The 57,671-nt window shown below is 52.5% G+C and carries 53 protein-coding genes, 1 tRNA gene and 1 other RNA gene (1 of these 55 cut by a window edge); 44 read left to right on the plus strand and 11 right to left on the minus strand.

Annotation, left to right across the window (positions count from 1 at the left end):
* Nucleotides 1-146: 146 nt before the first annotated feature.
* The 6 genes from uvrB (at nucleotide 147) to whiA (ending at nucleotide 8,614) form a co-directional block, all read left to right on the plus strand.
* Complete coding sequence (gene uvrB / locus LKE23_RS09740; RefSeq protein ID WP_291977154.1) at nucleotides 147-2,189, plus strand: excinuclease ABC subunit UvrB; 2,043 nt, start codon at nucleotides 147-149, stop codon at nucleotides 2,187-2,189.
* Between the two features lie 11 nt (nucleotides 2,190-2,200).
* Nucleotides 2,201-5,083: an excinuclease ABC subunit UvrA gene (uvrA, locus tag LKE23_RS09745; protein WP_291977155.1), complete on the plus strand. Its 2,883-nt coding sequence runs from the start codon at nucleotides 2,201-2,203 to the stop codon at nucleotides 5,081-5,083.
* A gap of 135 nt (nucleotides 5,084-5,218) precedes the next feature.
* Nucleotides 5,219-5,728 (plus strand): DUF523 domain-containing protein, encoded by a 510-nt coding sequence (locus LKE23_RS09750; protein WP_291977156.1) that lies wholly within the window; start codon nucleotides 5,219-5,221, stop codon nucleotides 5,726-5,728.
* 64 nt (nucleotides 5,729-5,792) lie between these two features.
* Nucleotides 5,793-6,662, plus strand: a complete 870-nt coding sequence (gene rapZ, locus LKE23_RS09755; protein ID WP_291977158.1) for an RNase adapter RapZ — start codon at nucleotides 5,793-5,795, stop codon at nucleotides 6,660-6,662.
* Between the two features lie 15 nt (nucleotides 6,663-6,677).
* The gene (locus LKE23_RS09760) at nucleotides 6,678-7,664 is read left to right on the plus strand and encodes a gluconeogenesis factor YvcK family protein (protein ID WP_291977159.1); all 987 of its coding nucleotides are present in this window, start codon (nucleotides 6,678-6,680) and stop codon (nucleotides 7,662-7,664) included.
* Between the two features lie 11 nt (nucleotides 7,665-7,675).
* Nucleotides 7,676-8,614 carry a DNA-binding protein WhiA gene (whiA, locus tag LKE23_RS09765; protein WP_291977162.1) on the plus strand — a complete coding sequence of 313 codons (939 nt, stop codon included), beginning with the start codon at nucleotides 7,676-7,678 and terminating at the stop codon, nucleotides 8,612-8,614.
* Nucleotides 8,615-8,710: 96 nt separating this feature from the next.
* On the opposite strand, the gene clpP is transcribed toward whiA, so the two are convergent.
* The gene (clpP, locus tag LKE23_RS09770) at nucleotides 8,711-9,304 is read right to left on the minus strand and encodes an ATP-dependent Clp endopeptidase proteolytic subunit ClpP (RefSeq protein ID WP_267201285.1); all 594 of its coding nucleotides are present in this window, start codon (nucleotides 9,302-9,304) and stop codon (nucleotides 8,711-8,713) included.
* A gap of 666 nt (nucleotides 9,305-9,970) precedes the next feature.
* Here clpP and LKE23_RS09775 point away from each other — a divergent pair.
* Both LKE23_RS09775 and LKE23_RS09780 read left to right on the plus strand, forming a co-directional pair.
* On the plus strand, nucleotides 9,971-10,102 hold the full coding sequence (locus LKE23_RS09775) for a hypothetical protein (RefSeq protein ID WP_263851300.1): 132 nt from the start codon (nucleotides 9,971-9,973) through the stop codon (nucleotides 10,100-10,102).
* Nucleotides 10,103-10,166: 64 nt separating this feature from the next.
* Nucleotides 10,167-10,712, plus strand: a complete 546-nt coding sequence (locus LKE23_RS09780; protein WP_291977165.1) for a hypothetical protein — start codon at nucleotides 10,167-10,169, stop codon at nucleotides 10,710-10,712.
* A gap of 54 nt (nucleotides 10,713-10,766) precedes the next feature.
* Here the strand turns inward: LKE23_RS09780 and LKE23_RS09785 are convergent, their stop codons facing one another.
* From LKE23_RS09785 to LKE23_RS09795, 3 genes are all read right to left on the minus strand, one after another.
* Nucleotides 10,767-11,531 (minus strand): glucose 1-dehydrogenase, encoded by a 765-nt coding sequence (locus tag LKE23_RS09785; protein ID WP_291977166.1) that lies wholly within the window; start codon nucleotides 11,529-11,531, stop codon nucleotides 10,767-10,769.
* An 86-nt stretch (nucleotides 11,532-11,617) separates the two neighbouring features.
* Nucleotides 11,618-12,184 (minus strand): TetR/AcrR family transcriptional regulator, encoded by a 567-nt coding sequence (locus LKE23_RS09790; protein ID WP_291978336.1) that lies wholly within the window; start codon nucleotides 12,182-12,184, stop codon nucleotides 11,618-11,620.
* Between the two features lie 76 nt (nucleotides 12,185-12,260).
* A tRNA-Arg gene (locus LKE23_RS09795) sits at nucleotides 12,261-12,332 on the minus strand.
* Between the two features lie 313 nt (nucleotides 12,333-12,645).
* Between LKE23_RS09795 and gap the strand changes: the two genes are divergently transcribed.
* The 11 genes from gap (at nucleotide 12,646) to smpB (ending at nucleotide 26,323) form a co-directional block, all read left to right on the plus strand.
* A complete protein-coding gene (gene gap / locus LKE23_RS09800) occupies nucleotides 12,646-13,659 on the plus strand; it encodes a type I glyceraldehyde-3-phosphate dehydrogenase (RefSeq protein ID WP_291977168.1) in 1,014 nt (337 codons plus the stop codon).
* 89 nt (nucleotides 13,660-13,748) lie between these two features.
* Nucleotides 13,749-14,960 (plus strand): phosphoglycerate kinase, encoded by a 1,212-nt coding sequence (locus LKE23_RS09805; protein WP_267201290.1) that lies wholly within the window; start codon nucleotides 13,749-13,751, stop codon nucleotides 14,958-14,960.
* A 69-nt stretch (nucleotides 14,961-15,029) separates the two neighbouring features.
* Complete coding sequence (gene tpiA / locus LKE23_RS09810) at nucleotides 15,030-15,782, plus strand: triose-phosphate isomerase (protein WP_291977169.1); 753 nt, start codon at nucleotides 15,030-15,032, stop codon at nucleotides 15,780-15,782.
* An 89-nt stretch (nucleotides 15,783-15,871) separates the two neighbouring features.
* Entirely contained in the window at nucleotides 15,872-17,194 is a 1,323-nt protein-coding gene (gene eno, locus LKE23_RS09815) for a phosphopyruvate hydratase (RefSeq protein WP_291977170.1), read from the plus strand.
* A 154-nt stretch (nucleotides 17,195-17,348) separates the two neighbouring features.
* Entirely contained in the window at nucleotides 17,349-19,076 is a 1,728-nt protein-coding gene (ptsP, locus tag LKE23_RS09820) for a phosphoenolpyruvate--protein phosphotransferase (RefSeq protein WP_291977171.1), read from the plus strand.
* A 256-nt stretch (nucleotides 19,077-19,332) separates the two neighbouring features.
* On the plus strand, nucleotides 19,333-20,718 hold the full coding sequence (locus LKE23_RS09825) for an amino acid permease (RefSeq protein ID WP_291977172.1): 1,386 nt from the start codon (nucleotides 19,333-19,335) through the stop codon (nucleotides 20,716-20,718).
* Between the two features lie 89 nt (nucleotides 20,719-20,807).
* The gene (locus tag LKE23_RS09830; RefSeq protein WP_291977173.1) at nucleotides 20,808-22,340 is read left to right on the plus strand and encodes a ClC family H(+)/Cl(-) exchange transporter; all 1,533 of its coding nucleotides are present in this window, start codon (nucleotides 20,808-20,810) and stop codon (nucleotides 22,338-22,340) included.
* A gap of 65 nt (nucleotides 22,341-22,405) precedes the next feature.
* Nucleotides 22,406-22,645, plus strand: a complete 240-nt coding sequence (gene secG / locus LKE23_RS09835) for a preprotein translocase subunit SecG (protein ID WP_057806936.1) — start codon at nucleotides 22,406-22,408, stop codon at nucleotides 22,643-22,645.
* 63 nt (nucleotides 22,646-22,708) lie between these two features.
* Entirely contained in the window at nucleotides 22,709-23,476 is a 768-nt protein-coding gene (locus LKE23_RS09840) for an alpha/beta hydrolase (RefSeq protein WP_291977175.1), read from the plus strand.
* The gene (gene rnr, locus LKE23_RS09845; protein WP_291977176.1) at nucleotides 23,466-25,832 is read left to right on the plus strand and encodes a ribonuclease R; all 2,367 of its coding nucleotides are present in this window, start codon (nucleotides 23,466-23,468) and stop codon (nucleotides 25,830-25,832) included. Before LKE23_RS09840 ends, rnr begins: the two co-directional genes overlap by 11 nt.
* A gap of 17 nt (nucleotides 25,833-25,849) precedes the next feature.
* Entirely contained in the window at nucleotides 25,850-26,323 is a 474-nt protein-coding gene (smpB, locus tag LKE23_RS09850) for an SsrA-binding protein SmpB (protein ID WP_267201298.1), read from the plus strand.
* Between the two features lie 53 nt (nucleotides 26,324-26,376).
* On the opposite strand, the gene LKE23_RS09855 is transcribed toward smpB, so the two are convergent.
* Nucleotides 26,377-26,946 carry an LURP-one-related/scramblase family protein gene (locus LKE23_RS09855; RefSeq protein WP_291977177.1) on the minus strand — a complete coding sequence of 190 codons (570 nt, stop codon included), beginning with the start codon at nucleotides 26,944-26,946 and terminating at the stop codon, nucleotides 26,377-26,379.
* A gap of 135 nt (nucleotides 26,947-27,081) precedes the next feature.
* Here LKE23_RS09855 and LKE23_RS09860 point away from each other — a divergent pair, with 135 nt between their 5' ends.
* From LKE23_RS09860 to LKE23_RS09880, 5 genes are all read left to right on the plus strand, one after another.
* Complete coding sequence (locus tag LKE23_RS09860) at nucleotides 27,082-27,786, plus strand: uracil-DNA glycosylase (RefSeq protein WP_291977178.1); 705 nt, start codon at nucleotides 27,082-27,084, stop codon at nucleotides 27,784-27,786.
* Nucleotides 27,787-27,826: 40 nt separating this feature from the next.
* On the plus strand, nucleotides 27,827-28,801 hold the full coding sequence (gene pta / locus LKE23_RS09865) for a phosphate acetyltransferase (protein ID WP_291977179.1): 975 nt from the start codon (nucleotides 27,827-27,829) through the stop codon (nucleotides 28,799-28,801).
* Nucleotides 28,802-28,872: 71 nt separating this feature from the next.
* Nucleotides 28,873-29,310 carry a hypothetical protein gene (locus LKE23_RS09870; RefSeq protein WP_291977180.1) on the plus strand — a complete coding sequence of 146 codons (438 nt, stop codon included), beginning with the start codon at nucleotides 28,873-28,875 and terminating at the stop codon, nucleotides 29,308-29,310.
* Nucleotides 29,311-29,380: 70 nt separating this feature from the next.
* The gene (gene tsaE, locus LKE23_RS09875; protein ID WP_291977181.1) at nucleotides 29,381-29,839 is read left to right on the plus strand and encodes a tRNA (adenosine(37)-N6)-threonylcarbamoyltransferase complex ATPase subunit type 1 TsaE; all 459 of its coding nucleotides are present in this window, start codon (nucleotides 29,381-29,383) and stop codon (nucleotides 29,837-29,839) included.
* Nucleotides 29,839-30,330: a GNAT family N-acetyltransferase gene (locus tag LKE23_RS09880; protein ID WP_291977182.1), complete on the plus strand. Its 492-nt coding sequence runs from the start codon at nucleotides 29,839-29,841 to the stop codon at nucleotides 30,328-30,330. Before tsaE ends, LKE23_RS09880 begins: the two co-directional genes overlap by 1 nt.
* 44 nt (nucleotides 30,331-30,374) lie before the next feature.
* On the opposite strand, the gene LKE23_RS09885 is transcribed toward LKE23_RS09880, so the two are convergent.
* Nucleotides 30,375-30,911 (minus strand): 3'-5' exonuclease, encoded by a 537-nt coding sequence (locus LKE23_RS09885; protein ID WP_291977183.1) that lies wholly within the window; start codon nucleotides 30,909-30,911, stop codon nucleotides 30,375-30,377.
* A 134-nt stretch (nucleotides 30,912-31,045) separates the two neighbouring features.
* On the opposite strand from LKE23_RS09885, the gene murB reads away from it, so the two are divergent.
* Together murB and rbsK are read left to right on the plus strand one after the other, a co-directional pair.
* Entirely contained in the window at nucleotides 31,046-31,939 is an 894-nt protein-coding gene (gene murB / locus LKE23_RS09890) for a UDP-N-acetylmuramate dehydrogenase (protein ID WP_291977184.1), read from the plus strand.
* Between the two features lie 159 nt (nucleotides 31,940-32,098).
* Nucleotides 32,099-33,025 (plus strand): ribokinase, encoded by a 927-nt coding sequence (gene rbsK / locus LKE23_RS09895; protein WP_291977185.1) that lies wholly within the window; start codon nucleotides 32,099-32,101, stop codon nucleotides 33,023-33,025.
* Between the two features lie 49 nt (nucleotides 33,026-33,074).
* Here the strand turns inward: rbsK and LKE23_RS09900 are convergent, their stop codons facing one another.
* Complete coding sequence (locus LKE23_RS09900; RefSeq protein ID WP_366512164.1) at nucleotides 33,075-33,728, minus strand: DUF1361 domain-containing protein; 654 nt, start codon at nucleotides 33,726-33,728, stop codon at nucleotides 33,075-33,077.
* A 128-nt stretch (nucleotides 33,729-33,856) separates the two neighbouring features.
* On the opposite strand from LKE23_RS09900, the gene cdaA reads away from it, so the two are divergent.
* The 11 genes from cdaA (at nucleotide 33,857) to LKE23_RS09955 (ending at nucleotide 45,245) form a co-directional block, all read left to right on the plus strand.
* Nucleotides 33,857-34,705 carry a diadenylate cyclase CdaA gene (gene cdaA / locus LKE23_RS09905; RefSeq protein WP_291977187.1) on the plus strand — a complete coding sequence of 283 codons (849 nt, stop codon included), beginning with the start codon at nucleotides 33,857-33,859 and terminating at the stop codon, nucleotides 34,703-34,705.
* Nucleotides 34,692-35,570 (plus strand): CdaR family protein, encoded by an 879-nt coding sequence (locus LKE23_RS09910; protein WP_291977188.1) that lies wholly within the window; start codon nucleotides 34,692-34,694, stop codon nucleotides 35,568-35,570. The genes cdaA and LKE23_RS09910 overlap by 14 nt, the downstream gene beginning before the upstream one ends.
* 17 nt (nucleotides 35,571-35,587) lie before the next feature.
* Nucleotides 35,588-36,943, plus strand: coding sequence for a phosphoglucosamine mutase (gene glmM / locus LKE23_RS09915; protein ID WP_291977189.1), 1,356 nt, complete (start codon nucleotides 35,588-35,590; stop codon nucleotides 36,941-36,943).
* 195 nt (nucleotides 36,944-37,138) lie between these two features.
* A complete protein-coding gene (gene glmS, locus LKE23_RS09920) occupies nucleotides 37,139-38,959 on the plus strand; it encodes a glutamine--fructose-6-phosphate transaminase (isomerizing) (RefSeq protein WP_291977190.1) in 1,821 nt (606 codons plus the stop codon).
* A gap of 257 nt (nucleotides 38,960-39,216) precedes the next feature.
* Nucleotides 39,217-39,528 (plus strand): hypothetical protein, encoded by a 312-nt coding sequence (locus LKE23_RS09925; RefSeq protein WP_291977191.1) that lies wholly within the window; start codon nucleotides 39,217-39,219, stop codon nucleotides 39,526-39,528.
* A 79-nt stretch (nucleotides 39,529-39,607) separates the two neighbouring features.
* Nucleotides 39,608-41,431 (plus strand): acyltransferase family protein, encoded by a 1,824-nt coding sequence (locus LKE23_RS09930; RefSeq protein ID WP_291978337.1) that lies wholly within the window; start codon nucleotides 39,608-39,610, stop codon nucleotides 41,429-41,431.
* Between the two features lies 1 nt (nucleotide 41,432).
* Nucleotides 41,433-41,909, plus strand: a complete 477-nt coding sequence (locus LKE23_RS09935; protein WP_291977192.1) for a MarR family winged helix-turn-helix transcriptional regulator — start codon at nucleotides 41,433-41,435, stop codon at nucleotides 41,907-41,909.
* On the plus strand, nucleotides 41,902-42,711 hold the full coding sequence (locus tag LKE23_RS09940) for a Cof-type HAD-IIB family hydrolase (RefSeq protein WP_291977194.1): 810 nt from the start codon (nucleotides 41,902-41,904) through the stop codon (nucleotides 42,709-42,711). The genes LKE23_RS09935 and LKE23_RS09940 overlap by 8 nt, the downstream gene beginning before the upstream one ends.
* 193 nt (nucleotides 42,712-42,904) lie before the next feature.
* Nucleotides 42,905-43,471, plus strand: coding sequence for a LysM peptidoglycan-binding domain-containing protein (locus LKE23_RS09945; protein WP_291977195.1), 567 nt, complete (start codon nucleotides 42,905-42,907; stop codon nucleotides 43,469-43,471).
* A gap of 90 nt (nucleotides 43,472-43,561) precedes the next feature.
* Nucleotides 43,562-43,935: a transfer-messenger RNA gene (gene ssrA, locus LKE23_RS09950) on the plus strand.
* Nucleotides 43,936-44,114: 179 nt separating this feature from the next.
* A complete protein-coding gene (locus LKE23_RS09955) occupies nucleotides 44,115-45,245 on the plus strand; it encodes an IS30 family transposase (protein WP_291976173.1) in 1,131 nt (376 codons plus the stop codon).
* A gap of 97 nt (nucleotides 45,246-45,342) precedes the next feature.
* On the opposite strand, the gene LKE23_RS09960 is transcribed toward LKE23_RS09955, so the two are convergent.
* Both LKE23_RS09960 and LKE23_RS09965 read right to left on the minus strand, forming a co-directional pair.
* Nucleotides 45,343-45,525: a hypothetical protein gene (locus LKE23_RS09960; protein ID WP_291977197.1), complete on the minus strand. Its 183-nt coding sequence runs from the start codon at nucleotides 45,523-45,525 to the stop codon at nucleotides 45,343-45,345.
* A gap of 632 nt (nucleotides 45,526-46,157) precedes the next feature.
* Nucleotides 46,158-47,201: a zinc-dependent alcohol dehydrogenase family protein gene (locus LKE23_RS09965; protein ID WP_291977198.1), complete on the minus strand. Its 1,044-nt coding sequence runs from the start codon at nucleotides 47,199-47,201 to the stop codon at nucleotides 46,158-46,160.
* Nucleotides 47,202-47,410: 209 nt separating this feature from the next.
* On the opposite strand from LKE23_RS09965, the gene LKE23_RS09970 reads away from it, so the two are divergent.
* From LKE23_RS09970 to LKE23_RS09985, 4 genes are all read left to right on the plus strand, one after another.
* The gene (locus LKE23_RS09970; RefSeq protein ID WP_291977199.1) at nucleotides 47,411-48,124 is read left to right on the plus strand and encodes a response regulator transcription factor; all 714 of its coding nucleotides are present in this window, start codon (nucleotides 47,411-47,413) and stop codon (nucleotides 48,122-48,124) included.
* A gap of 10 nt (nucleotides 48,125-48,134) precedes the next feature.
* The gene (locus LKE23_RS09975) at nucleotides 48,135-49,622 is read left to right on the plus strand and encodes a sensor histidine kinase (RefSeq protein WP_291977200.1); all 1,488 of its coding nucleotides are present in this window, start codon (nucleotides 48,135-48,137) and stop codon (nucleotides 49,620-49,622) included.
* A 136-nt stretch (nucleotides 49,623-49,758) separates the two neighbouring features.
* On the plus strand, nucleotides 49,759-50,619 hold the full coding sequence (locus LKE23_RS09980; protein ID WP_291977201.1) for a GRP family sugar transporter: 861 nt from the start codon (nucleotides 49,759-49,761) through the stop codon (nucleotides 50,617-50,619).
* A gap of 106 nt (nucleotides 50,620-50,725) precedes the next feature.
* Nucleotides 50,726-51,436, plus strand: coding sequence for a zinc ribbon domain-containing protein (locus LKE23_RS09985; RefSeq protein WP_291977202.1), 711 nt, complete (start codon nucleotides 50,726-50,728; stop codon nucleotides 51,434-51,436).
* Nucleotides 51,437-51,485: 49 nt separating this feature from the next.
* Here LKE23_RS09985 and LKE23_RS09990 read toward each other — a convergent pair whose 3' ends face one another.
* On the minus strand, nucleotides 51,486-52,841 hold the full coding sequence (locus LKE23_RS09990; RefSeq protein WP_291977203.1) for a GHKL domain-containing protein: 1,356 nt from the start codon (nucleotides 52,839-52,841) through the stop codon (nucleotides 51,486-51,488).
* Nucleotides 52,842-53,143: 302 nt separating this feature from the next.
* On the opposite strand from LKE23_RS09990, the gene LKE23_RS09995 reads away from it, so the two are divergent.
* Entirely contained in the window at nucleotides 53,144-54,349 is a 1,206-nt protein-coding gene (locus tag LKE23_RS09995) for an IS110 family transposase (protein WP_291977204.1), read from the plus strand.
* 190 nt (nucleotides 54,350-54,539) lie between these two features.
* On the opposite strand, the gene LKE23_RS10000 is transcribed toward LKE23_RS09995, so the two are convergent.
* Nucleotides 54,540-55,280: a LytR/AlgR family response regulator transcription factor gene (locus LKE23_RS10000; protein WP_291977205.1), complete on the minus strand. Its 741-nt coding sequence runs from the start codon at nucleotides 55,278-55,280 to the stop codon at nucleotides 54,540-54,542.
* A 313-nt stretch (nucleotides 55,281-55,593) separates the two neighbouring features.
* Between LKE23_RS10000 and LKE23_RS10005 the strand changes: the two genes are divergently transcribed.
* Both LKE23_RS10005 and LKE23_RS10010 read left to right on the plus strand, forming a co-directional pair.
* Nucleotides 55,594-56,799, plus strand: coding sequence for a hypothetical protein (locus LKE23_RS10005; RefSeq protein ID WP_291977206.1), 1,206 nt, complete (start codon nucleotides 55,594-55,596; stop codon nucleotides 56,797-56,799).
* 175 nt (nucleotides 56,800-56,974) lie between these two features.
* Nucleotides 56,975-57,671, plus strand: the 5' portion of a protein-coding gene (locus LKE23_RS10010; protein ID WP_291977207.1) for a hypothetical protein. The gene runs 521 nt beyond the window's last position; 697 of the gene's 1,218 nt are visible here — the first part of the coding sequence; it begins with the start codon at nucleotides 56,975-56,977; its stop codon lies beyond the right edge, outside the window.

Genomic DNA, 57,671 nt, shown 5'->3' on the forward strand with positions numbered 1-57,671 from the left:
CAGCGCGGTAGCTGGCTGGATCCTGAACGTTGATAAATCAACGCCCAGGACGCTTAGCCAGCCTCGCGGGGGTGGGAAGACGAACTCGCAAGCGAGTTCTGTCCCACCGCCTTGCTTGTATACGGAAAAATAAGGGGGATTTGTCATTGATTTATCGACAACCTGATCGAAAATTTGACCTTGTTTCTGACTATCAGCCGACCGGTGATCAGCCGGAAGCCATCGCCCAGCTCACCAAGGGAATCCAGGATGGCGAGAAGGCCCAGATCCTGTTGGGGGCAACCGGGACCGGGAAGACCTTCACGATTTCCAACGTGATCGCCAACGTCAACAAGCCGACGCTGATCCTCTCCCATAACAAGACCCTGGCCGGCCAGCTCTACGGCGAAATGAAGAAGTTCTTCCCGAACAACGCGGTCGAATATTTCGTTTCCTATTATGACTATTACCAGCCGGAAGCCTACGTGCCGTCTAGCGATACCTACATTGAAAAGGACGCTTCAATCAACGACGAGATCGATAAGCTGCGGAACGCCGCCACCACGGCATTGCTGGAACGCAACGACGTGATCGTGGTCGCCTCGGTTTCCAGCATCTTCGGCCTGGGGAATCCGAACGAATACCAGAACAGCGTGATTTCCCTCCATGTCGGCCAACAGATCGAGCGCGACTACCTTCTGCGCCAGCTGGTGACGATCCAGTATGACCGCAACGACATTGACTTCCAGCGGGGCCGCTTCCGGGTTCACGGCGACGTGGTCGAGATTTTCCCGGCTTCACACGGTGAGACGGCGCTGCGGATTGAATTCTTCGGTGACGAGATCGACCGGATCCGGGAGGTCGACGCGTTGACGGGGGAGGTCAAGGGCGACCGCCAGGAGGTTTCGATCTTCCCGGCAACTCACTTTATGACCAACGAGGACATCATGGACCTGGCCCTGCCGGAAATTGAGGCCGACATGAAAAAGCAGGTCAAGAAGTTCACTGACGAGGGCAAGCTGCTGGAGGCGGAACGAATTCAGCAGCGGACGACCTTTGACATCGAGATGATGCGCGAGGTCGGCTACGTCAACGGGATTGAAAACTATTCTCGCTACATGGATCGGCGCAAACCGGGGGAGCCGCCGTACACCCTGCTGGACTTCTTCCCAAAGGACTTCCTGCTGGTGGTCGACGAGTCCCACCAGACAATGCCTCAGGTACGGGGGATGTACAACGGTGACCGCGCCCGCAAGCAGATGCTGATCGACTACGGTTTCCGGCTGCCGAGCGCCCTCGACAACCGGCCGCTGAAGCTCAAGGAGTTTGAACAGCACGTCAACCAGGTCGTTTACATGTCCGCCACGCCGGGCCCGTACGAAATGGAACAGACCGATCACGTCGTCCAACAGATCATTCGGCCAACCGGCCTGCTTGACCCGACAATTGAGGTGCGGCCGGTAATGGGCCAGATCGATGACCTGGTCGGTGAGATTAACAAGCGGATCGAGCGTCACGAGCGGGTCTTCGTGACGACACTGACCAAGAAGATGTCCGAGGACCTGACCGACTATCTGAAGGACCTCGGGCTGAAGGTGAAGTACCTCCACTCCGACATCAAGACCCTGGAGCGGACCCAGATCATCCGGGACCTGCGCTTAGGCAAGTTCGACGTCCTGGTCGGGATCAACCTCCTGCGGGAGGGTCTGGACGTGCCAGAGGTCTCCCTGGTGGCCATTCTCGATGCCGACAAGGAAGGCTTCCTGCGTAACGAGCGCTCGCTGATCCAGACGATTGGTCGGGCCGCCCGGAACGAACACGGGGCAGTCATCATGTACGCCGACACGGTCACGGAATCGATGCAAAAGGCGATCGACGAGACCAAGCGGCGGCGGGCCATCCAGATGAAGTACAACCAGGATCACGGGATTACCCCGAAGACGATCATCAAGCCGATCCAGGAGGCGATCACGGCCACTACCAAGACGGAGGATACTGGCGAACAAGAGGACGCAAGCGAGTTTACGACCAAGGACTTCGCCAAGCTGTCGAAGAGTGCTCAACAGAACATGATCGACGAGCTGACCGAGCAGATGCAGGCGGCGGCCAAGCGGCTTGATTTCGAACAGGCGGCCACGCTACGTGATACTGTCATGGAGCTCAAGGCCCAGATGAGCGGCAAAAAGACGAAAAAAGTTGGCAATAAATAGAGGGGGATAGCATGGCAAACGATAAAATTGTGATTCACGGAGCTCGCGCCCATAACCTAAAGAACATCGACGTGACGATTCCGAAGAACAAGCTGGTGGTGATCACCGGGCTTTCGGGTTCGGGAAAGAGCTCCCTGGCCTTTGACACCCTCTATGCCGAGGGGCAACGGCGGTACGTGGAGAGCCTCTCCGCCTATGCCCGTCAGTTCCTGGGCCAGATGGACAAGCCCGACGTCGATTCGATCGACGGCCTCTCCCCGGCGATTTCGATCGACCAGAAGACGACCTCACATAACCCGCGGTCGACGGTCGGCACGGTCACCGAGATCAACGACTTTCTGCGGCTGCTCTGGGCGCGGGCGGGGACGCCAATTTGTCCCAACGACCACATCCCGATCACCAGCCAGTCCCCGGACCAGATGGTGGACCGAATCCTAAAACTGCCGGAACGGACGCGGCTCCAAGTGCTATCACCGATCGTCCGCGACAAGAAGGGGACCCAGAAGAAGGTCTTCGACAAGGTCAAGCGGGAGGGCTTCGTCCGGGTTCAGGTCGACGGTGAGACCTATGACCTGGATGAGGTTCCGGAGCTGGACAAGAACAAGAAGCACACCGTCAACGTCGTCATCGACCGGATCATCGTCAAGGATGGCATCCGCTCCCGGTTGTTTGAATCCTTCGAGGCAGCGCTGCGTTTGAGCGACGGGTACGCCATTGCCGACGTGATTGGCGGCGAGTCAATTCCGTTCTCCGAGAAGTACGCCTGTCCGATCTGTGGCTTTACGGTCGGCGAACTCGAGCCGCGGCTCTTCTCCTTCAACGCCCCGATTGGTGCCTGCCCGGCCTGCGAGGGCCTCGGCTCCAAGCTCGAGGTCGACGTTGATCTGGTGGTTCCGGACCGGACGAAGACCCTGCGTGAGGGAGCCATGGCACCGTGGAACCCAATTTCCTCCCAGTACTACCCGGAGCTGTTGGAACAGTTCTGCCAGTCGGTAGGAATCGACATGGACACGCCGTTCAACAAGCTGCCGAAGAAGCAGCAACAGCAGGTCCTCTACGGCAACGGCGACACGACCTTCCACTTCCACTACGAGAACGACTTCGGTGGCGTCCGGGACGTCGACGTACCCTTTGAGGGGGTCGTCAACAACATCAGTCGGCGCTATCGGGAGACCAATTCGGACTTCACCCGCGAGCAGATGCGCAAGTACATGACCGAGCTGCCCTGCCCAGTCTGCCACGGTTACCGGCTCAACCAGCGGGCCCTGGCGGTCAAGATTGACGGCGAAAACATCGGCGAAGTCTCTGAGCTGCCGATCAGTAAGGCAATTGAATTCTTCAAGAACGTCAAATTGTCGGAGCAAAACGAGCAGATTGCCCGGCCAATCCTTAAGGAAATCCTCGACCGGCTGACCTTCATGCAAAACGTCGGGGTCGACTACCTGACGCTCAGCCGGTCGGCCCGGACTCTGTCTGGTGGGGAGGCCCAGCGGATTCGCCTGGCCACCCAGATCGGTTCGAACCTGTCCGGGGTCATGTACGTCCTGGATGAACCGTCGATCGGGCTGCACCAGCGGGACAACGATCGCCTGATTTCCTCACTGAAGGCGATGCGCGACCTTGGCAACACCCTGATCGTCGTCGAGCACGACGAGGACACGATGCGGGCGGCCGACTACATCATCGACATCGGCCCGGGCGCCGGTGAGAACGGTGGTAAGGTGATGGCGGCCGGGACGCCAAAGCAGATCATGCGCTCTCGGAAGTCGCTGACCGGGCAGTACCTTTCCGGCAAGAAGATGATCGAGGTGCCGACTGAGCGGCGGGCCGGCAACGGCAAGCACATCATCCTGAAGGGGGCGGCGGCCAACAATCTCAAGGACATTGACGTCGACTTCCCACTCGGTAAGTTCATCTGCGTCACCGGGGTTTCCGGCTCCGGCAAGTCGACCCTGGTCAACATGATTCTCAAGCGGGTCCTGGCACAGAAGCTGAACAACAACTCCGCCAAGCCAGGCAAGTACCGGTCGATCTCGGGCGTGAAGAACATCGAAAAGGTGATCAACATCGACCAGTCACCGATCGGCCGGACGCCGCGGAGCAACCCGGCCACCTACACCGGGGTCTTCGATGACATCCGGGAGCTCTTCGCCCAGACGAATCAGGCCAAGATGCGCGGCTACACCAAGGGACGGTTTAGTTTCAACGTCAAGGGCGGTCGCTGCGAGGCCTGTCACGGGGACGGGATCATCAAGATCGAGATGAATTTCCTGCCTGACGTCTACGTGCCGTGCGAGGTTTGTCACGGCACCCGCTACAACTCCGAGACCCTAGAGGTTGAATACAAGGGCAAGAACATCGCCGACGTGCTCAACATGACGGTGTCCGAGGCCCTGAAGTTCTTCCACGCCATCCCAAAGATCCGGCGCAAGCTTCAGACGATTGAGGATGTCGGCCTTGGCTACGTTCACCTGGGCCAGCCGGCGACGACCCTGTCCGGTGGGGAGGCCCAGCGGATGAAGCTGGCGGCCGAATTACACCGGCAGTCCCACGGCAAGTCCTTCTACATTCTGGACGAACCGACGACCGGGCTGCACATGGACGACATTAAGCGCCTGCTGGCTGTTCTGCAACGCCTGGTCGACGCCGGGAACACGGTTCTAGTGATTGAGCACGAACTCGACGTGGTCAAATCAGCGGACTGGCTGATCGACCTCGGTCCCGAGGGCGGTGAAGGCGGTGGCCAGGTAGTCGCCACCGGGACGCCAGAAGAGGTTGCCCAGGTAAAGGGCAGCTACACTGGCAAGTACCTCAAGGAAATGCTGGAACGTGACGAGAAGCGAATGGCTGAGCACGCGGCTAAGAAGGCCAAGCGGTCACGCAAGAAAAAGTAGGGTAAATAAAAAGGAGATCAGTGGAATTTCTCATTGGTCTCCTTTAGTGATTTAAAGAGAATTTGCGATTAGTATTGTTATTTGACGATAATGCTTCCAAATAAAGCGTATGCTAGATAGCAAGGAAGTGATCGAATGATTTTACTGAGTGCTTGCCTCGCGGGCTTCAACGTTCGCTACGACGGTGGCAACGCCAAGAATGACCTGGCGGCGCAACTGGTGGCCCTGGGCCAGGCGGTGACGATCTGCCCCGAGGTAATGGGTGGCATGAGCACGCCCCGGGACCCGGCGGAAATTCAAGGTGGCAACGGTGAGGACGTCATTGCCGGCCGGGCCCGGGTGATTAACTGTCGCGGTGTGGACGTTACCAAACAATATCTTCAGGGCGCCCAGCTGGCCCTGTGGATTGCCCGGCGTTACCACGTTCAGGCGGCCTTTTTGAAGCAGAAAAGCCCAGCCTGCGGAACCCAGCTGATATACGATGGGAGTTTTTCCGGAAATAAGATCGCCGGGGTGGGCGTGGCAGCGGCCCTCTTGCGACAAGGCGGTATCCAGGTCTTCGGTGAAACGGAGCTCAGTCGTGAACGGGTCCGTCCCTGGGTAGATCCAACGGTTTGGCCACTGCTGGTAGAAAAGACAAAATAAAGACACACCCGGCTTGATGTGTTACAATACTTGGGTAGTCCTGATAGAGAAGAGAGGAAAATAAATGGCTGATTCTATGCAGGTAGTGATTATTACGGGGATGAGCGGGGCCGGTAAGACCGTGGCCGTTCACAGTTTTGAGGACCTTGGCTACTTCGTGATTGACAACATGCTACCAAACCTGGCGGAGAAATTCGTCGACGTAATTAAAGATTCGGGCGAGTTCGATAAGGTCGCCATGGTGATGGATCTGCGTTCGCGGGGCTTCCACGAGCAGGTCCTGCCGAGCTTAATGAAGCTGCGCCAGCGCAAAGACCTGAGCGTGCGGGTGCTGTTCTTGGACGCGGACAACGTTACCCTGATTTCTCGTTACAAAGAAACCCGGCGTTCCCACCCGTTGGCACCGCAGGGACGCCTGCTGGACGGGGTGGAACTCGAACGCAAGCTGCTGACCGAATTAAAGAGCCGGGCCGACGTGATTATTGATACCACCAAGCTGACGCCGCGCAACCTGAAACTACGGATTAACAAGCTCTTTGGCCACGGCGAGGGCAGCAACTTCTACATTGAAGTGATGTCCTTTGGCTTCAAGTATGGGTTGCCACTGGATGCCGACATCGTGATGGACGTCCGCTTCCTGCCAAACCCGTTCTACGTTCCAGAATTAAAGCACCGGACCGGCAACGATAAGCCAGTCCAGGATTACGTGATGAAGAGCCCGATTGCTCAGGACTTTTACCGGCACCTGATCGCCCTGCTCAAGAGCGCCATGCCTGGCTACATCAAGGAAGGCAAGAGCAGTCTGACCGTTGCCATCGGCTGTACCGGTGGGCAGCACCGTTCGGTTACCATTGCTAACCGACTGGCGGGCGATCTTAAGGAGGCCGGCTACCAGGTTAACCTGGTTCACCGGGACGTGGACAAGGCAAAGTAGGAAGGAAGAAGTTTAATGTTTCGAAAACCAAAGATTGTTGTGATCGGCGGTGGAACCGGCCTGCCAGTCATTTTGCGGGGCCTGCGTGACAAGGACGTCGATGTCACTGCCGTGGTCACGGTTGCTGATGACGGGGGTTCTTCAGGGATCCTGCGCAACTACATCAACGTGGTGCCACCTGGTGATATTCGAAACGGTCTGGTAGCCCTGTCAGAGCTGCCTAAGCTGGAGCTTGATGTCTTCCAGTACCGCTTTAACAGCAACGACCAATTCTTCGCGGGACACGCGATCGGCAACCTGATCATCTCGGCACTTTCGGAGATGCGGGGCGGAATCTTCACCGCCGTCCAGGAGCTGTCGGAGATGATGAAGATCCGCGGTCACATCTATCCGGTGGCTAACGAGCCACTGACGCTGAATGCCGAATTCATGGACGGCACCACCCTGAGCGGCGAGTCTGAAATCACGGCGGCTCACAAGCAGATCAAACGGGTCTGGGTGACCCCGACCCACGATGGGGATGGGCACACCACCAAGCCGGTTCCGGAAGTGATCCAGGCGATCAAAGAGGCCGACCAGATCGTGCTCGGGCCCGGAAGCCTCTTCACCAGTATCCTGCCGAACCTGATGATCAAAGAGGTCGGCCAAGCCGTCTGCGAGAGCAAGGCCGAGGTCGTCTACATCTGCAACATCATGACGCAGAAGGGCGAGACCGACCACTTCACCGATGCCGACCACGTCCGGGTGCTCAACCAGCACCTCGGCCACAACTTTATTGACACGGTCCTGGTCAACATCCGGCCGGTGCCGAAAAACTATATTGACTTTCAGGAATGGAACGAAATTTCCCAGCCGGTCGGCCATGATTTTCAGGGCTTACGCGACCAGGGCTGCCGGGTGATCAGTTCCAACTTCCTGCGCCTCAAGGATAATGGGGCCTTTCACGATCGCGATCTGGTAGTGGCGGAGTTGATTAACCGCCTGCACCAGGTCCATGACTAGGAGGGATTTTTGTGTCGTACGCGAGTGATGTCAAAAAGGAATTAACCGCCATCAAGGTTCACCAAGACAATGCCAAGGCGGAACTGATGGCCCTGATCCGGATGAACGGGAGCATTGGCCTGGGAAATGGGGGACTCGTCCTCAACATTCAAACCGAAAACCCAGCCATCGCCCGGCGGATCTATTCCCTGCTCAAGGAGTTCTACCACGTCGAGAGTGAGATCGTGGTGCGGCGCAAGATGAAGCTGAAGAAGAACAACCAGTACATCGTTCGGCTGCGCAATTCGGCCCAGCACGTCCTCGACGACCTGGGGATCTTACAGAATCTCCAGATCAAGGAACGGGTGCCGCTGGAACTGCTAAAGGACGAGTGGATGGTCCGCTCCTACCTGCGGGGGGCTTTCTTGGCCGGTGGTTCGGTCAATAATCCGGAAACGTCGCGCTACCATCTCGAGATCTATTCCCTGTACGAGGAACACAATGAGATGATTGCCCAGATGATGAACAAATTCGGCCTCAACGCTCAGACGACGGCCCGGCGCAGTGGCTTCATCGTCTACCTGAAGGAGGCCGAGAAGATCGCCGACTTTATGTCGCTGATCGGGGCGACGAACTCGATGCTTCAGTTTGAAAATGTCCGGATCGTTCGCGACATGCGTAATTCGGTCAACCGGCTGGTCAACTGCGAGAATGCCAACATGAACAAGATCGCCAACGCTTCGACCAGGCAGATCGAAAACATCCGCCTGATTGAATCGCGGGTTGGCCTGCAAAGCCTGCCTGATAAGCTGCGGGAGATCGCTGAGACCCGGCTGGCCCACCAAGAGGTCAGCCTCAAGGAACTTGGTGAATTGGTTCCGGGCGGGCCAATCTCGAAGTCGGGGGTCAACCACCGCCTGCGCAAGCTCAACGCCTACGCCGACGAGCTGCGAATGGGCAAAGCTGAATAAACTAAAAGGGTGCAACCGTTGCTGGCTGCACCTTTTTTGATAGAAAAAAAGCGTTTCGACTCGCTAAGGAATCGAAACGCTTTTCATTGATAGTGATTACTTCAGCTTGGAGTTGTTTTCCATTACTCCGTCAAGCAGGCCGTAATCAACGGCTTCCTGAGCGGTGAAGTAGTGGTCACGCTCCGTATCGTGCTGAATCTGCTCCAGGGATTGTCCAGAATTCTTGGCAAGGATGCCGTTCAGCATCTTCCGCGTCTTCAGGATTTCCGTGGCAGCAATTTCAATTTCGGTTTGTTGACCCTGAGCACCACCAGATGGCTGGTGAATCAGAACCTGGGAGTGTGGCAGACCGAACCGCTTGCCCTTGGTACCGGATGATACCAGGACACTGGCCATTGATGCGGCCATCCCGATTACGATCGTCTGCACGTCGGACTTGATGAAGTTCATCGTGTCGTAGATCGCCATCCCAGAGGTAACAACACCACCAGGAGAGTTAATGTATAAGTAAATGTCTTTGGTTGAGTCTTGCGCATCCAAGAATAACAGTTGCGCAACAATGGAATTAGCCATGTCGTCATTGATTGGACCAGACAGCATAATGATCCGGTCCTTCAGAAGCCGTGAGTAAATGTCGTAAGCACGTTCGCCACGTGATGACTGCTCGACGACTGTTGGAACTAAGTTCATAGTGTGGCCTCCTTACTTAAATTAGCACACGTTAGCTGGTATTGCTAACGGATATTAATACTATAACCGATTGGTCAAAAAAGGTCAAATGATTTATCTCTTTTAAATTAAAAAACAGCAACGACCGGGAATTGCCGATCGCTGCTGGGGGAGTAGTCAGAAGTTGTCAAGATAAGAGATTTACTTTTCGTTCAGGTTTTCGGCGAGCATGTCCAGCTCAGCGGCAGCGCTCTGCTGGTCCAGTTCCTTCCAATCTGCAGCGGTCTTGAATACGTTTAATTTACTAGTGTCTTCCATGATGAATACCTCCTGTGATAGATGTTAGCTTTTATTTTTTATAAATTAATTAGTAGCTCCTTAGGACACTTATAATGTACCGCATATTGGTCTGATTTGCAAGTGCCTATTTAACAATATTTGTAAAGGGTTTTCATAAATTGGTCTAGTCAGGAACCCTGAGAACACGACTGGGGCGATTGGTAACGTTTATCAATTTGAAGTAAAAAGTAAAAATAAATTTGCTTTTTTACCTATTGAAAAGTTGGTAACGAGCGCCCAATTAAATTCGCGGGGCGAAATTTAGCCAAGGCTTGCTTTTTGGGACGGGGCCCGGTATAATTGGAACGTTAATTATTTTACGTTTGATATTAAAGGAGGCATAGATTCATGCGTAAAGCACACCCATACGGCGTTCAAGGCCGTCGCCCAGTTGCTCCTAAGTACAAGCGAGCATTAAAAGAAAAGAAGATCGAAGCTATTCGTAAGTGGGCTAAGGAAAAGCCAGCAGACGAAAAGTAATTCGTTAATGAAAGAGAGCTGCCAGCGATTGGCAGCTCTTTTTTTACAGAGAAGGACGATAACAATGGAAGCTTTGATGAAAAGGGCGACAACCTGGTCGGGGATTGGCCTGCTTATGTTGACGATTCTCTACCTGATTTTCCCTCAAAAAATTTTGTTGAGCCTCGTGCTGACCTTTTTGGTAACATTCTATCAACTAGGGATGCGGCTGGTTGTTGGCAACGTAATTGAACCACGATTAAAGCTTGATCAGGATTGTCGCTGGTTCAGGGTGACGGCGGGCGAGCAGCGTCTTTACCGCTTGCTGAAAGTAAGGAAGTGGAAAAGCTTTCTGCCAACCTATTCGCCAGAAAAATACGACCTGCGCCGGCGTTCACTGCCTCAGCTTATCCAAACGATGATCGCCGCGGAGTTTGACCACGAATTGATGTTTATCTTAACCTATTTGCCCCTGATCCTGATTGTACCGTTTGGTGATCCGGCAATCTTTATCAGCACGTCCGTCATCGTGAGCCTGATTGAACTGCCCTTCATCATTCTCCAGCGCTATAATCGAGCACGGCTGCAGAGGCTGCTTCGGCGCCGGGAGCGGCGTCAGCGGATGAAATGAAAATCAAAAAACGCAAAGGCCTAGTTTTCACCGGCCTTTGCGTTTTTAATTCTATTATTTGTAAATCAATCCGCCATCAACGACAATCGCCTGACCATTTACGTAATTGGCTTTGTCACTTGCCAAGAATGAGACCACGTTGGCGATGTCTTCCGGTTGGGCAGGACGCCGCAGAGCAACTTCAGCGCTCTTTTGCTTCTCCAGCTCATCCGGCGAGATATGAAGCTGTTGGCTGTAATTCTTCACGATTTGCTTCATCATCGGTGTCATCGTGTAGCCTGGGCAATAGCAATTAGTCGTGATGCCGTATTTGCCAAATTCACGGGCCGCTGCTTGGGTTAGCGAACGAACGGCGAATTTAGTGGCGGAATAGCCACCGTGGTTTGGAGAAACCTTGTAGCCACCGACTGATGAGGCGTTGATGATCTTGCCGGGAGTTCCCTGCTTAATGTACTGCGTTGCCGCTGCCTGGATGCCAAAGAGGACCCCCTTCATGTTGACGGCAATCAACTGATCAAATTCTTCCGCCGTCATTTCGAGCAGAGGGTATTCTTTCGAGATCCCGGCATTATTGATCATTACATCCAGCTGGCCGAACTCACCAACGGTTTGACTAACTAAACTATCGACGTCCTCTTTTTTGGAAACGTCCGCTTGAAAAGCTTTAACCTGATTGTCGGCAAATTGACTAGCGAATTGTTCTGCGTCCGCCAAGTTATAATCGCCAATTGCAACTTGAAATCCGTCAGCCACTAATTGACGAACAATTGAAGCACCAATGCCCTTGGCACCGCCAGTAACGATTGCAACTTTCTTCATGAAAATCATCCCTTCATCATTTGATGACTTAATCGTAGCCAAAAGATAAAGAGAGGGCGTTACAACTTTGGCTCTAACTGTAACCCTCAGAGGGCGGCGATGATTCTTCCGAGCTGGCGGTCGTAGTGGTCGGCCTGTTCGAGCGTAATTGGGGTGTTGTTGGCAAGCGTGTAGGTAAAGACCGTGATCAGGTAGCTAGCAATGATCTCGAGGTCCAGATCGGAAAAATAGTGTTCGCGGAAATAATGGTACTTGATACTGACCTTGTACTTGTGAATAAAGGTGGGGGAGGGGTTAGTAACCAAAAAGGCCTTAAATGTTTCCCGGTTGGCCTGCAAAAAATTCCGCATCTTCTTTAGGTAGTGGGGATAGGAGGGATTAGCAAAGTCAAAGAACTTGAGCTGATAGCTTACGTGAAGCAAGTTGGCAACAAAATTGCTCTCCAAAACCTCCTTAATTTCCCACGTATTACTAAAGTAGCGGTAGAAAGTGGGCCGAGAAACCTGAGCGTGCCGGCAAATCGCGGTGATCGAAATATGCTCAAAGTCCATTCGCTGGTACAAGTAGAGGAAAGACTTGCTGATGGCCTGCTCAGTTGAATTGAGGGGAACAGCATGACACAGCTGGGATTGGTAAGGATTGTTCATCGCCATGAATGCCTCCTAAATGCTTATAAAAAAATAAACAGGGCACTGGACAAACCTGTCACAGCACCCTGCAAATAAAAAATGCGCCCCCCGGGAGTCGAACCCGGATCTCGAGAACCGGAATCTCACGTGCGATCCATTACACTAAGGGCGCAGAGCTGATTTACTTTGTGTTGAATCAATCAACGTCTATTATAATATCCTAATTCTTGCCCTAATGCAACTATTATTTGAACTTTTTAATCAAGATAACGTTTTCACAAGAAAATGCAAAATTTCTAGGGCGATTGAATAGACTTTTGCCCGCAAGGTGAGTATTATAAGACTCGTAAGGTTTGTATCTTGCTTAGACTTACCAGATTGTTCTGGCCAGTTAGAACCAGTCTAATTGATTGGCGCAAAAGCCGGAATGTGATAAACTAAGCATGTGCACTAACTATGTTTTTCCTAAAGGAGGAAATTGCAGTATGACTGTAAAGATTGGTATTAATGGTTTCGGCCGTATTGGTCGTTTGGCATTCCGTCGTATTCACGAACTCAACACTGATGACATCGAAGTTGTTGCTATCAACGACTTGACTTCACCAGAAATGTTGGCTTACTTACTGAAGTACGACTCCACCCAGGGTCGTTTTGATGCTGAAGTTTCATCAAACGACAAGGGCATCGTCGTTGACGGTAAGGAATACCCTGTATACGCAGAACGTGACGCACGTAACATTCCTTGGGTAAAGAACGACGGTGTCGACTTTGTTCTTGAATGTACTGGTTTCTACACTTCTGCTGAAAAGTCACAAGCTCACCTGGACGCTGGCGCAAAGCGTGTCCTGATTTCCGCACCTGCCGGCAACATCCCAACTGTTGTTCCTGGTGTTAACCTGGACACTCTGAAGGCTGACGACAAGATCGTTTCCGCCGGTTCATGCACCACGAGCTGCCTGGCACCAATGGCATACTTCCTGAACAAGAACTTCGGTATCAAGGTTGGTACCATGACTACTGTTCACGCCTACACTGGTTCCCAAGCCGTTCTTGACCAACCACGGGGCAAGAAGTTCCGTAACAACCGTGCTGCCGCTGTGAACACTATTCCTCACTCTTCAGGTGCTGCTAAGGCTATTGGCCTGGTTATCCCTGAACTGAACGGTAAGCTTTCCGGTCACGCACAACGTGTTGCCGTTCCTACTGGTTCATTAACTGAACTTGTTACTGTTATGGACAAGAAGGTTACGGTCGACGAAGTTAACGACGTTATGAAGAAGGCTGCTGAAAACAACCCAGCATATGGTTACACTGAAGACCCAATCGTTTCATCCGACATCATCGGCTCAACCTTTGGTTCTGTCTTTGACCCATCCCAGACTGAAATCATGGAAGGCGAAGACGGCACTCAATTAGTTAAGACCGTTGCTTGGTACGACAACGAAAACGGCTTCACTTGCAACATGATTCGGACTCTGCTTCACTTTGCAAATCTGTAATCTGATTGCTTAAATAAGCTTTTTCAAAAGGTGGGAGGAGGAGACTCCAACCACCTTTTTTCTTAACAGAGAAGGAGGAAACATAATTCATGGCTAAGTTAACTGTTGAAGACCTGCCTTTAGAGGGCAAGAAGGTATTAATGCGGGTGGACTTCAATGTCCCGATTAGTGACGACGGTACAAAGGTTGAAGACGACAACCGGATCGTTGCTGCTCTGCCAACTATCAAGTACGTAATTGAGCACAACGGTAAGGCAATCCTGTTCTCCCACCTTGGCCGGATCAAGAAGGAAGAAGACAAGCCTGCTAAGTCATTGAAGGCCGTTGCAGAACGCCTGTCCAACCTGCTGAACAAGCCAGTTACCTTTGTTCCAGTAACGGAAGGCAAGCAGCTGGAAGATGCCATCAACGCAATGAACGATGGTGACGTTCTGCTGGTTCAAAACACCCGTTACGAAGACGTTAAGGATGGCGAATACGTCAAGCGTGAATCCGGCAACGACCCTGAACTGGGCAAGTACTGGGCTTCCCTTGGTGATGTCTTTATCAACGACGCCTTCGGTACTGCTCACCGGAAGCACGCTTCCAACGTCGGCATCGCTACTAACATGCCAGGCAAGGCTGCCGCTGGTTACCTGATGCAAAAGGAAATTAAGTTCTTGGGTAACGCCGTTGACAACCCAGAACGTCCATTCGTTGCCATTCTGGGTGGTGCTAAGGTTTCCGACAAGATCGGTGTGATTGATCACCTGCTGGAAAAGGCTGACAAGATCATCATCGGTGGTGGGATGGCCTACACCTTCTACGCTGCCAAGGGCATCAAGACTGGTGACTCCCTGGTTGAAAAGGACAAGATCGATGTTGCCAAGCAAATCCTTGACAAGGCCGGTGACAAGCTGGTTCTGCCAATCGACAACGTGGTCGCTGACAAGTTCGACAACGACGCCAACACCAAGGTTGTGGAAGGCGACATTGACGATGGCTGGATGGCATTAGACATCGGTCCAAAGTCCATTGCTGAATTCGAAAACGTTCTGAAGGACGCCAAGACGGTTGTTTGGAACGGCCCAATGGGTGTCTTTGAAAAGCCAAACTTTGCCAAGGGAACCCTTGAAATTGGTAAGTTCCTTGGTACCCTGAAGGATGCAACCACGATCGTCGGTGGTGGTGACTCCACGGCCGCTGTTAAGCAATTAGGCGTTGCTGACAAGCTGACCCACATCTCCACTGGTGGTGGTGCTTCACTGACCTACCTTGAAGGGAAGACTTTGCCAGGAATTGCTGCAATTTCTGATAAGTAATTTAAATCATTATTAAGCGGAACATGCCAAACGGTATCGTTCCGCTTTTTTACAAAGGAGGAGAGCGCGATGCGGGTTCCGATGATTGCCGGAAACTGGAAAATGAACAAGACGGTCGATGAGGCGGTCAGCTTTGTCAACCAGATTAAAGACCAATTGCTGCCAGCCAATCAACAGGAGACGGCGCTGGCGGCACCGACCCTGTCTCTGGTGCCAATGGTGCAGGCGGCCGCGGGTTCGCCCCTGAAGGTGATGGCGGAGAACTGTTACTACCAGGACGCGGGAGCCTTTACCGGGGAGACCAGCCCCCGGGCCCTGTATGCCGCCGGAATCCACCACGTCATTCTCGGCCACTCGGAGCGCCGGACCTACTTTCATGAGACCGACGAACTGATCAATAAGAAGGTCAAGGCGGCGCTGGGCAACGGTCTGTGTCCAATTGTCTGCTGTGACGACACGATGGGCCGGCGGGTGGCCAACGACCAGAAGATTCACTGGGTGGTCAACCGGATCTTGGAGGACGTCAAGGATCTCAGCCAGAACGAGGTGGCCAAGGTAACGATCGCCTACGAACCGAGCTGGGCAATCGGCACCGGCCAGAGTGCCGATCCGAGCCAGGCGGAGGAGGGCTGCTACCTGATCCGCCAGACCATCGCCGACATGTATGGCGAGCAGATTGCAAACGAGGTCCGGATTCTTTATGGCGGCAGCGTTACGACCAAGAACGTCAACGCGTTGATGGCCAAACCGGATATCGACGGGGCCCTGGTCGGAATCGCCAGTCTCGATCCGCAAACCTTTTTGCAAATCGTCAATCATTAGTGGCGAAAAGCTTGTTTTTAGTTGTGCAAGATAATACAATATTAAAGTGGAATGTATCCAAATAATAAGACAGAGGAGAGATTCATCAAATGTCACTTATTACAGATATTTACGCCCGTGAAGTTCTTGATTCACGTGGTAACCCAACCGTTGAAGCCGAAGTTTACACTGAGGCTGGCGGTGTTGGCCGTGGAATTGTTCCTTCAGGTGCTTCAACTGGTGAACACGAAGCCGTTGAATTGCGTGACGGTGACAAGGACCGTTTCGGCGGCAAGGGTGTTCTGAAGGCCGTTTCCAACGTTAACAACATCATTGCGAAGGAAATCGTCGGCATGGAAGTTACTGACCAAATCGCTATCGACAAGGCCATGATCAAGCTGGACGGTACTCCAAACAAGGGTAAGCTTGGTGCCAACGCCATCCTGTCCGTTTCATTAGCTGCTGCCCGTGCTGCTGCTGACGAACTGCAGGTTCCTTTGTACAACTACCTTGGCGGTTTCAACGCTCACGTTATGCCAACGCCAATGATGAACGTTATCAACGGTGGTGCTCACTCTGATAACAAGGTTGACTTCCAGGAATTCATGATCATGCCAGTTGGTGCACCAACTGTCCGTGAAGCTATTCGTTGGGGTTCAGAAACTTTCCACGCCCTGAAGAAGGAACTGGAAGACGCTGGTAAGGTAACTTCTGTTGGTGACGAAGGTGGATTTGCTCCTGACTTTGCTAACAACGCAGAACCATTCGAATACCTGATCAAGGCCATCAAGGATGCCGGTTACAAGCCAGGCAAGGACATTGCCATTGCCTTTGACGTTGCCGCTTCCGAACTGTGGGACAACGACACCAAGAAGTACAAGCTTCGTTGGTCCACTGGTGAAGAATACACCACTGACGAATGGATCGACTACCTGTCCGGGATCATTGAAAAGTACCCAATCGTTTCTGTCGAAGACCCAATCGACGAAAACAACTGGGATGACTGGGTAACCCTGACCAACAAGCTTGGTAAGAAGGTTCAACTGGTTGGTGACGACTTCTTCGTAACCAACACCGACTACCTGAAGAAGGGTATCCGCATGGGTGCTGCCAACTCCATCCTGATCAAGCTCAACCAGATCGGTACGCTGACCGAAACTGTTGAAGCTATTGAAATGGCTAAGGAAGCTGGCTACACTGCCATCGTTTCTCACCGTTCTGGTGAAACCGAAGACACGACCATCGCTGACCTGGTTGTTGCTACGAACGCCGGCCAGATCAAGACTGGTTCTATGAGCCGGACTGACCGTCTTGCTAAGTACAACCAGCTGATGCGGATCGAAGACCAACTTGGCGACGTTGCTCAATACAAGGGCATCCACTCATTCTACAACCTGAGTGAACAAGCTCGTCAAGACATCGAAAACCGTTAATTTATTAGCGATTGACGAAAGAGCTGTGGCATTTTGCCGCGGCTCTTTTTTGTTTCTCGAGTTTTGATAACGCTTGCGTCAAAGATGTTATAATACCAAAAGAGTGCATTTGCCCAGCAGCACCAGCAGGTACACGGAGTAAGGGGGAAATAACATGTCTCAAGACATTCAGGGAATTGCAGCCAGTGACGGCATCGGCATTGCGCCGGTCTATTTGCTGACGCCGCCCGACTTATCGTATCAGAAGCGGCGGATTGATGATCCCGTGCAGGAGTATCAGCGGGTCAAGCAGGCCTTCGCGGACTCCATCGAAGATCTTCAGCAGATCAAGGAGAACGCCAAGCAGCGGCTCAGCGACAAGGAGTTGGATGTCTTTGACGCCCACATCACGATTCTGTCGGACCCGGAAATGCTCGGGCAAATCCAAAACGAAATCAACGATCTGCGAGTCAACGCGGAGGAGGCCGTCTCTAAGGTGACGGGCAACTTTGCCAACATGCTGGCGGCGATGCGGGACAATAAGTATATGCAGGAACGGGCGACCGACGTGCGGGACATTGCCCAGCGGACCCTTAGCCACCTGCTAGGCAAGAAGCTGCCGAATCTCGCTGCCATTACCGAGCCGGTGATCGTGGTGGCCCACGAGCTGACCCCTTCGGATACCTCCCAGATGGATCCGCGGCTGATTAAGGGGATCGTCACCGACACCGGCGGCCGGACTAGCCATGCTGCCATCATGTCGCGGACCCTGCGTATTCCGGCGGTGGTTGGCACCAACGTCATCACTGAGCAGGTCAAGAACGGCCAGCGGATGGTGGTCGACGGCTTGAGCGGTCACGTGATTGTCGATCCTTCGAATACCGAAATCAATGCGTACCGGCAAAAGGCGGCCGGTTACAGCGAACAGAGTGCCGAGTGGGCGCAGCTGGTTGACGCTCCATCCGTTTCCAAGGATGGCAAGCGATTCCACATTACTGCCAACATCGGGACCCCGGATGATGTCAACGACGTGATCAAGCAGGGGGCCGAGGGAATTGGCCTTTTCCGCTCCGAGTTTCTCTATATGGGTAGCGACCACCTGCCGACCGAGGACGAGCAGTTCGAGGCCTACCGGCGGGTGATCGTCAACATGCAGGGAAAGCGAGTCGTTGTTCGAACCCTGGACATCGGTGGCGACAAGCCCCTGCCGTTTTTGCCCCTGCCACGGGAAATGAATCCCTTCCTTGGCTACCGGGCCATCCGGATTTGCCTGGACCATCCCGAAATTTTCAAGCCCCAGCTGCGGGCCCTGATTCGCGCCTCCCAGTACGGGCCGTTATCGATCATGTTTCCGATGATCGCCACGATCCAGGAGTTGCGCAAGGCCAAGCGGATCTTTAACGATTGCAAGCAGGAGCTGCAGATGAAGCAGCCCGGCATTGGGGACGACATCCGTCTCGGAATGATGATTGAAATTCCGCTGGCGGCGGTCAATGCTGAGAAAATGGCCCGGGAGGTCGATTTCTTCAGCATCGGCACCAACGATCTCATCCAGTACAGCTTCGCGGCCGACCGGGGCAGCGACGCCGTATCCTACCTCTACCAGCCGCTGAATCCAGCCTTCTTGAACCTGGTGCGTCACATTATCCTTGCCGGTCACAAGTACAACATTCCGGTGGCGATGTGCGGCGAGATGGCCGGCGACAAGTGGGCGCTGCCACTTTTGATGGGGATGGACCTGGATAACTACTCGATGTCCTCATCCGGCGTGCTGCGGACCCGGAGCATGATGAAGCACCTCGATACGACGGAGTGCCGCCACGTGGTCAATGACGCCATCACCAATTGTTCCACCAGCCAGGAGGTCAAGTCCCTGGTGCGTAATAGTTTGAATATCAAGTAAGTGAAGGAGACTGGGAATTAACCCAGCCTCTTTGCTGTTATATAGCCATAAATGCTGCAACGCGGTAGCTGGCTGGATTCCGAACGTTGATAAATCAACGCCCGGAACGCCTAGCCAGCCTCGCGGGGGTGGGAAGACGAACTCGCAAGCGAGTTCTGTCCCACCGCCTTTTATCTCCTGATAAGAAAAAACATGGAATTTGTGTCAGAAATGTCCTATAATCTGGAAAGCAAATAGGGAAAGGAATCTGATAACAATGAAAGATACTGCGCCAAAGCTCCGGCGGTCGATGACGGCGGGGCAGATGGAGATGATTTCTCTTGGTGGTGCGATCGGGGTTGGCCTCTTCATGGGGGCAACCTCGACAATCAAGTGGACTGGGCCGTCAGTCCTTTTGGCCTACGCCTTCGTCGGCCTGATCCTCTACATCGTAATGCGAGCCCTCGGGGAGATGATTTACATCAACCCGGGAACGGGGTCGTTCGCGGATTACGCGACCGAATACGTCCATCCGCTGGCCGGTTACCTGGCTAAGTGGGCCAACGTTTTCGAATACATTGTGGTCGGCATGTCCGAAGTGGTGGCGGCGACCGAGTATCTGAAGTACTGGTGGCCTCACATGCACACCTGGGTGGCCGGAATCGTGATCATCGTCTTCTTGGTCCTCGCTAACCTGGCAAGTGCTAAGGCCTATGGCTCCCTGGAGTTCTGGTTTGCGATGATCAAGGTCGTCACGATCATCTTCATGATCCTGCTGGGCTTCATGGTGATCTTCTTCGGCTTCGGCAACGGCGGGCGCCCAACCGGCTTTTCCAATCTCTGGGCTCACGGTGGTTTCTTCACCGGCGGGGTCTCCGGCTTCTTCTTCTCAATGTCGATCATTGTCGGCTCCTATGAGGGAATCGAGCTGCTCGGCATTTCCGCCGGGGAGGTGGCGGATCCGCAAAAGGCGATCGTCAAGTCGGTCAAGTCGGTGCTTTTCCGGATCCTGATCTTCTACGTCGGGGCGATCTTTGTCATCGTCACGATCTACCCGTGGAATAAGCTGAGCAGCGTTGGTTCGCCCTTCGTTTCGACCTTCGCCAAGGTGGGAATCACGGCGGCCGCCTCAATCATTAACTTCGTCGTGCTGACCGCGGCCCTGTCCGGCGCCAACTCCGGAATTTACAGTTCCAGCCGGATGCTCTTCAAGCTGGCCCACGAGGGGGATGCGCCGAAGATCTTCGGTCGACTCTCCAAGCGGGTGGTTCCTGACGCGGCGATCCTGGGTATCTCCGGCGGGATTCTGCTGGGCTTTATCATCGACATGGTGGCCTCAATTTACAGCAAGTCGACGGCCGACATGTTCGTGGTCGTCTTCTCGTCCTCTGTTTTGCCGGGGATGATCCCGTGGTTCGTGATTCTGCTGGCGGAGATGCGGTTCCGGCGCAACAATCCGGACCTGATGACCGACCACCCGTTTAAGCTGCCGCTTTACCCGTTTTCAAACTACTTCGCCTTCCTGATGCTGATCGTGATTGTGATCTTCATGTTCATCAACCCGGATACCCGGGTTTCGGTCATCGTCGGGGCGGCGGTACTGATCGTGGCCACCCTGGTTTACCTGGTGCGGCACCACGGTCAATTGCAAACTAAATCCTAAAACCTACCTGTCCGGTCCGCGAAAATTTTTCGCGCGCCGGACATTTTTGGTATAGAATGGTTTGGTCAAGTAATTTGAGGGAGAATGATATGCAGAAAATTCAGCACGACAGTCAAACTAAACAGCTTTTCCGCGCCATTCTGATTGGCCTCCTGGCGGGAATCGTGGTCAGCCTCTTTCGCCTCGCAATCCAGCACCTGCTGGAATTCGTTGGCCACAGCTTCCAGTACTTCCACACCCACCCAGTCTGGTTGATTCCCTGGGCGCTCGGCTCGGTCGTCCTGGCACTAGCCCTCGGGATCATGGCCCAGCGCAACCCCAACATCAAGGGCTCCGGGATTCCCCAGGTGGAGGGCCAGCTGACCAGCCAGTTCGATGAAAAATGGTGGCCGGTGCTCTGGCGTAAATTTGTCGGCGGAATCCTGGCAATCGGTTCCGGCCTCTATCTGGGACGGGAAGGACCGTCAATCCAGCTCGGTGCCACCGTCGGCCAGGGGGTGGCGGAAACAATGCACGCCAACCAATTGGATCGACAGGTTGGAATCGCCAGCGGTGCCGCGGCCGGGCTTTCAGCGGCCTTCAACGCGCCGATTGCCTCGACGATCTTCATCTTAGAGGAGGTCTACCATAACTTCTCGCCGGTGATTTGGCTGGCAACCTTCGTCTCGGCCCTCTGCTCCAACTTGGTCTCGATGGTCTTCTTCGGCCTGCACCCGGTCCTCGACGTACCCTATAACCACATGCTGCCAACCAGGTACTACTGGCACCTGATCGTCCTCGGCCTCTTGCTCGGCCTGTTGGGGCGCTTCTACCAGGTCGTGATTTTGCGATTGGGCAAGTGGACCGCTAAGCTGAAGTGGCTGCCGCCGTTTGCCTACCCGGTCATCCCCTTCCTGCTGGTGATGCCGATCGCCTGGTATTGGCCGCAGACCCTTGGCGGGGGGAACCAGCTGATCGGGCTTTTGCACCAGCTGCCGATTTCCCTCTGGCTCTTTATCGGCCTCTTCGTGCTGCGCTTTGTCTTTTCAATGATTAGCTACGCCTCACAGCTGCCCGGCGGGATCTTCCTGCCCATTCTGACCCTAGGGGCGGTCCTCGGGGCGGTTTACTGCGCCCTGATGGTTCAATTGGGCCTCCTGCCGGCCCGCTACCTGCCGAACTTTGTCATTTACGCGATGGCCGGTTACTTTGCCTGCATCAGCAAGGCGCCCTTTACCGCCATCCTGCTGATCACCGAAATGGTCGGCTCCCTGGCCCACCTGATGCCGCTGGCGACGGTTGCCGTGACTGCCTACTTAGTTGTGGATTCGCTGCACGGGGAACCGGTCTACACGGCGATGTTCAACGCCTTTATCGGCAAGCACCCGCAGCGCTGTGAGCATAGTGCGACCGTGCCGGTGACGATTTACAAGGGGGCCGCACTGGATGGCCGCTTGATCAAGGACTTTGATTGGCCGGCCAACAGCATCGTGACCCTAATCTATCGCGGGGAGGATAAGCTGATTCCCAACGGGAAAACGAAGCTAATGGCCGGGGACACGATTCTGGTCCGGGCCAACTTCGCACCCGATAAGCGGGCCTACCGTCAGATTATGAATGCGGCCCACCGAGCGGACGTATAGCAATCGCTGCTTGGTTATGTTATGATATTAAAGATATAGTGGGTAAGTATTAGGAGGAAGATTCCTTGTATAACACATTAATGACTTTATTTTTAATCGATTGCGTTGTGCTAATTGCCTGTGTCATGATGCAGCCAGCAAAGAACGATAACGATGCAATGTCTGCCCTGACCGGTGGTGCCGGTGACCTGTTCTCCCGGCGCAAGGCTCGGGGCTTTGAAGCGGTCATGCAAATTGTGACGACAATCTGTGGGGCGCTCTTCTTCATCCTGGCGTTGGCATTAGTTTACGTATCATCACATTAGACTTTCAGTTGTGTGCCCCCTGACCAGTTCCAGGGGGCTTTTTTCGTGAAGGGATGACTTAAGATGGAAACCTATGCGGGAGACTCTTTTTATTTCCGGGGCGGCCGGCAAGCCGTAGTGCTGCTCCATGCCTACTCGGGCAATACCAACGACGTTCGGATGCTCGGTCGGGAATTGCAACGCCACGGCTACACGGTGCTGGGGCCGCTATTTAGCGGTCACGGTGGCGATCCGGTCCGGATTTTGCAAAAGGGCAGTCCGGATGACTGGTGGGCGGACACGCAGCTGGCCATCCGTCGGTTGCGCGACAACGGCTTTAGCCAAATCGCCGTTTTCGGCCTGTCCTTAGGCGGATTGCTGGCAACCCGGGCGCTGGAAAACGATTCGCAGCTGGCCGGTGGGGGCGTCTTTGCCTCGCCGATTACAACCTGGGGCGAATCCAACGTGCCGGAATACTTTCCGCGCTTGGCCGACGACTACTACCGGCGGGTTAGAATGCCCGCAGATGAGGAGAAAGCCAAGCTGGCCTGGATTGACCAGCACCTGCCGGCCCAGTTAGCGCAGATTCAGCAAATGGCCCATGATCTGGCCATCAACTTGGAAAAAATCAAGCAGCCGTTTTTCATTGGTCAGGGTGGTCAAGACGAGATGATCGACTCCGCTTCTGGTGAGCAGCTGGCACAGCAGTTGCGTGCGCAGGGCACTCCAGTCGATTACCATTTCTACCCAACGGCCACGCATCTCTTAACGGTTAACTCGGCCCACCGTCAGCTCTTTGCGGACGTTACTAATTATCTACAAAAATTATTCGAGGTATCAAATGAACAATAAAGCAGATTTAGCAGAACAGATATTAAAATATTTACGCGACAACGCGGGGGTGAGCTACTCCGCCGAGCGGATCGCCTACCACTTTGGGATGGACAATGGCGACCAGTTCACGCCGGTGGTCCAGACGTTGGCAAAGCTGGAACGGGAGAAGAAGGTCCAGGTTACCGACCGGGGCGAGTTTGAGGCCATCATTAAGCAGGAGCCATTGGTCGGCACCTTCCACGGCAACGACAAGGGCTTTGGCTTTGTTGACTATGATCCGGACCTGCCGGACATGTACATCAATCCCGACCACACCATGCACGCCCTAAACGGCGACCAGGTGGCAGTCAAGGTCCTGCGGCCGGGCAAGCCGGGCAGCGACCAGGGGCCCGAGGGTCAGGTCACCGAGATCGTTGAGCACAATTACGAGCGGGTCGTCGGCGAATTCAAGCAGGAGACCATCGGCAACTACATCGGTGAGATCCTGCTCAAGGACAAGAAGCTCAACACCTACCGCTTCTTCGTTTCCGACCAGGGCCTGAAGCCGCTGGATGGTCAAGTGGTTACGGCGACCGTCGCCACCTACCCGGACGACGAATCCCCGAAGATCCTGACCGGGGCGGTTACCGAGGTCATCGGTGACAAGGACGAGCCCGGCATCGACATCATGTCGGTCATCTACGCCCACGACGTTCCCCACGAATTTCCGCAGGAGGCGATCGACCAGGCCAACAAGATCCCAATGCACGTCCTGCCGGAAGAACGGAAAGGGCGCAAGGACATCACCGATCAGCCGCTGGTTACGATCGATGCCATTGAATCCAAGGACTTGGATGACGCTGTCGTTGCCTGGAAGATGGACAATGATCACTACCACCTGGGGGTCCACATTGCCGACGTCAGCCACTACGTCAAGCCGGGAACGCCGCTGGACAAGGAGGCCTTCAAGCGGGGGACCTCGGTTTACCTGACCGACCGAGTAGTTCCAATGCTGCCGAAGCGCCTGTCAAATGGGATTTGCTCCCTGAACCCGGGCGAGGACCGGCTGGCAATGAGTTGTGAGATGGAAATCGACGAAAACGGGAAGATCGTTAACCATAAGATTTTCCCAAGCGTGATGCGTTCCCACGCCCGGATGACCTACAAGGCGGTCAACCGGATCCTCGAGGCTCACGACCAGAAGACGATTGACGAGTACAAGGACCTCGTCCCGATGTTTGAAACGATGGGTGAACTCCATCGGATCCTGCTGAAGAACCGGCACCGTCGCGGGGCAATCGACTTTGATGCACCGGAGGCCAAGATCATCGTTGACGACAAGGGTCACACGATTGACATCCAATTGCGGGAACGGGGCCTGGCCGAGCGGATGATTGAGTCATTTATGCTGGCGGCCAATGAAACCGTTGCCGAGCACTACTTCAAGGAGAAGGTGCCCTTCCTCTACCGGATTCACGAAAAGCCGGATGAGGACCGGATCAAGTCCTTCGTTGACTTCCTGAGCGTCTTTGGGATCACCGTCCACGGTGATGTTCACAACGTTAAGCCGAAGATGCTGCAGAACGTTCTGAAGCAGGTTGCGGGCAAGCCCGAGGAACAGATGGTTCAGGTCATGATGCTGCGGAGTATGCAGCAGGCCAAGTACTCCGACGAAGAGGTCGGGCACTTCGGTCTGGGTGCCCCGTACTACACCCACTTCACCTCACCGATTCGGCGTTATCCTGACGACACGGTGCACCGCCTGATCAAGTGGTACCACGAGCACGGCAAGGGTGAAAAGGCCAAGGCTCACTGGCGCGACAAGCTGCCGGTAATCGCCGAGCACACCTCGGTCACCGAACGACGGGGCATTGACACCGAGCGGGACGTCGACAGCATGAAGAAGGCAGAGTACATGGAGGATCACATTGGCGAAACCTTTGACGCCGTGGTCAGCTCCGTGATGAAGTTCGGCCTCTTCGTTGAATTGCCAAACACCGTCGAGGGCCTGATCCATATCAGCGTGATGGATGACGATTACTACGAATACTCCGAAAAGCACATGGCCCTGATCGGCCGCAAGACCCACCGGATTTTCCAGATCGGCCAGCCAATCCAGGTCAAGCTGATCCGGGTAGATAAGGACCTGCGCGAGGTCGACTTCAAGCTGGTTCACCCGGAAAACACGCCAACCACTAAAATTCGGATCCCGCATGATGATCACCGCGGCGGTCGGCGGCGTGGTGGCAATAACCGCGGCCACAATAATAATCGTCGTGACGGCGGGGCCCACAACGGTCACGTCAACAACCGGCAGATCAACCGGGGCCAAAGTCGCCACCACAATAACTCCCGGGATCACCACCAGGAGGGACGGCGGAACCGGCGTCACTAAAATAATGGAGGGATAAAATGGCAAAGAAATCCCAACAAAAGAACAACGATAATTTAATTGCCCAAAATAAAAAGGCCCGCCACGATTACTTCGTGACGGACACCTACGAGGCGGGACTGGTGCTGACCGGGACCGAGATCAAGTCGGTCCGGGCGCACCGGGTCAACCTCAAGGATGGTTTTGCTCAGGTCAGGAATGGCGAGGCCTGGCTGATGAACGTTCACATCAGCGAGTACGACAACGGGACCTACTTCAACCAGGACCCGTTGCGCAATCGCAAGCTGCTCCTGCACAAAAAGGAGATTCACAAGCTGACCGGTGAGCTGCAGAACAAGGGGGTTACCCTGGTTCCGCTGAAGATGTACATCAAGCACGGCTACGCCAAAGTCCTACTGGGGGTTGCCAAGGGGAAGCACCAGTACGACAAGCGCGAGGACATCAAGCGCCGCGAGCAGAACCGTGAGATCGAACGGGTAATGAAACATTATTAATTAAGGACAAATCAAAAAAGGATCAAGCACGAAAAATGCTTGATCCTTTTGCTTTAATATAAAACGTCCGAATGGCTTCGCCGCAGGGTGATACCCATGCCGAGATCACCGCACGTTTGCGGGTTGCGGAAACGGAGCCGACCGGGTTCACGCTGCCCACGGCGGGCCCAGTGGTCGAGAACGCTGGCGACGAGGATCGCCAGCGGCTCCTCCTCCTGGTGCTCAATCGTTAGCTCATGGTAGTAATTAGAGGTTAGTTCGACGGGTTGGATGGAGAAGACCTTGTGACCCCCCTGGAAGACCCGGTAGCGACCGGCGAGTGGCGAGCCAACGATGATCCAATTGAGGCCCCGAATGTAGATCACCTGGCGAACAAAGCCGAGGGACTTGCCGACGGTACCGACCTTTTCCCGGTTAACGTAGAGGGAGAACTTGGGAAGGAGACCGAGCGACTGCTGCTTGACCTCGGCGAGCAATTCTCCGTTAATGGCATAAAGGGAGAGGACGTCGAGGCGCATCCCCCACTTACCAACCAGCAGGTAGCACGACCGTCCCTGGTGGTCGCGGATGACGGTCGTGCCGTGGAGATCCGTGGCGTGATCACGAAGATAAAGTTTGCGCATAATTTCACCACCATTCTGCCTATTCAATAACATTTTACCAGTTTATTGAAGAAATGCCTACTAACAAAGCGTTTTCATTTTGGTGAGCAGAGCCTTAACAGATATGCTAAAATAGGAAACGAGGTGCTGATAGTCATGAAACAACTAATTCATAATGACTGGTGGGGTGTTCTAGAACCACAGTTTGAGAGTGCATATTATGCGCAGCTACGCCAGTTCCTGAAGGAAGAATATTCGCATTACACGGTTTATCCGGAGATGCACCACATCTTTGAGGCCTTCGAGTGGACGCCGTTTCATAAGGTTAAGGTCGTTATTCTCGGCCAAGATCCTTATCATGGTCCCCACCAGGCCCACGGCTGCAGCTTTTCAGTGCTGCCCGGGGTACCGGTGCCGCCGTCTTTGCAGAATATTTATAAGGAATTGCAGAGCGATGTTGGCTGCACGCCCGTTAACCACGGCTACCTGAAGAAGTGGGCTGACCAGGGAGTGCTGCTTTTGAACTCGGTTCTGACGGTCCGCGATGGCCAGGCCTTTTCCCATAAGGGTCACGGTTGGGAGCAGCTGACGGATGCGGCGATCCATGCCTTGTCCGAGCGCCCTAAGCCGGTGATCTTCATCCTGTGGGGACGGGCCGCGCGGGACAAGAAGAAGCTGATCAACCTGAACACCAACATTGTTCTCGAATCGGCACACCCGAGTCCGCTCTCGGCTAACCGGGGATTCTTTGGCTCCCGGCCATTTTCCAAGACCAACGAAGCACTTCAGGCAATGGGAGAAAAGCCAATTGATTGGCAACTACCGGCCCAGCCAGTTGTTGACGAGCGAGTAGCAAACTAGGATTGTAGATACTTAACGATCACTAGAGGAGGTTTGCATAATGGAATTATTTGATGAAATTGCGGCAAAGGTCAAGGGACAAAACAAGACGATTGTGTTCCCAGAAGGTGAAGATAAGCGGGTTCTGGGCGCTGCCATCCGCCTGCAAAACGACGGCCTGGTAAAGCCAATCCTGCTGGGTACCCGTGCTGACATTGAAAAGACCGCTAGCGACAACGGCTTTGACATCAGTGGCCTGGAAATCATCGACCCAGCCGAATACCCAGAGGCTGACAAGAAGGCCATGTTTGATTCCCTCCTGGAACGGCGGAAGGGCAAGAACACGCCGGAACAGGTTACGGAAATGCTCAAGGACGTCTCCTACTTCGGGACGATGCTGGTCTACATGGGCAAGGCCGACGGAATGGTTTCCGGTGCCGTTCACTCCACTGGTTCAACCGTTCGTCCGGCACTCCAGATCGTTAAGACCAAGCCAGGTGCACGGCGGATCAGCGGGGCCTTCCTGATGCTCAAGGGCGACCAGCGCTACGTCTTCGCTGACTGTGCAATTAACATCGAATTGGACGCACCAACGATGGCCGAGGTGGCCGTTCAGAGTGCCGAAACCGCAAAGCTCTTCGGCATTGATCCAAAGGTTGCCCTGCTGAGCTTCTCTACCAAGGGCTCTGCTAAGGGTGACATGGTTACCAAGGTTGCCGACGCCACTGCTAAGGTGCACGAAATGGCTCCTGACCTGCCAGCCGATGGTGAGCTGCAGTTTGATGCCGCCTTTGTTCCAGAGGTTGGTGCACTGAAGGCTCCGGGCTCCAAGGTTGCCGGTCACGCCAACGTCTTCATCTTCCCAAGCCTGGAAGCAGGGAACATTGGCTACAAGATTGCTCAACGGTTTGGTGGCTTCACCGCCGTTGGTCCAATCTTGCAGGGCCTGAACGCTCCAATTGCCGACCTGTCACGGGGTTGCAATGAGGACGACGTTTACAAGGTTGCCATGATCACGGCTGCCCAAACACTGTAAATTAAAGATTGAAATTAAAACGGGATCCCGGTGTCAGATGGACGGTGGGATCCCATTTCTTAATTAAGGGGGTGGCGACAATCAAACGGTGGCTGATTTTAGGAATCATCATTATCGGTGGTGGCCTGTTGGCACTGACCGGGATTGCCCAAGCCAATGGTCGGGAGGCGGTCGAATCCGCCCTGCAGGAAAATCTGACCCAGGTTCGCACTTATGCCGACAGTGACCCGGGCAACTACGGCTATGCCAAGTACATTCGGCGCATTCATTACCGCGGCGGCAACCGGTGTACGATCCAGGTGAGCCCAGAGTTTAAGGGCCTGTCCGCGGCGGATCGTACTAGCGTCATCAATCAGACCCAAGCGCTGGCCAAGATGGTCCTGGTCGATCAGGGAGCCCGGACGAAAAAGCAGGTGCGCGCGGGACTGGTGGTCACGATCCGGGCTGGTCGTCAGACGCTGGGCCGCTCGCGCCCCAGTCAGCACTATCATTATTCCTGGACTCATTGAGCGGTCGGCTTTGTCATCTGGGGCCCGGTAAGTTAAAATAGGGGCAGATTGATTATTCGAGGTGCACACAATGCAAAAATTAACCTTAACCAGCCGGGACGAGACGATCGCCCTGGGTGAAAAGATTGGCCGCCTGCTCAAGGCTGGCGACGTCCTGGTCCTGGATGGTGATCTGGGTGCCGGCAAGACGACCTTTACCAAGGGCCTGGCGAAGGGACTGGACATTCCCGACCTGATCAAGAGCCCGACCTTCACGATCATTCGGGAGTATCAGGATGGCCGCCTGCCGCTCTACCACATGGATGCCTACCGGCTGGAAAACGGTGGGGCCGAGGACCTGGGGCTAGAAGAATACTTTGACAGCGACGGGGTTAGCGTCGTCGAGTGGGCCCAGTTCGTGGAAGACGAGCTGCCGGCCGATTTCTTGGCCATCCACTTCAAGCGGACGGACGACGAAAACACCCGGGTGCTGGAATTTGAACCGCATGGTGAACACTTCACTGCCCTGGTCGCTCAGGTGGCGAACTGATGGCAGATGAGGTAGAAATCAAGCTGGCAACGGGTGATGACGCGCCCCAGGTACTAAAGTTTTTGCGGCAAGCGGCGACCGAGAGTGACGCCGTGACGGTGCCCCATCTTGCCCAAGTCACCGTTGACCAGGAAAAGCAAAACATCGACCTGATCAACCAGTTCGACGACTGCGTGATCATGCTCGCGATGCTGGGCGAGGAGATCCTGGGGATTGTCACGGTGATGGTGCTGGAGTCCCAACCCACGGCGGGGGAGCTCGGCGTGGTGGTTGCCAAAAAGTATTGGCGCAACGGAATCGGTCGGCTCCTGGTCGAGGAGGCCGAATACTGGTTTGACAATTACAGCAGCCTTGAGTCGCTGGTGCTGACGGTTTTCACTACCAACACGCCGGCAATTAAGCTTTACCAGGGCTGTCACTTTGTCCAGACCGGCACGACGACTGAGGAGGGCCGCCCAGCCCTAGTGATGGAATATCGGCCAGCTGAATAGCAAAAAAGCTTCGGGAAGCAAGATTCCTGAAGCTTTTTGATTTCTTAGCCAAACATCTTGATGAAAGGCTTGATTTTTTGGTCGCCGAAATGCTGGTCCTGGTAGAGTAGAATGTTGGCGCAGGCTTGGGCATCGTCAAGGGCGTTGTGGTGGTGATGAAGGTCAATGTTGAGGGCGTCGCAAACCGTGTTGAGCTTGTAGTTGGCAAGGCCGGGAATCAGCTGCCGGCTGGAGCGGACCGTGTCCAGGGTCTGGTAGGCCGGTGGCTCGATCCCGTAGTGCTCCAGGGTGCTCTTTAAGACATTGTTGTCGAAGCGGTTGTTGTGGGCAATTACTAGCTTGTCGGGCGTGTAGAAGGATTTGATGTGTTCCCAGACGGCCGGGAAATCAGGCGCATCCTGGACGTCTCTTTCGTGAATTCCGTGGATCTGGACGTTACGCCAGAAGAAGTCGGTGTGGGGGTTGATCAGGGTGTAGAACTCGTCGGCAATTTGGCTATCGCGGACGATCGTCAGGGCCAGTGAGCAGGCACTGTAACGCTTGCCGCTGGCGGTTTCAAAATCCATCGCGATGAAGTTCATGAAGCTGCCACCTTTCATTTTGTTATTATCACTATTCTAGCGGGCTTCGATCGTTTTCGCAAAAGTTCTGCAGAAATCATGATACAATTAGGGGCAGAGTCAAAATTATGGATAAGAAAAGGAAGGCTTACTGAATGGCTAACTTAATGAATGAATTTCCGGAGATTGATATCAAGCAGGACGAACCCTTAATGAACTACACCTACACGCGCACGGGGGGACCGGCGGACTGGCTGGCCTTCCCAGAAAGCGTCGACCAGGTCAAGCAGCTGGTTGACTACGTGCGTGAACACCAGATGCCGCTGACGGTCTTGGGGAACGCCAGCAACCTGATCGTCCGCGACGGGGGAATCGATGGCTTGACGATCATCCTGACCCGGCTGAACAAGATCACGGTCAAGGACAACCAGGTGACCGCCCAGGCCGGAGCTTCCTACATTGACACGACGATTGCCGCCCGGGACCACAGTCTGACCGGCTTGGAATTTGCGGCCGGCATTCCCGGCAGTATCGGTGGGGCGGTCTTCATGAATGCTGGGGCCTACGGTGGTGAGACCCAGTTCGTGGTCACCGACGCAACGGTAATGCTGCCGGACGGGACGATCAAGCATTATGATAACCAGGGCTTGGACTTTGGCTACCGGCACAGCAGCGTCCAGGACAATCACGGGGTGGTATTAGACGCCACCTTCACCCTGAAACCGGGTAATTATGATGAAATCAAGGCCAAGATGGACGACCTCAACGAACGGCGGGCCGCCAAGCAGCCGCTGGATCTGCCATCCTGCGGGAGTGTCTTTAAGCGGCCCAAGGGCTACTTTGCGGGTAAGCTGATTCACGATGCTGGCCTGCAGGGCTACACGCACGGTGGGGCCCAGGTTTCCACCAAGCACGCTGGCTTTATCGTCAACATCGATCACGGCACGGCCAGCGACTACCTGGCAGTGATTCACCACGTCCAGGAGACCGTTAAGGCCAAGTTCGGCGTCGACCTTGAGACTGAGGTTCGGATTATCGGTCGGAATTAAAAAAATTTAAAGTGGGGCTCCGGCTGATCAGACCGGGCCCCATTTTAGCTTAGCTTTATAAAACGTTTTACGTTTTGGCCCCTTAGGCTTTGTAATCGTTTTATGGGTATGCTAGAATAAATACTGTTAAGAATTCGGTTAAATAAGGAGGCTCAAAACATGAGCAAAAAAGTAGTTGTATTAGGTAGCATCAATGTTGACACGACGTACCACGTTGACCGTTTCCCACAACCAGGCGAGACGATCTCTGCTAAGAGCAAGAGCTCGGCCCCGGGTGGCAAGGGCGCTAACCAGGCCGTTGCGGCGGCTCGTTCTGGCGCCAAGACTTTCTTCATCGGTGCGGTTGGCTCCGACAGCGAAGGTCAGTACATGCTTGAGGCCTTAAAGGATAACGACGTTGATGTTCATCACATCACGGTTGACAAGTACCACGGGACCGGCTCCGCTGCCGTGACCCTGGACGCGGAAGGGCAAAACGACATCATGATTTATGGTGGTGCCAACCAGGCAATGACGCCCGACCTGGTCAACGACATTGACGATGTTCTGGATGGCGCTGACTTCCTGATCAGCCAGTTCGAAACCCCACAGGATGTCACCCTGGCGGCATTTAAGAAGGCAAAGGGACACAACGTTACCACGATCCTGAACCCGGCACCGGCTCACGACATTCTGCCGGAACTGCTGAAGTACACTGACGTGATCGCACCGAACGAAAGTGAATGTGCCCTTTTGACGGGGATTGCAATCACCGACGAAGATTCGATGCTCAAGAGCGCTGACTACTTCCGCAAGCAAGGGGTTAAGCACCTGCTGATCACCCTGGGATCCAAGGGGGTCTTCTACTCCTGCCCAGGCGACAAGTACGGTCTGGTGCCAGCATTTAAGGTTCACGCCGTTGATACCACGGCGGCCGGTGACACCTTCATCGGGGCCCTTTCATCTCAGTTGGAAGACGACCTGTCCAACGTGGCGGACGCTCTGGTTTACGCCCAGCGTGCTTCCAGCCTGACAGTTCAGGGGATGGGGGCAATGCCATCAATCCCAACGGCTGACAAGGTTAAGGCTGCCCTGGCAGAAAAGTAACTTAGATCAAAAAAAGAAGCTCATTTCCGTTTGGAAGTGGGCTTTTTTATTATTTATAGGCTTGGCAGATTTTGATGAACCAATAAACGACCAGTTGAAGGACGGTCATGATCGCGGCGAAGACTAGCATCTTGGGTTGCCAGATTCCCCAGAGTTGACGGAAGAACCAAGACGGGGTGAAGAGCAGGTAGATGGAATGCAGCCGCAGAAAACGGCCGATGTAGATGCCGACGCTGGCCAGGAAGGTGAAAATGATGATCCAGACAAAGCGCAGCCAGGAGTGGTGCGGCGTGGTCAGGTTCGTCAACTGGCGGGCGACCCGCTCCATGGTGATGGTGCCGATCAAAAGACAGCTGAGCGCACAGATCATCATGATGGCAAAGACCAGCCAGATGTAGGGATCGGAGCGCAAAATGCCGTTGATGCTGGTGTGGGGATGAAGCCAGGAGAGGTGGAAGAGGTCGGTCATCACGTAGGGAGCGTTGGGATAGAAGGCCAGCCAGATGAGGAGCAGGAGCCAAAAGGCCAGTGCCCGCCGATCGTTGAAGCGGTGCATCTGGAAGCTGAGCTCGATGGGGACGTAGCCGAGAAAAGTATTCAGTGCCATGAAGTCGTAGGGGGATTTCATGAACAGTTTCAAAAGGATGATTAGGACCCAGAAGAAGAGGCGGATCTGCCAGGTCGGTGAGAGACGCTTAACCATCGCCATACCCCCTTAAATAAGAATTAATCATGACAATCATATCAAATATTTGTGAATTTAGTGTGGCGCTTTCGCCAAATGCAAAAAATGATATAATATGATCGTGAATTTAGAGGATGGTGAATGCGATGCAGTCTATAACTTCGCTTTTGACATGGCAAAATCTGGTTCACCTCATTGATATTTTGGTCATTTGGTTCTTGATCTATGAACTGCTGATCCTGATTCGCGGGACGCGGGCTGTCCAGCTCTTTCGTGGAATCCTGATCATCATCTTGGTCAAGGTCATCTCCTGGTATGCGGGCCTCAGTACCGTTTCCTGGGTGATGGACCAGATCCTCAATTGGGGTGTCATTGCCATCGTGATCATCTTCCAACCCGAAATCCGCCGGGGGCTGGAGCATCTGGGGCGTGGGACCTTCCTGAGCCACAACCAGTCGACCAACGAAACCGAGGAGGAAATGATCAAGCAGCTTGATAGTGCGATTCAGTACATGTCGAAGCGGCGAATCGGTGCCCTGATCAGTATTCAGATGAAGACGGGGCTTGAAGAGTACATTGAAACGGGGATTCCGCTCGATGCGGATATTTCCGGCGCCCTGTTGATCAACACGTTTATTCCGAACACGCCGCTGCACGATGGGGCTGTGATTATCAAGAATAACCGGATTGCGGTGGCGGCGGCCTACCTGCCCCTGTCCGACAGCAAGCTGATCCCCAAGGAACTGGGGACCCGGCACCGGGCGGCGGTCGGGATCAGTGAGGTCACGGATGCGGTCACGATCGTGATTTCCGAGGAAACGGGCGAGGTCTCGATCACTAAGGACAACGAATTGATCCGCAACATGTCGCAGAACGATTACCTGAAGTTCCTGCGATCGCAGCTGTGCACGCACGAACCAGCTCACGAGAGCGTTCTGACGCGAATCTTCTCGCTTTTTGTAGGACATGGAGGTGGCCGGCATGGACAACAATAAGGGCTTTTTCAGCCGTAAGTGGGTGCTGCGACTTTCCTCGTTAATTCTGGCCATCATGCTTTTTGCCTACGTTAACGGCAGCAAGAGTGGCTTTTTGCGCCAGACGACCCGGGGCAGCAACAACAGCGCCCTGATGTCGAACAAGTCGGCCACGATCAAAATGCCCTTGGACATCACGATCGATAATTCCAAGTACGTGGTGACGGGTTATCCGCAGTACGTCAAAGTCAAAATCACGGGACCGTCCGCTCTGGTAACCACCACTACCAACACGCAGAACTTCAAGGTTTACGTCAACCTCGGCAAGCTGGGGCCGGGCAAGCACCAGGTGCCAATTAAGACCAGTGGCCTGAACTCGGAGCTCAAAGCGACGGTAGTGCCGAAGGATATCAACGTCCGAATCCAGCAGCGGCGCACGGTCAATATGAAGGTCACGGTCCGGGTCAACTCGCGGAACCTGGCCGATGGCTATCAGGTTGGTCGGGCCCGGGCGGACGTCAGCAACGTTCAGGTCACCGGGGCTCAGGATCAAGTTTCACGGGTAAGCCGGGTGGTTGCCTATGTCGTTGTGCCGCGGGATGCGAAGAGCACTCTGGAGCGGCAGGTGACCCTCCAAGCCCTCGATAAGAACGGCCAAATCTTGAACGTCTCGATCGTTCCGACGACCACCAACGTTACCGTACCGATCAATTCAAAGAACGGTGACGATGACAGCTCGAGCAGCAGTTCGTCGGGGACGGATGACGAGTCCGCATCCAATTCCTCTAGCGGGAAAAAGGTGCAAACTGGCTCATCAAGTAGTAGCATAGGTAATAATACGAATGACAACACGAGCTCGACCGAATCGAGCAGCAGTCAGTCTTGATAAATAAGGAGTATATGATGAAACTGAAATATTTTGGTACCGATGGTGTTCGGGGAGTTGCAAATAAAGATTTGAGTCCGGAACTGGCCTTTCGGGTTGGCCGTGCGGGAGGCTACGTTTTGACGCGTCACTCAGAACGCAAGCAGCCCCAGGTATTAGTAGCCCGGGATACGCGGATTTCCGGCCAGATGTTGGAAAACGCCCTGATTGCCGGGCTTCTCTCCGTCGGCATTGAGGTTCTGCGGCTCGGCGTTGTGACGACGCCCGGGGTTGCCTACCTGGTTCGGGCCCAGGAAGCCGATGCCGGAGTGATGATCACGGCGAGTCACAACCCGATTAAGTACAACGGGATTAAGTACTTCGGGGGCAACGGCTTCAAGCTGTCCGACGACCTGGAATACGAAATCGAGCAGTTGCTGGATGCCAACACGGACGAGCTGCCACGGCCATCGGATAAGGGCCTCGGGACGGTGGCCGATTACCACGAAGGAGCGTTGAAGTACACCTCCTTCCTTGAGCAGACGGTTTCGACCGACCTGTCCGGCTTAAAGATCGTAGTAGACGCCGCTAACGGTGCCACCAGTGCCTTTGTCTCCAACCTCTTCGCCGACATGAACGTCGACTTTACCGCCATCAATGCCAAGCCGGATGGCCTGAACACCAACCTTCACTGTGGTTCGACCCACCCAGAAGGACTGCAGAAGGCGGTTGTTGAAAACGGCGCCGATCTTGGGGTGGCCTTCGACGGTGACGGTGACCGTTGCATTGCCGTCGACAGCGAAGGAAACATCGTTGATGGTGACAAGATCATGTACATCTGCGGCAAGTACCTGGACGCCAAGGGCATGCTGAAGAAGGACACGGTGGTAACGACTGTGATGAGCAACCTGGGGATGTACAAGGCCCTGGAGGCTCACGGCATGAAGAGCGTTAAGACGAAGGTCGGTGACCGCTACGTTGTCGAAGAAATGCTGAAGAACGGCTACAACCTGGGTGGTGAACAGTCCGGGCACATCATCTTCCTCGACCACAACACGACCGGGGATGGGATGTTGACCTCCCTGCAATTGCTGTCGGTTGTCAAGGAAAGTGGCAAGAGCCTGAAGGAACTGGCCAGCGATGTGCAGACCTACCCACAGGAGCTGTTGAACATCAAGGTTGCGGACAAGGCTGCCGCAATGGACAATCCAAAGCTGAAGCAGGTGATTGCGACGGTCGAGGAAAAGATGCACGGCGACGGTCGGGTTCTGGTTCGGCCGAGCGGGACGGAACCGCTGCTGCGGATCATGGCCGAGGCCCCGACGCCGGAGCTCGTTCACCAATATGTTGAAGAAATTGGTGATGTTGCCCGCGCCGAGCTAGAAGTTAAGTAGTAAAAAGAAACTAAAACTGGTTTGCTTTACGAAAAGTGAACCAGTTTTATTTTTTGCCTATTTTTTTGACCTAGACCAATGCAGGGCCTTTAATTGACATGGACCGCCGAAACTTGTATCATACATATATGTTGTAGCAGACCATTAGGCTAATCTATTGATCTATACCAATTAAAATAAAAGGATGGAAAAATTATGTGTGGAATTGTTGGTGTAACGGGGACCGATAAGACCCTGTCAATTTTAATCGATGGTTTAAAGAAATTGGAATACCGTGGTTATGATTCTGCCGGGGTTTACGTTAACGATAATGACGGCCACGACTACCTGGTTAAGCGGCCAGGACGGATCAGCAACCTGGAAGCAGCCCTGACCGATGACGTTCACGGGCTGTCCGGGATTGGCCACACCCGTTGGGCTACGCATGGTGCCCCAACCGAGGCAAACGCGCACCCGCAGTACTCCCAGGATAATCGTTTCTACCTGGTTCACAATGGTGTGATTGAAAACTATGTTCAATTAAAGAAGGAATACCTGGCGGACGTTCACTTTAACAGCCAGACCGACACCGAGGTCATCGTTCAGCTGGTAGACCACTTTGTTGTGGAAAACCACATGGACACCGAGACGGCAATGCTGAAGGTTCTGCGCCTGATCAGCGCGGACTCCTCCTACGCCTTTGTAATGATCGACCGGGAAGATCCGGAGACGCTCTACGTTGCGAAGAACAAGAGTCCGCTGCTGGTCGGCCTGGGCGACGGTTACAACATGGTAGGCTCCGACGCCATGTCAATGATTAAGGAAACGAACCGGTTCATGGAAATTGCCGACCACGAGCTGGTGATCGTCAAGCCGGACCACGTCACGATCAAGGACTTCGACGGCAACGAAAAGAGTCGCGAAAGCTTCACGGTTGACATGGATCCAAGTGCTGCCGACAAGGGGACCTACCCATTCTACATGCTGAAGGAAATCGATGAGCAGCCGGCCGTTATGCGGAAGCTGGTTCGGGAATACTTTGGCGACAGTGACGATCCCCAGATTGATCCGAACCTGATTCAAAAGCTGGCCGAAGCTGATCACCTCTACATCATTGGTGCCGGGACCAGTTATCACGCCGGTCTGGTTGGTGCCCGGCTCTTCGAACGGCTCTGTGGCATTCCAACCACGGCCCACATTTCTTCCGAGTTTGCCTACGAACAACCACTGCTGTCCAAGAAGCCATTCTTCATCTTCCTGAGTCAGAGTGGTGAAACGGCCGACAGTCGGCAGGTTCTGGTCGGGGTCAACGAACACAAGTGGCCAAGCCTGACCATCACTAACGTCGACAAGTCCACCCTGTCCCGTGAAGCAACCTTTACGGAACCGCTTTATGCCGGTCCAGAAATTGCCGTGGCTTCCACCAAGGCCTACACCGCTCAGATTGCCGTAGAAGCAATCCTGGCTAAGGCTCTGGGTGAATACCTGGGCAAGGAAGCTGCCAAGGGCTTCGACGTTAAGCACCAACTCGGCCTGGTCGCCAACGGCATGCAATCAATTACCGACAGCAAGAAGGAGATTGAAGAGGTGGCCTCTCGCTACCTGTCCAAGCCACGGAACGCCTTCTACATTGGTCGGGGAATCGACTGGAGCGTTTCCCTGGAAGCAGCCCTGAAGCTGAAGGAAATCTCCTACGTGCAGGCGGAAGGTTTTGCTTCTGGTGAACTGAAGCACGGGACGATTGCGCTGATCGAGAAGGGGACGCCAGTACTGGGCATCATTACCCAGGACCGGACTGCCGGCTTGACCCGGAGCAACCTGGATGAGACCCGGGCGCGGGGTGCCAACACGATCACGATCGTTGCTCGTCACCTGGCCCAGGAGGACGACACGATCGTCTTGCCAGACGTCGACCAATACCTGACGCCGCTGCTGTCTGTGATTCCAGCCCAGCTGCTGGCATACTACACCAGCCTTGGCAAGGGCCTGGACGTCGACAAGCCACGGAACTTGGCTAAGTCCGTTACCGTTCAATAAAATTAAAATATGAAATGTCAAAGAGGTCGTGAGGCGTTTGCCCCATGGCATCTTTGACATTTTTTAGTAAAAAGTTAAAAAGTTTGTCGATTAATATTGACATTCCGTTCTGAAACCGCTATCATAATAGTCGCAAGGTATTAAGTATTTACCTTCTAATCAATTCTCTTTCTCTCTTATGCCAATCATCGTCGTCCAGACGGTGATTTTTTGGTTTAAAGTCGCTATAATGTTTAATGTTGAAAGGGATGAGTTGCGTGGAAAAACAACATCAAGTGCTGACCCTGATTGAGGAAATCACCCGCAATGACGGCAGCAAATACTACGAGATTGGCAACATGGTTCATAACGGCCGCGCCGAATTGGCGGCCGAACGGGGCTTCATCAAGGAAGTACGGATCCTGCAGCTAAACATTCCCCATTCCAGGAACGTGATTCGCTACGAGGACTTCATCAACTCGCATTACGTGATGCAGGACGAGTCGATGGACCACTGGGAAGAGTGGAAGCGGACGCCCGAGATGGATCAGGTTGTCAATGACATTTTGAAGGAAAACCATATCGGTTAGACGAGCCGGTAGCACTTTTGCTGTCTGGCTTATTTTTAGGTACTTTTGAGGAAACTGCCGTGGAGGAATACGCTATATAATGAAGCCGGTTGGAGAAAAACGTCAATACATTACGGGAATCGACGGGCTCCGGACGCTCGCCGTTTTAGGGGTAATCATCTACCACTTATTGCCAAACGTCTTGCAGGGTGGCTATCTGGGAGTGCCCCTTTTTCTGTTGATTTCGGGTTATTTTGTCACCTACCAATTTAGTCGTCAGCTGGACGATCAGCAGCATATTGATATCTGGCACTTCTACCGCAAACGCTTCCGGCGGCTTTATCCAGTGCTGGTCGCCATGTTGTTTTTGACGACTGCCTACATCACCCTCTTTGCCCACGATTTGCTTCACAACATTCGGATGATCGTGATGACCAACCTGCTCTGGGTGTACAACTGGTGGGAGATTCGCCACGGCCAATCCTATTTTGACCAATTCGGCGGGGCCTCACCCTTTACCCACCTATGGACTCTGGGAGTGGAGGCTCAGTTCTACCTGCTCTGGCCGCTGATCATCACCTTGCTCTTTATGATCTTGCGGAAGAAAAAGACGGTTCGGCGGGTGATTTTGCTGCTGGCAATTGCCTCGGCGGTGGAAATGGCAATTCTGTACGATCCGGCGAACGTTAATCGGGTTTACTACGGGACCGATACCCGGGCCTTCTCCCTTTTGCTGGGGTCCTGGCTGGGGCTGGCGTGGCCACTGAACCGCCTGAACCCCCATCCCGCTATCAAGCTGCAGCACGGCCTGAACGCGGTCGGCATTGCGATGGCAGTCATTACCGTCGTGGGCTTCTTCACCCTCAATGGACAAACGGCTTTGACCTACCACGGGGGGATGTTTTTCTACAGTCTGATTGGGACGATCCTGATTGCGACGATTCTCCATCCCGGCTCACGGATGAATGCCTGGTTCTCTAATCCGGTCTTTCACTGGGTCGGCCAGCGTTCCTACGGGATCTATGTCTATCAGTATCCGGTAATGGTCTTTTACGAGCGCCTGGTTAAGGTTGGCCTGCATCCAGTCCTTAACTCGATTATTGAGGTGACCATTATTCTACTGATCAGTGAAGCGTCCTATCGCTTTTGGGAACGGCCGCTGGCGGACTGGCACTGGTCGAATTTATTTAGTGGACACCGGACCTGGCAGCAGTGGACCCGGCTGGGGGCTAGCGTCGTCGTTCTGGCGGTTGCCGTCTTTGGGATGGCCCAGCCGGATCACGCACCACGGAAGACGGCCGTTCAGCAACGGATTGAGAAGAGTCACAAGAAGGCCAGCAAGCACAATCAGGCGATCGCGGCCGGGAAGAAAGTTCAGACCGACACCTCCGCCAACGTTAAGCAGTACGCACTGACGCCGAGCGAGGCCCAGGCGGCCCAGAAACTTAAGATCACGGCGATTGGTGACTCGGTCATGGCCGACGCGGCAGACAGCATTCAAAAGCTGATGCCTCAAGCCTACGTTGATGCTCAGGTGGGACGGCAGGGCTCTGCTGCTCCGGACGTGATTAAGCAGCTGGATAAGCAGGGGCACTTGAATCAGATCGTGGTGCTGAACCTGGGAACCAACGGCTCGATGAGTCAGCAAACGATTGACGACATTGTGCACGAGATCGGCCCCAATCGGCAAATTTATTGGCTAACGGCTCACGTTCCGACAAAGCCATGGCAACAGACGGTTAACGATGAGATCAACGCTGCGGGCAAGCAGTATAGCAACGTTCACGTGGTAGATTGGTACGGTGCCAGTGAGAATCACAGTGATTGGTTTGGCAAGGACAATGTGCACATGGGTGAGCAGGGGAACATCAACTACGCCCGCTTGATTGCCAAGTCGATCCTGGCCGATCAGAAGGGGAAATAGCATGACCGCAAACGATGACCTGTTGAATCAGGCAATTAATATCTACCTGTCAGCACTAAAGCGGCTGGAGCACGTCGTTTCCCAGCCGGCGGCGCAGTATTCGCTGTCCTTTGAACAGTACCTGATCCTGCAGGAGATTGTGGCGCATCCGGGGACGAAGCTGATGGACATCGCCGCCCGGCGGCAGGTAACGCGCAGTGCCGTCTCGCGCCAGCTTCGGGTGCTGATCAAGCACGATTACGTTTCGCAGGAACGGGACCAGGAGGACCGGCGGAAGGTTTCGCTGGTGGCGACGCCGGCCGGCTGCCGGGTGGCCCATGCCATCGAGTCGCGCATCAATCAGCGCTTTGCCAAGTGGGTGCGGATTTATGGTGAGGAACGCGGAAGGAAGCTCCTGCAGCTACTGGACGAATTTAACCACCAGGTAATTCAGCCGGAGAATGACTTGAACCGAAAGGATGAAGAGAAGAATGATTAAGATGATTGCTTTGGACCTTGACAACACGCTGCTCAACAGTGAAAAGGAGATTTCCCAGCGCAACGAAGCGGTCTTGAAAAAGCTGCATGAGCGAGGCATCCACGTCGTCCTGTGCACCGGCCGGCCGATCAACGCCATCTGGCCATTGATTGAACAGCTCGGCTTGACCCGGCCCGATGATTACACGATCACCTTCAATGGGGGACTGGTGGTCAACAACGTCACCAAGGAGCACCTTTTCGAGTTGGGGATGCAGAAGGCGGACCTGCAGCCGCTGTTTGACTTTGTGCAGCGGGAAAAGATTCCGCTGGATGTTCTCGACTTCGACCGGGTCTACGAACTGACCGATCAGCCGGGCTCCATTTACCGTTCAGTTCTCAAGAACATCGAATTCCGTGATACGAAGCTGGCGGACTTGCCGGAAACGACCTACAGCAAGGCGGTCATGGCGATCCCGGCCGAACGCCTGGCCCCGATCATTGCCGATCTGCCGGATGAGCTGAAGGAACATTACCATGCGGTTCAGTCCCAGGCAATGATCATGGAGTTTCTGCCCCAGCACGTTAACAAGAGCGTTGGTCTGAAGGCGCTGCTTGACCACTTCGGCGAAGACTTTAGCAACCTGATGAGCTTCGGGGATGCCGACAACGACCTGGAAATGATCCAGGACGCGGCTCAGGGGATCGTTATGGCCAATGGCTTGCCAGAGGTTAAGGCGGCCGCAACGGCACTGACCGATTCAAACGACGATGATGGGGTGGCAACGTATTGTGAACGCTACTTTGCCGATCTTTTGAAATAAATAAGCAATCACCGTTGCCAATTTGTTTGGCAGCGGTTTTTTTGTCACTAAATTATTAAAATGTGAAGGAACTGTTACATTTTGTCGAAAAATGTAATTCATTTGCGAAGGAATTGTTACTGGCCGGTAACGTTGGTTGTGTATCATAAAGACAGTCAAAACGAAACGAATTAAAAAGGATGGTTGTTAATTTATGATTTCTAAGAAAAACTTTATGAAGGCCGCAACGACTCTTGGTGCCATGACCCTTGGGGTTGCGGCAGCGACGTCGGTTGCCAACGCCGACTCCGTTTACACGGTGAAGAGCGGTGACACGCTTTCAAGCATTTCTTACAAGTTTGCACAGGACAACAGCCTGGTTAATTCCATTGCCAAGGATAACCACATCTCTAACATCAACCAGATCAGCGTTGGCCAACGCCTGGTTATCAAGAGTGGCAGTCACCAAGGCGGGCAGAGCACGAGCGCCCCGGCCGCAACGACGACCACGACGAGCACCACGACAACGAATAATAATGCCAGCTCAACTGTTAGTGGCAGTGAAGCGGCTGCTAAGGCCTGGATTGCCAACCGCGAATCCGGCGGCAGCTACAGTGCAATGAATGGTCAATACGTTGGTAAGTACCAGCTTTCCGCTTCCTACCTGGGTGGTGACTACTCCGCCGCTAACCAGGAAAAGGTGGCTGATCAATACGTTGCTAGTCGTTACGGTTCCTGGACTGCTGCTCAGCAGTTCTGGCAGGCCAATGGCTGGTACTAATTTAATCTGAGAACAATGAAAGCACTTCCGATTGGGAGTGCTTTTTGCTATCCAAGCGAGGCGGGGTATGGTAAACTATTAATTGTATCTGGGGACGTTCTTGGATTCGACAGGTATAGGTCGAGTTTCGACTGCGTTTCGAAGGTTGCGTCTTCGTAAAAACGCTCAGTTTTCAAATTATAACTGCAAACAATAATTCAAACGCTTACGCTCTTGCTGCCTAACAAGTAGCATGCGTAAATCCGTTCCGGGTTCGTCCATGATGCGGTAACGGGTTTCATATTTAGTGGACTACGCTGGCCGTCGCCGCTTGAGATTGTCAGAAGAGATTTTCAAGCTAGCTAGCCATGGTTGCCCTGATCAGCGGCGTTTTGACTAGTGAAGCTTAAATAGCTGAGATACGAACGTAGAGGTCGAAATGGCGATATGCTTGGACACGGGTTCGACTCCCGTCGTCTCCATTTTTAGCATTTTGAGTGCCTTTATATCATCGCAAAACGTTGATATAAAGGCATTTTTGTTTTTGCGGTAGATTATAGAATGAAGTTAGCCACCCAGTTGGTGGTAAATAAAAAACGCCATTCGGCGTGACATCAGGTATCATATTAAGTGAACCAAACCTATATGAAAGGATGTCCGTCAAATGACGCACTTAAATGATACCATGTCTACTATTTTATTGACTACTCATAAAAAGAATGCTCATCTTACTAAAGAAGAACGTGTGATGATTGCGACTTTAAAGTCGCAAGGACTTTCCAATCGCGCAATTGGTCGCCAATTAGGAGTTAATCATCAAACAATTAATAACGAGCTCAACCGTGGTACGGTCCGCCAACTTCGTCGTCAAAAATCTAATGGTAAGATTTACGAATATTCTTACTACATCTATAGTTATGAAGCTGGTCAGGCCACATATCTTGAACATCACCGCCATTCTGGTCGTCGTCGCTTATATTATTCTTCAAAGCAATTTTTACGATTAGCTGATCAGCTAATGCTTGGTGAGTTTGACGACCACCATTACTCCCCACAAGCGGTTATTTATAAGGCTCGAGATTTAATGAATGATGGCACCCTGATCCCAAAGTCGGTTGTAACTTTATATCAATGGATTAATGAGGGTGTGCTTCGTACGTCCAATTTAGACCTCTTTGAAAAACCTAAACGTAAGCATCATCAAACTCATCCGCAAGCTAAAAGGTGCTTAGGGCCTAATATTGCTCAACGACCTCAAACTGCGGACCAACGGTCCGAAATTGGCCATTGGGAACTGGATACAGTTCAGGGACAGAAAAACGGTAATGACAGTGTTGTACTAGTAATGACTGATCGCCTTTCACGAGTTAATATCACGAGTAAAATTGCTGGTAAAACTGCGCATGCAGTAAATCAGTTCTTTATAAATTTGCGCCAGAAAATGGGCACAGATGCTTACTATCGCATTTTTAAGACAATAACCTCTGACAACGGTTCAGAATTTAGTGAGTTAACACAAGTTCACGATCATGTTTTCTATGCTGATCCGTATTCCCCTTGGGAACGTGGATCCAATGAGATCAATAACCGGTTTCTCCGCAAGGAGATTACCAAAGGTGAAGCTATAAATAACTATAGTAGTGCTCAGATCATAGCGACTAATGATTGGATGAATCACTATCCACGAGCTATGTTTAATGGACATTCGTCAATGGATATCTATCGTAAGGCCTTCTACCAAGAGATATCACAGCTCCATCAACCAATAATCAATTGGTCAGTATTATTTATTTGAGTCCAGTGGCTAACTTATTCTTGAAATTTAGGTTTTTGTTTTTGCAACAAATTGTACCAAATTAAACAAAAAGACAACCAACGTAATAGTCGGCTGTCTAGTTGCTTAATTCATGTTGTCGTTGCCTGATACAGTCCAATAGCATTGTTAGATCGTCTTCTGTGGCGTCTTTTAAAATAAAGTTCTTAGCTACTGATTTACGGTTGATGTATTGAGTACGGGCCTTGTTTTTTCGGCGGTATTTGTTAATTGCCCGGTGTTGGGCTTCAGTCATTGCCATGTTGCTACTTCCTTTCAATTTTGAATTCTATTAGCTTGCGGCGTTTGTTCTTAGGAGTGTGTCGCCACTCATTGAATTTATGAACGTCTTGCTTAATTATCCCCATAACTTCACGGGGATTGTAAACATCTAATGCAATAGTAACGTGCTTATTTTTTGACTGGTATTTGAAACGCCTCATATTCTCAACCTCGTTTTTAAATGCTATAATATACATATAAAAAGCCCCAAAGGTTGTTGACTTTGGCGAGTCAACCTTTGGGTGGTGGGTTAACCACTAATCAAAAATAACTACTAGCTTAAAGCGTAAGGGCACCAAGCTAAACTCAACCGAGTATGCTTTGACCGAACGCTTTTTGTTTTCGCCCTTTCCGTTCATGGTAACCACCCCCTTTCCTTAGGGGCTACCTATATTATATACATATGTAGGGGACGAAAACAATATTAATTTTGATCAGTATTAAGTTATTGAGACAAAATTAGAAGGGGATGGACGTCAGTTAGTTCATCCTTTTTTAGTGTCTGCCAATCTATCTATGCTATTGCAGCAATTAGGCTAGATTTTATTTTGATACAAAAAAGGAGCCATGCCCAATCGCACGGCTCCTTTTTAGGTAAATTGCATTTAATTTCTAGTCGGCAACGACCACGTAGGACTTGATGACCTGACGCTCGTCCATGCCCTTGTAGGCGGCGTCGATGTCGTCCAAGCTAAAGCTCTTGGTGAAGACCTTGCCAGGATTGATTTCACCGTCCAGGACGGCCTTGAGCAGGACTTCCTTGTCGTAGGTGGTGACGGATGCGGGACCACCGGCAACAATCGTGTTCTTGTAGAATGGGGTGGTCATGTCCTGCTTTGGCGTGTGCGGCAGGCCAACCCGGCCCACGATGGCACCCGGCCGACCAACCTTCATGGCGGTGTCGGTCGACTGCTCCGTCCCGACACATTCCAGGACGGCGTCGGCACCGTCGCCGTTGGTCAGCTCCATGATCTGTTTGACGGCCTCGTCACCACGTTCGGCAACGTTGTCGGTGGCACCGAATTCCTTGGCCAGGGCCTGGCGATCGGCGTGCCGACTGGTGGAAATGATCTTCTTGGCGCCCCGCAGCTTGGCGGCAATGATGGCACAGAGACCAACGGCACCGTCACCCATGACGACGACCGTGTCGCCCGCGCCGACGTTGGCAACCCGGGCGGCGTGGTAACCAGTGGCCATGACGTCGGCCAGCGTCAGCAGGGACTTGAGCATCCCTTCACTGTAGTCGCTTGGCTGGCCAGGAATCTTGACCAGGGCCCACTGACCATGCTGGAAACGAATATATTCGGCCTGAACGCCGTTGCTGAAATTGTCACTGTGACTCAGGCAGGAACCGTCAAAGCCGGCCCGGCAGGCGGAACAGTGGCCGCAACCGTGGGTGAATGGGGCAATTACGAAGTCACCCGGCTTGACCGTGGTGATGTCTGATCCGACCTCTTCGACAATCCCGATGGCCTCGTGACCGGAGTTTTCCTCATTCGGCTCCAGCGGATTGATTCCCCGGAAGTTCCAGAGATCGGAACCGCAGACGCAGGTCCGAACGACCTTGATAATGACGTCATCTGGGGCTTGGACAGTTGGCTTGTCAATGTCGACCAGCTTCATCTCGCCCTTCTTGGCAAATACAGCAGATTTCATAAAAAGGTCCCCTTTCTGTAATCACTTTCATTATAGCCGATTGCTCCACAGAGTTGTAATGCTTAAACCTAATACCTAGCCATGCACGCGCTGGATGATGTCAAATGTGAAAGAATGATGACTTCTTATTCGCAAGGTGCGCGCTGGTGCTTCGGGAATGTTAAACTAAAGAAAATGCGCAATTTTTTAAAGTTAGGAAGTGCGATCACATGAATATTCTAATGATTGAGGATAACCACTCCGTCTGCGAGATGATGGCGATGTTCTTCAAAAAGAATAACTGGGACTATGAATTCGCCTATGATGGCGTTGCGGCCGAAGACAAGTTTTCGGCCACGCCCGACAAGTGGGACATCATCTTGCTTGACCTCAACCTGCCGAAAAAGGATGGGATGCAGGTGGCGGCCGATATTCGCCGGATCTCGCCAACGGTTCCACTGATTATGCTGACGGCCAGGGACACCGAAAGCGACCAGGTGTTGGGCCTTGAGATTGGGGCCGACGATTACGTCACCAAGCCCTTCAGCCCGATTACCCTGATTGCCCGGATGAAGGCCCTCTACCGGCGCACCCAGCTCGCCAAGCTCAGCCAGCAGCAGACGACGACCACCAGTGGCTTTGACATCGAAACCGAACACTTCAAGATGAACACGAAAACGCGGGAGGTCTACCTCTTCGACCAGCCGGTCAGTGACCTGACGCCCAAGGAATTTGACCTGTTAAAGACCCTGGCATCGAAGCCACGGCAGGTCTTTACCCGTTCGCAATTGCTCCAGCTCGTCTGGGACTACGAATACTACGGGGATGAGCGGACGGTGGATGCCCACATCAAGAAGCTGCGGCAAAAACTGGAGAAGGTTGGCCCCCAGGTAATCAAGACTGTCTGGGGTGTCGGCTACAAGTTCGATGACGAAGAGGAATAGGACCTGAGTCATGAAATTAATGTATCGTTTGATGCTGACCTTTTTTACGATCATCATTGTCTTGCTCGCAATCCTCAGCATCTCATTTGTTCAGGTAACCAACAATACGCTCTACCACAATACGTGGAACCAAATGAAAAACTACGCCGACAGCCTGGTTCAGGACTCGATCCGCTACGATCCGGTCAACAAGCAGTTTATCGGCTTTGCCACCCGGTCGCTCCAGACCAATGCCAATCTTTTGACGCGGCAGAACGTCCACTTTGCCATGTATGACGCTACCCAACAGCGGATTTACGCCAGCAACGGTTTTACCCCGACCATCACCAAGGCGCAGTGGCGCAAGTTAAAAGATGGCAAAATCATTTGTACCCGGGAGACCATGGCCAAGATTAGTCACCGGGTTGCCGATACATCCAAGCCCCAGATTACCGAGGTCCTGAAGCCCTACTTCTATCATGGCAAGCTGGTGGCAGTGGTTTCGATCGCCACCTTCATTTCGACGATTAGGGAGAACATGCGCCAGATCATCCTTAACCTATTGGTGGCCTTCGTGATCGCTGCCCTGCTCACCCTGGTGGTCAGCTACTTCTTGGCCCGGTCGATCACCAGGCGAATTGAACGCCTGCGGGCCGCCACTCACGAGGTCGCCAAGGGCAACTACGACGTTCAGGTGGCTACGACCGGGAAGGACGAGGTGTCCGACCTGGCGCAAAGCTTTAACACGATGACCCGGTCGCTGAACGCCTCGCAAAAGGAGATTCGCCACCAGGAGGAACGGCGGCGGCAGTTCATGGCCGACGCGGCTCACGAGATGCGGACGCCGCTGACGACCATCAACGGAATCCTCGAGGGCCTGGAATATGACGTGATCCCGGAAGAGGACAAGAAACACAGCATTCAGCTGATGCAAAACGAAACCAAGCGCCTGATCCGCCTGGTCAACGATAACCTGGACTACGAGAAGATCCGGACCAATCAAATCTCGATGGAGCGGAAGGTATTCGATGCCGCGGCCGTCCTGACCAACCTCAAGGAGCAGCTGGAGAAGAAGGCTACGGCCCAGGGCGACCAGCTGTCGTTGGACGTGCCGAGTGATCTCCGGGTTTACGCCGACTACGACCGCTTCGTCCAGATCATGTTTAACATCATCCAGAATGCCATCCAGTTTACCCAGAACGGGACGATTAAGATTAGCGGCCGACTGGAGGAGACGGGCAGTCGCTTTGTAGTCGCCGATAACGGAATTGGGATGACCAAGGACCAGCTCGCCAACATCTGGGAGCGCTACTACAAGGCCGACCGGTCCCGGATGAACACTAAGTACGGTGAATCCGGCCTCGGCCTGGCGATTGTCCACCAGCTGGTCCACCTGCATGGTGGCAAGATCGACGTGCAGAGCACCCAGGGAAAGGGAACCACCTTTACCATCTTCTTCCCGGACCGTGACCATGCACCGCACGGAGGCAGTGCTCAACAACCACAGTCCAAAAAATAAAGAAGCCCAAAACCGCTATTTTTAAGTAACCAGAATACATTGCTCAATTATTAACGAATGGAAAGCGCTTGCGTAAACGTTTGCATTGTGCTAAATTATTTTCTTGTAGTATTGATTGATAGGAGAGAATTGTATTATGGTTTATTTACTTGCGCTGGTCCCTGCCCTTGGCTGGGGGATCATGCCGCTGATCACCGGTAAGATCGGTGGTTCAACGATTAATCAGATGTTTGGAATCGGTGCCGGTGCCTCGATCGTAGGGATCGTTGCCTTCCTGGTCGGTCACCCGAGTGTCAGCACGACTGGCTTCTGGTTCTCGGTCCTTTGTGGGGCCCTGTGGACGATCGGTCAGATCGGACAGTTCGTGTCCTTCAAGCGGATGGGGGTTTCAAACACCATTCCACTGTCCACTGTTTTCCAGCTGGTTGGTAACTCCCTGATCGGGGTCATCATCTTCGGCGAATGGCGTGGTGCCCGGGCCCTGACGATTGGGTTCATCGCTCTGCTGGTCGTGATCATTGGTGCGCTGATGACCTCCGTTTCCGACGGCAAGAGCGGTAAGAAGGTGACGATGCAGAACTTCCTCTTCCTGCTGGTCACGACGATTGGTTACTGGGTCTACTCGGCCTTTCCAAAGATGCCGGTTGTCAGCCATGAGGACGCACTCGGGGTCTTCCTCCCAGAAATGCTGGGGATCCTGCTGGGTTCTGTGATCTACACGATCGCTTCCGGCCACGCCTACGCCTTCAAGCAGAAGGAGCAGTACTTAAACATCTTCGGTGGTCTGTCATGGGGGATCGCGGCCCTGGCCTACATCTTCGCCGGTCGGGCCCTTGGTGTTACCGTGGCCTTCGTCTTCACCCAGATGAACGTCATCATCGCGACGCTCGGGGGTGTCCTCGTCCTGCACGAACAAAAGACGGCACGCGAGATGGGCTTCACCATTGGTGGAATCATCCTGATTGTGCTCGGTAGTATTGGAACCATTTTTGCCTAGAGTTGAATATTAAAGTGACCGTTTGGGGCCCAGCATTCAATCGCGAATGCTGGGCCCCAGCAATGTTATACTTGATTTACTAATAATAGGGGAACTTGCAAGAGTAATGAAAATTTGTCCAAAGTGCAATACGAAAAACGATGATGGCAACATTTTTTGCCAAAACTGTGGGGCCAAGCTGCCGGGGACGCTGGCACTGGTCTGCCCGCAGTGCGGCAAGGTCTGTGCGCTGGGGACCAAGGAGTGTCCGGTCTGCCACACCAAGCTGAATGGACAGCCGCATCAAGTAGTACTGGAAATTGCGCCGCGGAAGACCAATCAGCGGCTGACGATGCTTTTAAACGTTTTAATTATCATCATTTTCTTAATTTTCGCGGTCTATTGTGCTCAGCAAACCCAGCTTTCAAGTCACTATATTGGAGCGAAGGTAGTCTGCTACGATCAGAATCACCGCTACCGGTTCACCGAATACTTTGTGGTGAATGAGCACGTTGACCCTAAGGACGACGAATTTCAGGCGGCCTACGTTGGCTGCAACAAGACCGGGGCGGCGAAGCTTAAGAATATTGAGATTGGTCACATTGACAAGCTCTATCGGACGCATCGTCACTACCTCATCAAGGCGGGATACAGAAATACCGTCTTTACCGGTCCCAAAAAAATCAGCATTCAGATACAGCTGAAGAAGAAGAATGCCGCGATGACCGACAGCTTCGGTCCTGATGCTAAAATTCACCCTGCTGAATTTACCGGGCCGGGCAAGACGATGCAGAAGGGTTACGCCAAGATCATCTCAATTGGAACCAATACGGACTAATAAAGAAGCCGAGAAGGCGGGAAATCTCCCGCGCTTCTCGGCTTTTTTTCTAATGATGAATAATCAGTACTTGTTCGAGCCAGTGATTGGCGGACTTGGTATTGTGGGCGATCAACGGGTACTTGTTCAAGATCATCCGCAGGTTTCGCAGGCCAAGCGAATGCCGGCTGGTAGTGAGACCAGTGAAGTGACCGTTTAACTGGTTGAGATCGACGCGCTCGTCCTTCGTTGAGTTGCCGATCACGATCAGCTGCTCCTGGTCCTTGTTAAAGTAGCTAAAGCTAATCTTCTTTTCTACGGACTGGGCGGCCGCGTTGATGGCATTGTCGAAGAGAATCGAGATCATTCGCAAGGCGTCAGTGATGTTGATGGCCTTCACCAACGTGATCGGCTCGACCACCTCGATGGTGACGTCAATTTGCTTATCCATGGCCGCCATCACCTTGCTGTAGACCAGACTCTTGATCTCCAAGTCCTTGATGTTGGCGAGGTGACCAAGCACCGCCGTCCGAATTTCGACGTTGGAATTGGTCGGCAAAACGACGTGGTCGAAGATCTGGCGGACTTCCTCAATCGTGCCGTCGTGAACGGCATCGTTTAAGCTGAGAAGGAGGTTCTTGTAGTCGTGACGAAAACGCCGCAGGTCATCGTACATCTCCTCGATGTGACTGGTGTAGGTCTGCAGGTTGGTCAGTTCCGTTGCCTGGCTAAGCGCGAGTCCGCGGTAGTAGAAATAATTTGCCGCGATTTTGACGAAGGCAACGGTCAGGAGGTAGTAGAGAATCCCGATGCAGACGAAGGTGAACGTGTTGATGTGGAGAAACTGGCTGTGAAAGCCAAAGCGAAAAATGTTAAACGAAAGTAAATAGAGATTGAATAGCCAGGCAAGCAGTGGGCGCTGCCGGATGATCATGGTTGAATATCGGTCAAAGCTATCCTTAAACTTCTTGACAAAGAGGTAGGTCAGGAGCAATTCAATAATGATGATCACGTCCGCACCATAATTATTGAAGGCGATCACGGTACTCGGCGAGAAAGCACCATAGATGGCCGTAACGGTTGGGCCGAGGATTCCCGTCGTAAATTCATAAATTGCCATAACAAAGATGAAGTTGCTGGCGATGTAGGTAAAGCTAATGTGGCGCTTGGCAACGATAAAGTAGATGAGCAGCGCAATGACGAAGGTTGCCAGGATAATGAGCACCAGCGAAGCCGGGACAAACAAATAGAAAAATGAGGTCAGGATCCAAAACCACCAGGGGATCCGAATGTTAGTCAGAAGACTGAAAACTTTGTAGATCCCAAAGGCCGCGATGAGCGGTTGGAGAATGAAGCCTAAAAAGATACCGACATAGTTCCCACCAAAGGATGCCAGCATTGCTGATAAAGTCTTTACAAGAAACATTTATAAACCACCTATCAAGATAAAAAATAGTCAACGTCCCATCTTACCACGTTAACTAAACAGACTAACATTAGTAGCGAAATCAATTGCTCGACGGGGTGATTGATTTCGCTACTTTTTTGTTAAAGTAGTGATGAAGTTGACATGTCGAAGGCTTTTTTGACCCATGAGGTCGTGAACTAAACTGGCAACTTCATCGGGTATCCCTATTTCGTTCGAAGTCTGTTGGCTCTTAGGTCGTGTATTGAAAATTGGAATAATTACCCTTAAAAGAATTGAACTTCATACAGGAGATGATATTAATGCGTTGTGTGTTTGGAATTGATGTTAGCAGTAAAACTTGTAACGTTGCGGTGGTAGTTAATGAACACTTAGTAGACGAGGCCAAACTGAGTTTGGATATGGTGGGGTTCAATCAGTTAAAAGCTGCCCTAGATGCCTACACCGACCCCGAAGTGGTCTTTGAAGCCACTGGAGTGTATTCTCGACGGCTCGAACGATTCTTGACTGATAACGGCTACCAATTTGTACGACTGAATCCCTTGCAGGCCCGAATTGAGTTAACCAGTTTCCGCTACAATAAAACAGACGTTAATGATGCACAGAACCTTGCTTATAGTAGTTTTTATCGACATCACCGTTTGACCTCCCCAGAAGCACCGGTCTACCAAAACTTGCGGGATCTCAACCGCTTTTATCAAAACGTTACTAATGACGTGGTTCGGCTGAAAAACCGATTACATAAGATTCTTCAGCTAACTTTCCCTGAGCTTGAGCAACTGCTCAGCGTTACTGACGGTGAATTTTACTGGCAAATTGTAGTACATTATGCCCACCCATCGTTTGTGCTCTTAGAAAGCGAAAAACAGATAATTACCTTTTTAGCCAGTGTTTCAAAAAAGAAAGTTACCAGCGTTTATCTTCAACGAATTGCCCACCGTCTGGTGGGATTAAGCAAGCAAGCTTATCCAGCCGTAACAGCTGATTCTCCCAAGGTTATGGAACTTTGTTACTATGCCCAACAGTTGATTGATGGTAACCAGCAAAAAGCAGCTTTAATTGAGCAAATGGTAGCGATCGCTAAGGAGTTGCCAGAATTTCAAAACCTCATTAGTATTCCCGGGTTTGGTGAAACCACTGTAGTGACCTTGATTGCGGAATTTGGTGATATTCGACGTTTCAAGAGCAGTAACGCTATGAATGCATTCGTTGGAATTGATTTTCGACATTATGAATCCGGTAAGTTTGTGGCAAAAGATACGATTAGCAAGCGTGGTAACGCAATTGCGCGTAAACTCCTATACAAAGCCGTTCTGAATTGTGTAATCGCTTCTCATTACCACCCCAACCACATTGGGGACTTTTATCAAAAAAGAAAAAAGCAATCCTCTTCGCCACAAACGAAAAAGATTGCCATTAGTGCAATACATCGCCTAATCCGTACGATGTATCATCTTGTAAAAAATGACCAGTTTTACGATTATTCTAAAACCCATATAAATCGCTAAAATTAGGTCATGATTCATTTTACAGCCAATGGTCAAAATAACCAAGGCCATGGGCTTATTTAGTATACCCTTAAACTCCTAAGCTTCTTTGAATGAATACCCTTCAGACCATCTCAACAACTAATTCTAAATCAAATTCCTTGTGGGGCTTGACTAATGGTAGAAAAAAGTGATTAGGATTTTCAGTCTCCTAATCACTTTTTTTGATCAAGCCCAGTAGTTTCTTTTCGTGGCGCCGCGAAACCGGACAGGTGTCACCGTTGAAAAATTCAATGGTGTGGTGGAAGAAGTCGATCTTTTTGACCTGCTGCGGATTAATCAGGTAGCTGCGGTGGGCCCGGAAGAAGTGGTTATCCAGTTTTTCGATTTCGTGGAGGTTGTAATTGACCTGGATCGACTGTCCATCCGCCGTGTGCATCATGCTGGAATGGGAATTGGCGCTGTTGGAGGCGAAGTAACAGATGTTGTCCAGGGGCATCTTCAACAGGTCGGTATAGGACTTGTAGGTGAAGAACTCCCGGTTGGCCTGGCGCGTGTTCTTGCGGATTATTGTTCGCAAGTCGGCGGTGAGCTCCTCGTAAACGTTGCCCCGGTCCTTGGCGATGAAATCCAGCGCACTGACCCGGTACTTATAGGTTGTGTAGACCATCTCATCGTGAACGGTAATAAAAATGATTGACGCTAGTTGGTCATGGACCCGGATGGTTTGGCTAAACTTCAGGCCGGCATTCTTGTCCCCATTGATCTCGAGGTCAAGAATGAAGACGTTCTCCTTACTTGGACGTGGCAGGGCGGCCCGAATCTCTTCAATGCTTTGAAAAAAAAGCAAGTCCACACCCTGAAGATGAAACTGCCTGCTAATTTGTTGAATCATTCGCTGCAAGTATGTTAATTGTCGCCTGTCATCTTCCAGGATAAAGATATTTAGCATGATGCATAACCTCCCAAATAATACCCCATTCGAATATATCATATCTAAGGGAGGGAACGATTGCTTTGGTATTAGGTTGGGAGAATTTGTGAAGAAACGCTGAAAAAGACGGCTAACTTTTTCAACTAATGGTAAATCATTTCAGCTAATTGCAATTGGTGAGTTGTGAGAAACAACCAACAATTTTCAGCAAGCGGGGGAGTTTTTCACCCAAAACCATGAAAATGAAGAAAAAGTCAGAAATCTATGTCAGCAGATAGCAAAATTTTTATACTTAGAATTGTAATATTAAGTTTTTGGGAGGAATTTGATAATGCGATTACACAAGGGATGGCTGGTTTCATTAAGTGTGCTGGCCGGGATTACGCTGGGTTCTGCTAGCCTGGCTAATGCACACGCTGACGACAACGGTGCGGCATCTGTCAGCACCAGTCAAGTGGTAACGAATGCTACAACGACGCAGGACACCACGACGGCAACAGCTAACGACAGCAATGCCAACCAGGCAGCCACTAACCAGGCGGCTACCAATGACGAGGCAGCTACGACGACCACTGATCAGCAGGCCACGGCCAGCGACCAGAGCAATGTGACGGTCTCGACGCCGAAAGCTTCGACGAACGGCTGGGTTCAAAACGAATATGGCTTCTGGCAATATTTGCAAAACGGTACTCCAATCAGTGATGGCTGGCAAATGATCGATGGCCAATGGTACTTCTTTAGTGGCACTTACATGGCTGCCAATGGAGAATGTGCTACCTCTTTTTCTGACAATACGAAAGAATTCCTAAATAGTTACTACTACTTTGATGCAAATGGCCATTATTTAACTAATGGTTGGATTAATATAAAGGACGGCTATTGGACTTACGCCAGACCAGACGGGCGATTAGTTACTGGCTGGCAAAAGATTAACGGGTCCTGGTACTTTTTTATTAACCTGAAGGGCGGCCCAGCGATGGCCTTTAACCAGATCCATGGAGATCAAAAAGGTAACTACTACTCTTTTGATGCGAACGGCCATTACCAGACTAATCAGTGGGTAAAGTCAGACCTAGATGGTTCGTGGCACTATGCACAGGCAAATGGGATCCTAGCCACTGGCTGGCAGAAGATCAATGGCCGCTGGTATTACTTTGTGAACTCTGAGGACTATCAATTAGTAGATGGTACTTACGCGGGTAATGGCCCGGCAGCAGCTACTGGCTGGCAAAAGATTAACAACCGTTGGTACTACTTCGACCCAACGAATGCTTGGGGAGATACCGGTTGGCAGTACTTGAATGGCAATTGGTACTACTTTGACTGGAATAACGCTTGGGCAGAGACTGGCTGGCAGTGGATCAACGGTCACTGGTACTACTTCGATAACAACAATGCCTGGGCACTGAAGGGCTGGCAGAAGATCAATGGTTCCTGGTACTACTTCGATCCAACGAATGCTTGGATGGTCACGGGTACCCAGACCATCAACGGTAAGACCTACACCTTCAATAGCGATGGTCAGCTGCAAGAATAATTGGAAAAGTTGAAAAAAGACTGTTGACGTCAGTGGCGTCAGCAGTCTTTTTCAGTGAACTGTCGCGTTTTTAAGTCAGCGTAAGAAAATGGCCGAATTAGTCCCAGAAAGGTTTTTGATAATGAAAACCCTTTATAATTAAATTGTACTATCAAACTTTTGGGAGGGACTTTTGATGAAATTACGTAAAGGATGGCTAGTCTCATTAAGCGTCTTAGCTGGAATTACGCTTGGCGCAGCTGGGATAACGAATGCCCACGCTGATGACAGCAATGCGGTGGCAACCATCGATCAGCAGGTCGTTGCGACGACTGATCAACAGACAGCGCAAACGCAGGCTACTACTAACGAGACTGCTACTACAGCAACAACTAGTGAAGCAACAACAGCTCCGGCTCAGGAGACGGTGACGGTTTCTAATGCCCAGGCCGCTAACACTGGTTGGTCACAGAACAGCAATGGTACGTGGGTATACTACAAGAGTGACGGCACTCAGGCCAAGAACGGCTGGCAACAGATTAACGGTTCTTGGTACCTCTTTGACCAAAACGGTGTCATGGTCCAGAATGGGGCTTACACTGCATACTTTGGCACGGATCCTGAAAAACGAGCAAAAGCTGATTCTTACTACTTCGATAACAATGGTCACTATCAGACGAATGGTTGGATCTGGGATCAGGTCGCCAAAAAATGGTGCTATGCTTACTCGAATGGTACGTTAGCAAGTGGCTGGCAGAAGGTCAACGGTTCCTGGTACCTATTCGGTGATTACGTATGGCTTGGCGACAATAACTACAAAGGCCCTTATATGTATGCTAATGAAGTAGCAGGAGCTACAGGTGAAGATGCTTATTATTTTGATGCAAATGGTC

This window comes from Limosilactobacillus sp. (assembly GCF_022482365.1).
Lineage (GTDB): Bacteria > Bacillota > Bacilli > Lactobacillales > Lactobacillaceae > Limosilactobacillus.

What these genes read in the sequence shown, in the direction of transcription:
- gap (WP_291977168.1), top strand. Translation starts at nt 12,646, where the DNA reads ATGACTGTAAAGATTGGTATTAATGGTTTCGGCCGTATTGGTCGTTTG.
- rapZ (WP_291977158.1), top strand. Translation starts at nt 5,793, where the DNA reads ATGGCTGATTCTATGCAGGTAGTGATTATTACGGGGATGAGCGGGGCC.
- clpP (WP_267201285.1), bottom strand. Translation starts at nt 9,304, where the DNA reads ATGAACTTAGTTCCAACAGTCGTCGAGCAGTCATCACGTGGCGAACGT.
- tsaE (WP_291977181.1), top strand. Translation starts at nt 29,381, where the DNA reads ATGCAAAAATTAACCTTAACCAGCCGGGACGAGACGATCGCCCTGGGT.
- LKE23_RS09970 (WP_291977199.1), top strand. Translation starts at nt 47,411, where the DNA reads ATGAATATTCTAATGATTGAGGATAACCACTCCGTCTGCGAGATGATG.
- LKE23_RS09990 (WP_291977203.1), bottom strand. Translation starts at nt 52,841, where the DNA reads ATGTTTCTTGTAAAGACTTTATCAGCAATGCTGGCATCCTTTGGTGGG.
- ptsP (WP_291977171.1), top strand. Translation starts at nt 17,349, where the DNA reads ATGTCTCAAGACATTCAGGGAATTGCAGCCAGTGACGGCATCGGCATT.
- LKE23_RS09910 (WP_291977188.1), top strand. Translation starts at nt 34,692, where the DNA reads ATGGACAACAATAAGGGCTTTTTCAGCCGTAAGTGGGTGCTGCGACTT.
- LKE23_RS09860 (WP_291977178.1), top strand. Translation starts at nt 27,082, where the DNA reads ATGAAACAACTAATTCATAATGACTGGTGGGGTGTTCTAGAACCACAG.
- LKE23_RS09830 (WP_291977173.1), top strand. Translation starts at nt 20,808, where the DNA reads ATGCAGAAAATTCAGCACGACAGTCAAACTAAACAGCTTTTCCGCGCC.
- cdaA (WP_291977187.1), top strand. Translation starts at nt 33,857, where the DNA reads ATGCAGTCTATAACTTCGCTTTTGACATGGCAAAATCTGGTTCACCTC.
- smpB (WP_267201298.1), top strand. Translation starts at nt 25,850, where the DNA reads ATGGCAAAGAAATCCCAACAAAAGAACAACGATAATTTAATTGCCCAA.
- LKE23_RS09975 (WP_291977200.1), top strand. Translation starts at nt 48,135, where the DNA reads ATGAAATTAATGTATCGTTTGATGCTGACCTTTTTTACGATCATCATT.
- LKE23_RS09760 (WP_291977159.1), top strand. Translation starts at nt 6,678, where the DNA reads ATGTTTCGAAAACCAAAGATTGTTGTGATCGGCGGTGGAACCGGCCTG.
- tpiA (WP_291977169.1), top strand. Translation starts at nt 15,030, where the DNA reads ATGCGGGTTCCGATGATTGCCGGAAACTGGAAAATGAACAAGACGGTC.
- LKE23_RS09780 (WP_291977165.1), top strand. Translation starts at nt 10,167, where the DNA reads ATGGAAGCTTTGATGAAAAGGGCGACAACCTGGTCGGGGATTGGCCTG.
- eno (WP_291977170.1), top strand. Translation starts at nt 15,872, where the DNA reads ATGTCACTTATTACAGATATTTACGCCCGTGAAGTTCTTGATTCACGT.
- rnr (WP_291977176.1), top strand. Translation starts at nt 23,466, where the DNA reads ATGAACAATAAAGCAGATTTAGCAGAACAGATATTAAAATATTTACGC.
- LKE23_RS09985 (WP_291977202.1), top strand. Translation starts at nt 50,726, where the DNA reads ATGAAAATTTGTCCAAAGTGCAATACGAAAAACGATGATGGCAACATT.
- LKE23_RS10000 (WP_291977205.1), bottom strand. Translation starts at nt 55,280, where the DNA reads ATGCTAAATATCTTTATCCTGGAAGATGACAGGCGACAATTAACATAC.
- LKE23_RS09935 (WP_291977192.1), top strand. Translation starts at nt 41,433, where the DNA reads ATGACCGCAAACGATGACCTGTTGAATCAGGCAATTAATATCTACCTG.
- LKE23_RS09960 (WP_291977197.1), bottom strand. Translation starts at nt 45,525, where the DNA reads ATGGCAATGACTGAAGCCCAACACCGGGCAATTAACAAATACCGCCGA.
- LKE23_RS09980 (WP_291977201.1), top strand. Translation starts at nt 49,759, where the DNA reads ATGGTTTATTTACTTGCGCTGGTCCCTGCCCTTGGCTGGGGGATCATG.
- glmM (WP_291977189.1), top strand. Translation starts at nt 35,588, where the DNA reads ATGAAACTGAAATATTTTGGTACCGATGGTGTTCGGGGAGTTGCAAAT.
- LKE23_RS09900 (WP_366512164.1), bottom strand. Translation starts at nt 33,728, where the DNA reads ATGGTTAAGCGTCTCTCACCGACCTGGCAGATCCGCCTCTTCTTCTGG.
- LKE23_RS09840 (WP_291977175.1), top strand. Translation starts at nt 22,709, where the DNA reads ATGGAAACCTATGCGGGAGACTCTTTTTATTTCCGGGGCGGCCGGCAA.
- LKE23_RS09855 (WP_291977177.1), bottom strand. Translation starts at nt 26,946, where the DNA reads ATGCGCAAACTTTATCTTCGTGATCACGCCACGGATCTCCACGGCACG.
- LKE23_RS09825 (WP_291977172.1), top strand. Translation starts at nt 19,333, where the DNA reads ATGAAAGATACTGCGCCAAAGCTCCGGCGGTCGATGACGGCGGGGCAG.
- LKE23_RS09945 (WP_291977195.1), top strand. Translation starts at nt 42,905, where the DNA reads ATGATTTCTAAGAAAAACTTTATGAAGGCCGCAACGACTCTTGGTGCC.
- LKE23_RS09885 (WP_291977183.1), bottom strand. Translation starts at nt 30,911, where the DNA reads ATGAACTTCATCGCGATGGATTTTGAAACCGCCAGCGGCAAGCGTTAC.
- rbsK (WP_291977185.1), top strand. Translation starts at nt 32,099, where the DNA reads ATGAGCAAAAAAGTAGTTGTATTAGGTAGCATCAATGTTGACACGACG.
- LKE23_RS09775 (WP_263851300.1), top strand. Translation starts at nt 9,971, where the DNA reads ATGCGTAAAGCACACCCATACGGCGTTCAAGGCCGTCGCCCAGTTGCT.
- LKE23_RS09880 (WP_291977182.1), top strand. Translation starts at nt 29,839, where the DNA reads ATGGCAGATGAGGTAGAAATCAAGCTGGCAACGGGTGATGACGCGCCC.
- murB (WP_291977184.1), top strand. Translation starts at nt 31,046, where the DNA reads ATGGCTAACTTAATGAATGAATTTCCGGAGATTGATATCAAGCAGGAC.
- LKE23_RS09805 (WP_267201290.1), top strand. Translation starts at nt 13,749, where the DNA reads ATGGCTAAGTTAACTGTTGAAGACCTGCCTTTAGAGGGCAAGAAGGTA.
- LKE23_RS09750 (WP_291977156.1), top strand. Translation starts at nt 5,219, where the DNA reads ATGATTTTACTGAGTGCTTGCCTCGCGGGCTTCAACGTTCGCTACGAC.
- LKE23_RS09940 (WP_291977194.1), top strand. Translation starts at nt 41,902, where the DNA reads ATGATTAAGATGATTGCTTTGGACCTTGACAACACGCTGCTCAACAGT.
- LKE23_RS09955 (WP_291976173.1), top strand. Translation starts at nt 44,115, where the DNA reads ATGACGCACTTAAATGATACCATGTCTACTATTTTATTGACTACTCAT.
- LKE23_RS09965 (WP_291977198.1), bottom strand. Translation starts at nt 47,201, where the DNA reads ATGAAATCTGCTGTATTTGCCAAGAAGGGCGAGATGAAGCTGGTCGAC.
- glmS (WP_291977190.1), top strand. Translation starts at nt 37,139, where the DNA reads ATGTGTGGAATTGTTGGTGTAACGGGGACCGATAAGACCCTGTCAATT.
- uvrA (WP_291977155.1), top strand. Translation starts at nt 2,201, where the DNA reads ATGGCAAACGATAAAATTGTGATTCACGGAGCTCGCGCCCATAACCTA.
- LKE23_RS09930 (WP_291978337.1), top strand. Translation starts at nt 39,608, where the DNA reads ATGAAGCCGGTTGGAGAAAAACGTCAATACATTACGGGAATCGACGGG.
- pta (WP_291977179.1), top strand. Translation starts at nt 27,827, where the DNA reads ATGGAATTATTTGATGAAATTGCGGCAAAGGTCAAGGGACAAAACAAG.
- LKE23_RS09790 (WP_291978336.1), bottom strand. Translation starts at nt 12,184, where the DNA reads ATGGCGATGAACAATCCTTACCAATCCCAGCTGTGTCATGCTGTTCCC.
- LKE23_RS09995 (WP_291977204.1), top strand. Translation starts at nt 53,144, where the DNA reads ATGCGTTGTGTGTTTGGAATTGATGTTAGCAGTAAAACTTGTAACGTT.
- LKE23_RS09785 (WP_291977166.1), bottom strand. Translation starts at nt 11,531, where the DNA reads ATGAAGAAAGTTGCAATCGTTACTGGCGGTGCCAAGGGCATTGGTGCT.
- LKE23_RS10005 (WP_291977206.1), top strand. Translation starts at nt 55,594, where the DNA reads ATGCGATTACACAAGGGATGGCTGGTTTCATTAAGTGTGCTGGCCGGG.